Consider the following 56,837-nt stretch of genomic DNA (forward strand, 5'->3'; position numbering starts at 1 on the left):
TCCGGCTTGACACGGATCTTGACGTTGTAGTCGATGACGCGTTTGACCGCGACGAGTACTTTCATGATTTCCTCGCTTGGTTCTCGGTGTTGAACCGTCTTGAATCCAATGGTGCGACACTGCCGTCAGCACCTTCCTGTCACTGGCCGCCTGGAACGGCGTGGCATGCTCTTATCGATTTCATGCGAGCGTTTGATAGGTGCCGCATCGAAAAAACTCTTTCAATGTGCCACACCCATGCACAGGGCAACAATCCCATAATCACCCCTTGGGCGAGACACCTGATCACCATGGCGCCAACGTCGCATGATCGCAGGGGGTGACCTTGTTGTTCTATTATGCCTATCATGAGGGCAGGCTAGAAGCAAACGACCGTTTTAAATCTTATCGACGTTAGTGTAATGGCGCTCGACGTCGACACGGGCAGTGAGGAGAGAGCAGATGGAAGAACAAGTCGAACGCGACTCCATGGAGTTCGATGTTGTTATCGTGGGCGCCGGCCCCTCGGGGCTCGCCGCCGCGTGCCGGCTGATGCAGCAGGCCAACGAGGCGGAGCAGGAGTTGACGGTGTGCGTGGTGGAGAAGGGCTCCGAGGTCGGCGCCCACATCCTCTCCGGCGCCATCTTCGAGCCCCGCGCCCTGGCCGAGCTGTTCCCCGACTGGGAGGAGCGCGGCGCACCGCTGACCACCCCGGCCAGCCGCGATGAGGTCTACCTGCTCAAGGACGCGGAGAAGAGCCAGAAGCTACCCAATGCCCTGGTGCCCAAGTCCATGCATAACACCGGTGGCCGGCACTCCGGTGGTGATCTAACGAGTGGCGACTCCCGCCGCTATGTGATCAGCGCCGGCAATCTGTGCCGCTGGCTGGCCGAGCAGGCCGAGACGCTGGGCGTGGAGATCTTCCCGGGGTTTGCCGCTCAGGAAACCATCATCGAAGAGGGCGTGGTCAAGGGCATCCTGATCGGCGACATGGGAGTGGCCGCCGATGGCACGCCCAAGGATGGCCATATGCCGGGCATGGAGCTGCGCGCCAAGTACACGCTGTTTGCCGAGGGCGCCCGCGGTCACCTGGGCAAGCGCCTGATCCAGGAGTATGACCTCGACGCCGGCAAGGACCCCCAGCACTACGGCATCGGACTCAAGGAGCTGTGGGACGTGCCCGCCGAGCAGCACGAACCGGGCCTGGTGCTGCACGGCTCCGGCTGGCCTCTGGACAAGCACACCCACGGTGGCTGGTTCCTCTATCACGGTGACAACCAGCAGGTGGTCGTGGGGCTGATCATGGATCTCTCCTACCAGAACCCCTGGCTCTCCCCCTTCGATGAATTCCAGCGCATGAAGCACCACCCCGTGCTGGCCAGGCATCTCGAGGGCGGCAAGCGTGTCGCCTACGGGGCCCGCGCCATCACCAAGGGTGGACTGAACTGCCTGCCGAAGATGACCTTCCCCGGCGGCCTGCTGATCGGCTGCGATGCCGGCACCCTGAACTTCGCCAAGATCAAGGGACTGCACACCGCCATGAAGTCAGGCCTGGTGGCCGCCGAGGCGGTGTTCGAGGCGGTCGCCAAGGGCGACGAGGGTGGCCAGGAGCTCGGCGCCTTTACCGAGAAGTGGCAAGCGAGCTGGGCATATGCCGAGCTCGAGGAGAGCGCCAGCTTTGGCCCGGCGATCCACAAGTACGGCACCGTCGGCGGCGGCGCCTACAACTTCGTGAACCAGCTGCTGGGTGGCAAGCTGCCCAATGTGCACGACACCACCCCGGATCATGCCGCACTCAAGCCGGCCGGCGAGTTCGAGAAGATCGAGTACCCCAAGCCCGACGGCAAGCTCTCCTTCGACAAGCCCTCTTCGGTCTTTCTCTCCAACACCAATCATGAGGAGGATCAGCCCTGCCACCTGAAGCTGAGCGACCCGGAGCTGCCAATCCGCGAAAATTTGCCGGAGTATGCCGAGCCGGCACAGCGCTACTGCCCGGCCGGGGTCTACGAAGTGGTCGAGGGCGAGGACGGCAAGCCGAAGTTCCAGATCAACTTTCAGAACTGCGTGCACTGCAAGACCTGTGACATCAAGGATCCGGCCCAGAACATCACCTGGGTGGCGCCCGAAGGGGGTGGCGGACCGAACTATCCCAATATGTAAGCCGTAAGCCGTAAGCTGGAAGGCAGCATGAACCCAACAACATTGCGTCAAGGGGGTTCTTCCAGCTTCTCGCTTCCCGGAGCGAAGCGACGCTCTTCCAGCTTGTCACGCAGCCCGGCTCAGTCGCCGGTGGCAACGGGGCGGGCCGGGTCTTGCACCCACTCGCTCCAGGAGCCTGGGTAGAGCCTGGGCAGCGGCTTGCCGGCTACCGCATAGGCGAGGATGTTATGGCAGGCGGTGACCCCGGAACCACAGTAGGCCACCACCTCGTCGCCCTGGGGTAGCTCCTTGGCCAGGCGTGCGGGGCTCTTGAAGCGCCCGCCCTCCTCCAGGTTGTCGACACTGGGGCGACATACCGCTTCCGGGATATGCCCCGCCACCGGATCGATGGGCTCGACGTCACCGCGGAAGCGTTCGCGGTTGCGAGCGTCTACCCCCAGCACACTGCTCGACTGCAGCGCCTCCGCCGTCGTCCAGGTGTCGTCACGATAGTCCGGGCACCAGCCGGAAGGGCTCGATGTCACGTCATCCCCCTCTTGCAGCTCGCCACCCTGGGCCAACCAGGCCTGGATGCCGCCGTCCAATACCCGCACCTCGGGATGGCCGGCCCAGCAGGCGAGCATCCACCAGGCGCGAGCGGCGGCCAGCTGGCCGCCCATATCGTCATAGACCACCACCGGCATGTCCGGCCTCACGCCAAGGCGCTGAAGCGCTTCGGTGAATCGCTGCCGGTTCGGCAACGGATGGCGCCCCCCTGCCCCCGGGGGACCCGCCAGGTCACGATCCAGGTCGAGGTGCCGACTGTTCGGCAGATGCGCCTTCCACCACAGGCCATGACCGGCATCGGGATCACCGAGGCGTGCTCGACAATCCAGCAGACACGGTGGCCGGGGGCCCTCCAGGGCATCTTGCAACTCCCCGGCGGTGATCAGGGGCTGATTCATGCATGACCTCCTTGCAGCAATTCGATGGGCGCTCGTCGAGCGATCAGGCGTCGTCGCCCAGCATGCAGGAAACGCACCTCGATCACGGGGTTGTCGGGGTCCCCCTCCACCAGATCGATCTCGCCCTCGCCGAAAACGGCATGACGCAGGCGTTGACCGACGCCGAAGGCCTGCGAGGGAGCCATCTGATCGGTCGCCTCAGGCGAAACAGGCGCCAGCGGCAACTCACGCCCCAGGGCGTCCAGATAGCGCTTCACCAGCTCCGGGCGCGATACCGCCAGTGGCACTTGCCCTGCGTCGGCGGCAGCGTTCGCGTCATCCGACTCGAGGCGCTGGGCCAGGCGATCGCACTCCTCCCAGGCACTCTCGGCAAGAAACCGGCTGGGACGATGATCGCCACCGTCATGGAGCAGCAGCAGCCGCTCTCGGGCACGCGTGATGGCCACATAGAAGAGCCTGCGCTCCTCCTCGAGACGCTGGGGGGATAGCGGGTTGTCGCGGGTGTAGTGGGGAAAGTCCTGCTCGTTGACGCCGGCAAGCACCACCAGGGGCCACTCCAGCCCCTTGGCGCCGTGTACGGTGTTGATCAGCACCCCGTCATCACGGCTCTCCACCGGTCGACTGAGCAGCTCGACAAAGGCCTCGGTGTCATTGCCAAGCTCAATGGCCTGCTCCTTGAGCACATCGAGCAGGCGAACATCCTCCTCGCCCTTGTCGCGCCGCGCCGCGGCACGCTTGAGGACCCTCTCGGCATCGACCTCGGTCACCACATGGTCGAGCAGCTCAGCCGGCGAACGGGCCGCCAGTCGCGGCAACTCACAGAGCAGTGCCCAACGCTTCTTGAGAGTACGTTTCTGATGAGGCTTGAGGGCTGCCAACAGCGGGTCGTGAGGCGCGGGCCAGCGGGGGTCCTCCGCCAACCGACGCGCCAGTGCCTCGAGTCGTTCGCGGGCCACGAAGGGTGTCGGCTGGGCGAACAGCAGGGCCAGGTGGCCAGGGTCACGCAGCAGCTCGGGAGTACATGCCAGCCTCAGGTAGCCGGCCAGTGCCTGCACCAGAGGCAGGCGAAAGACGAAACGATCCTCCCGCGCCAGACGAAACGCCACCCCCTCGCGCAGCAGCGCGAGCTGCAGCGGCACCGACAGGGCCCAGCTACGCACCAGCACACAGGCTTCGTCGAGTTCCCTTCCCTGTCGCTGCCACGCGGCCAGGCCGTCCAGCAGGCCACGACACCCATGGCCCGCCCCGATCCGGGTCTGCGGGTTGCCAGGAGCCGCCAGGCACTGCTGGTCGGGGCGCCGCCGGTTGGCGTCGATGGCGTGATTGGCCGCCAGCGCCAGGGCATGGCCATGGCGAAAGGTGGTGGAAAGCGGGTAGTCCACCGCCACGCCGAAGGTGTCGGTGAAGCGCTGGAGCATGGTCTCGGGATGTGCCCCGCGCCACTCGTAGATGCACTGATTGGCATCCCCCACCGCCATCACCTCGGCATGCTCGCCGGCGAGCAGCGCCAACAGGCGCTGCTGGGCAACATTGATGTCCTGATACTCGTCGATGATGACGTGGTCGAGAAATCCCTGGATGCGGGCGCGCAAGCCAGCATCGGCTTCCAGGGCTTTTAGGGGGCGATACAACAGATCGGCATAACCCATCAGGCCATGCTGCTCCAACAGTGCCTCGACCTGCTCGAAGGCGGCCGGGAAGTAGCGGGTCTCATCACCGTAATCCAGCCGCTCATGCAACTCGGCGGCACTCACCATCTCGGCCTTCACCAGGCCACAGAAGTGCGCCAGCGCCTCGAGACGCTCGGCATCCAGCGCCGACTCACGCGCCTCTGTGTCCTGATCGCCGAGGGCGAGCTGGGTGGCTTGACGCAACAGGCGCTCGAGCTGCCAGTCGGCGGTCAGCAGCTGACGGGGCACCAGTGCCCCCCAGCGTGTCAGGCTGCCAGTCAACCGATGCCCAAGGGAGTGAAAGGTGCGCACATCGGGCAGCCGCTGGCCTGCTGGGGCCATGGCCGCCAGGCGGGCCTGGAAGTCCGCTCGTGCCGAACGGTTGAACATCAGCACCAGAATACGCTGAGGGGGAACCCCCCGCTCGAGAAGCCGGAGCACCCTCGCCACCATGGTCGTGGTCTTGCCGGAGCCAGCGACCGCGGCCACACGCGCGTGCCCGGCGCCATGTTCGACCACGGCACGCTGTTCCGCGGTCAGCCGCACGCCGCTTCGCCGTCGACCAGGCCCAGCGGATGCCAGGCGCCCCCACTGCGCAGCCCCAGTGCCTCGCGTCCATCGTCCAGTGTGAAGGGGCTCGCCTCTTCGACCAGGCGGTAGAAGACATTGCGCCCCAGCCGGGCGGCCAAGCCGAAGCGTACTGTGACCTCGGGCACACACTCGCCGGCGGGGGTCTCGCTGAGGGTAAAGACGTGCTGAGCATCCAGCGTCAGCCGGTCCCCCATATTGGTGGTCAGCCACCAGAGACCGTCGTCGCCAAATTCGGCATCGACGATCAGGAAGGGACAGTCCTCGACCCGAATCAGCTGCTTCTCGACCGGCGTGACCAGTGCATGACGACCATCGGCTTCACGTCGCAGGATGGTGGAGAGCAGCCGAACCAGCCGCGGCCGTGACATGACGGTACCCTCATGAATCCAGCGACCATCGGCCGCGATCACCAGGTCCATCTCTCCCACGCGCTCGGGATGCCAGCCATCCACCGGGGGGATATCCCCAGCGGCGTCTAGCCTTGCCACCAGCGGTTCCAGATCCATCATGGTGCTCCTACTTGACCAGGCCGGCGCCCTGCAGGATGCCGCGCATCTCCTCGGAGACTTCCGGGCTTGCGGCACGAAACAGCTGGTAGAAGTTGGCGGTGGTCTGCATGGCGACCTCCTCGACGCTGATTCCGCGCTCGGCGGCGATGCATTCGGCCACTTCGACCACCCAGGCCGGCTCATTGGGCTTGCCACGATGAGGCACCGGGGCCAGGTAGGGACTATCCGTCTCGATCAACAACCGATCAAGCGGCACCTGCCTGGCGATCTCACGCAGCGATTTGGCGCTGTGGAAGGTCACGATCCCGGAGAGCGAGATATAGAAGCCGTGGCGCACCGCCTCCCGAGCCATCTCGAGATCCTCGGTGAAGCAGTGCAGCACGCCTCCGACCTCCGGGTTGGTATGCTCACGGATCAGCGCCAGCGTCTCGTCCCTCGCCTCGCGGGTATGGATGATCACCGGCAACGCAAGCTCGCTGGCAGCGATCAGCTGGCGGCGGAAGCGCTCGCGCTGAACCTCTCGCGACGGCACCTTGTCGGGGGCCTTCTCCAGATAATGATAGTCCAGGCCACACTCGCCGATGGCCACCGCACCATAGCGGTCGGCGGTCTCCTTGATGGCCTCGATGGTCGGCTCGTCGGCCACCCGGTGCAGCGGATGAACCCCGGCGGAGATCACCACGTCGTCGTGCTCGCGGGCGATGGCGGCCACGCCGGGTACCTCATCGAGGGTAACGCCGATGGCCAGGAACTGTTTCACCCCGCGAGCTCGGGCGGCGTCCAGCGTCGCAGCGAGATCTCCACCATGGGTGGCGGAGTCGAGGCGGTCGAGATGGCAGTGAGAATCAACGAACATGCAGTGAAGTACCGATAGAGTGAATGGTGCCGATAGCCAGTGGATGGTACCAATCGCGTCAGAGCGTATAGGTCGGCGTGCCCTTGTCGAGATGACCGGCAAGCAGGCTCTCGATACGATCGCGCACGACCTGGTCGGCGGCGCTGAAGTGGATACCGACCCCGGGAATGCGCCGGCCGCTGACACCTTCCGGCGAGACCCAGACGACCTGACCGGTGACCGGCACCCGTTCGGTTTCGCCGGGCAACGTCAGCAGCAGATAGATCTGCTGGCCCAGCTCGTAGCGCTCACGCGTGGGAACGAAGATGCCGCCCCGCTCGAGCACCGGCATATAGGCCGACAACAGGGTCTGGGTATCCTGGATATTCAGCGACAACGCCTTCTGAGCGACCATGATTCTCTCCTCGATGTGCTTGCGGGGGACACGTCACGAACGCAACAGTGCCGACCAGCGCACCAGCCAGGCCTCCAGCACCAGCTGTGGATTGGGGTTGCCGCCCGCCGCCAGCAGCCGTCGCTCCTCACGGGCGTAATCCAGCAGGCGAAACCAGTCGCGCACCCGGGCATTCTTGACCGCCTGGCGATAGAGGGGCAGCAGGTCCGGGTTACACAGTCCGGAGGCATCACCGGAAAGCCCAAGGCGAATCAGGTCCTCGAGCCAGGCGATACCGTACCACAGGATGGCATCGATGGATTGGCGGTCAAGCCGAGCCGCCTCGGCCACCGGCTCGCCTCCTCTTACCAGGGCCTCGAAGGTATCGACCAGCTGCTGACGCAGCGCCCGTGCCTCGGGGGTCGACAGGCTCACTGCCTGCAGTGGTAGCCCCCCGGCCACTCTCAGCCAGAATGTCGCCTCTTCGTTATCGCCGAGACGCTCGGCAAGCCAGGGCAGGCAGTCGGCCGGCTCGGGAATCGCCAGGCTCCAGTGCTGACAACGCGACCGAATGGTCGGCAGCAGCCGGGAGGGGATATCCGAGAGCAGCAGGAACAGGGTCCGCGCCCCGGGCTCCTCGAGGCTCTTGAGCAGGGCATTGGCGGCGGCGACGTTGAGCGCCTCGGCCGGCGCGACAAGAATGACCCGATAGCCTCCCTGCTGGGCGGTCTGGGCGACGAAATGGTTGACCTCGCGGATCGCATCGATGCGGATCTGGCGCTTGCCCTCCTCGAGCTCGACACTCATCAGGTCGGGATGGTAGCCCGAGGCCAGCATATGGCAACCATGACAGTGGCCACAGGCCACCCTCCCGGGCGTGGCACACAGCGTGCGGGCGGCCAGGGCGTCGACCAGCGAGCGCTTGCCGACCCCGCGGGGGCCCGAGATCAACAGCGCGTGGGGCAGTCGCCCACTGTCGGCCAGGCGAACGAGCTCCGCGAAGCGCTCGCCCAACCAGGGCAGTGGCTCCAGGGCCGTGACAGGCGACGGGTTCAGCTCCGCCATGCCGTCACCCTCGCCTCGAGCACCGCCTCGATCTGCTCGCCCACCGCCTCGCGCGTGAGGGAGGCATCGATGATCGTGATCCGCTCCGGAGCCTGAGCGGCACGGGCCAGATAGGCCTGACGAACCGACTCGAAGAACTCGGCACGCTCCTGCTCGAAGCGATCTCGCCGCTCGCCACGCTGCTCCAGGCGCTGCTGAGCCGCCCCCATGGGCATGTCGAGCAGCAGGGTCAGGTCAGGAGCGAGCCCCTGCTGAACGAAGGCCTCGAGCTCGATGATGCGTGCGCTGTCGAGGCCACGCCCTCCCCCCTGGTAGGCGAAGGTGGCGTCGGTGAAGCGGTCGCATACCACCCAGGCACCCCGTTCCAGGGCCGGGCGTATCACACGCGCCAGGTGCTGGGCACGCGCGGCAAATACCAGCAGCAGCTCGGCGTCATCATCCAGCGGTTCGGGCTCATCCGGGTCGAGCAGCAGGCGCCGAATGGCCTCGGCCCGCGGTGTGCCTCCTGGCTCACGAGTCTGGACCACCTCCAGGCCCCGCGCCTCCAGCCATGCCACCACCCGTGCGAGGTTGGTGCTCTTGCCGACCCCCTCGCTGCCTTCCAGGGTGATAAAGCGTCCCCTCGCCGGAGTGTTCCCGGCGTTCCTCGCTGGCCGTTCGGGGTGCTTGTTACCCATGCCTGCTCCAATCATCGGTTGCGGATATAGCGATTGACCGCATTGTTGTGCTCGCGCAGCGTGCGCGAGAAGTGATGCGTGCCGTCGCCCTTGGCCACGAAGTAGAGCGTCTCCCCGGGCAGCGGGTCGACCGCGGCCTCCAGGGCCGCCCTGCCCGGCAGGGCAATCGGGGTGGGGGGCATGCCGTCGATCACGTAGGTATTGTAGGGCGTGGACTCACGCAAATCGGCACGGGTGATATTGCCCGCGTAGCGCTCTCCCATGCCGTAGATCACCGTGGGGTCGGTCTGCAGGCGCATGCCACGCTCCAGGCGACGCTTGAACACGCCCGCGATCTCGCGCCGCTCCTCAGGGGCCCCCGTCTCACGCTCGATCAGCGAGGCCATGATCAGCGCCTCGTAGGGTGTCTCGATGGTCAGGTCATCGGCACGCTCTGCCCAGACCTCATCGAGGGTGGCCTGCATGCGCGAGTGGGCCTGCTCGAGCAGCTCCAGGTCGCTCATGCCCTTGTGATAGAGGTAGGTATCAGGAAAGAACCACCCCTCCGGGTGCTCCCCCTCGCGGTCGAGCAGCGCCATGACCTCATCGTCGGTGAGCCCCTCGGTGCGATGTTCAAGCTTGGGTGCCGCCTCCAGGGCGTCACGCATCTGGCGGAAGGTCCAGCCTTCGGGGATGGTCAACGGGTAGGTCACCAGCTGCTCGCTACCCAGACGCTCGAGGAGCTCACGACCGCTCATGCCGGGCTCCAGCCTGAACTCTCCGGGTCGCAACCGCGGCAGGCTCTGGGGTTCGAGGCGGGCCAGTACCCGAAAGGCCCAGGCATCCTCGATCACGCCCTGGGCTACCAGCTCGCTTACCACCTGATGGTAGCCCGCACCACGCGGCACCTCATAGAGCGTCGACTCGCTGATCGCGATGGGGGCCGCCAGACGCGACTGCCAATAGCGATAGCCACCGAACAGGGCCGCCATGGCCATCACGACCAGCAGCAGCAGGATGATCAGCACTCGCCGCATTGGGATCCTCTTGATTCAGTAGGTTGAAGGGTAGTCGTAACCCAACAGGCCGTGGGCCTCGGCCTGGAAGCTACGATGCTGCCTTCCAAGCGTCCAGCGTCGAAGGGCCCTGCCCATCACATCATCCAGGCGGACCACCGGCCAGACTCCCTGTACGGAGTTGCCCAGCCAGACCGCATCGGCCTGGGCCAGCGCCTCTTCTCCCGCCTCGACCTCTTGAATCTCGCCGCGGGATATCAGCGCCTCCCGCAGCGTCCCCGCCACCCCGCAACGGGCGAGTGACGGCGTCTCGAGGCGGCCGGCGCGGAGCCAGTAGAGATTCATGGCGGTAGCCTCGATCAGACGCCCGGAGTCATCGCTGAGCACGCCTTCGGCAATGGCGTCGTCATCCCACTCGGCGCGCGCCAGCACATTTTCCAGACGATTGAGGTGCTTGATCCCCGCCAGCACAGGCTGGCAGGCGAGGCGGAGCCGACAGTGGCGAATCCTGACGCCCTTGCGCCAGCGCGACTCGGCAGGGGTAAAGGAGGCAAGCTGCCAGCGCAGGCGCGGCTCGGGGGTCGCCGGCGGGCAATAGCCTCGCCCGCCACTGCCACGGGTCAGGGTCAGCTTGAGCACCTCGAGCCCACTCCCCGCCTCCGCCAGCGGAAGCGCCAGGTCATGCTCCGCAGGCATCGGGATGCCCAGCACATGACAGCCTCGGGCCAGCCGCGCCAGATGCTCATCCCACAACAGCGGACGCCCGTCCCTGAGCAGGATGGTCTCGAAGAGACCGTCGCCGTAGGCGGCACCGCGATCATCCAGCGGCCAGCTGGCCTGCTCCCTCACTCGCCTACCGCCATGCTCAGACCCGAGTGAAGATCAGGGTGCCGTTGGTACCACCGAAGCCGAAGGAGTTCGACAGCGCCACGTCGATCTTCATCTCACGGGCCGTATGCGGCACATAGTCAAGCTCGCAACCCTCCTGGAGGTTGTCCAGGTTGATGGTGGGCGGCGCAACCTGGTCGCGAATCGCGAGAATCGAGAACACCGCTTCGACGGCTCCCGCGGCACCCAGCAGATGGCCGATCATCGACTTGGTGGAGCTGACCGCCACCGACCTTGCCGCTTCCCCCATCACACGCTGTACCGCGCGACTCTCGGCGAGATCCCCTGCAGGCGTCGAGGTGCCATGGGCGTTGATATAGTCGATCGCTGCCGGCTCGAGCCCCGCATCATGCACGGCATTCGCCATGGACTGGGCGGCGCCGCTGCCGTCCTCGGGGGGGGCGGTCATGTGATAGGCGTCATCGCTCATGCCGAAACCTGCCATCTCGGCATAGATGGTGGCCCCGCGCGCCTTGGCGTGCTCGTACTCCTCCAACACAAGCACACCGGCACCGTCGGAGAGCACGAAGCCGTCACGATCGCGATCCCAGGGGCGACTGGCCGCCTCGGGGTCCTCGTTGCGAGTGGACAGCGCCCGCGCCGCCGAGAAGCCACCCAGGCCCAGCGGAGTGGTCGCCATTTCGGCACCACCGCACACCATCACGTCGGCATCACCGTAGGCGATGGTCCGCGCGCTATAGCCGATGTTGTGGGTGCCGGTGGTGCAGGCGGTGGTGATCGCGATATTGGGGCCACGGAAGCCATGGCGAATCGCCAGGTTGCCGGAGATCATGTTGATGATCGAACCGGGCACGAAGAACGGCGAGATACGTCGCGGCCCGCTCTTGATCAGGGCATTGTGATTGTGCTCGATCATCGGTAGCCCGCCGATGCCAGAACCGATGGCTACGCCGATGCGGTGAGCATTCTCGTCGCTGCACTCGAGGCCGGCATCCTGGATCGCCTGAGCCCCGGCCGCCATGCCGTACTGGATGAACAGATCCATCTTGCGCGCATCCTTGGGGTTCAGATAGGGACTGATGTCGAAGTCCTTCACCGAACCGCCGAAGCGCGTGTTGAAGCCGCTGACATCGAAGTGCTCGATGGGAGCAATGCCGCTGTTGCCGGCCACGATATTGCGCCAGCTCTCTTCCACGGTATTTCCCACCGGCGTGACCAGGCCCAGGCCCGTCACCACTACTCGTCTACGTGTCATCAGCGTTCCTCCAGGCGTCCAGGATGATCGCGACCCTCATGCGGGCCGCCTATATCAGGCGCATTATAACGGCTCTCCCTTCGACATGCCGCCCCGAGAGGGTATTCGCATGTCGTTCGGGTGCGAAAAAGCCGCCCTTGTGGGCGGCTTTCCTGGGGGCCGTTCCGGCGAAGGCGGCCCCGAGCATCAGCAAGCGGTATCGACCGCCACCAGGCTTACTGGTGGGCGTTCACGTAGTCGATGGCTTCCTGGACGGTGGTGATCTTCTCGGCTTCCTCGTCGGGAATTTCGGTATCGAACTCCTCCTCAAGCGCCATGACCAGCTCGACGGTGTCCAGGGAGTCGGCGCCCAGGTCCTCGGTGAAGGAGGAGCTGTTCTGGATGTCCTCTTCCTTGACGTTCAGGCGCTCGGCCACAACCTTCTTAACGCGCTCTTCGATGGTGCTCATTATGACGTACTCCAGTCGTTCACATTGGCCGTCCAGAAGACCAGCCGTTTGGGGTTCCAGATCCGCAAGCCGGAAGCTGCGGGGTAGTGTATAGAGCCCCCGGGGCCGGCGCAACCACCGGACCCGGCACCTCTCAACGCATGTTCATGCCACCGTTAACATGCAAAATCTCGCCGGTAATATAACTGGCCGTCTCGCCGGTAAGGAACCCTACCGCCGCGGCGATCTCCTCGGGCTGGCCGAGGCGCGAAAGCGGAATCTGCCCGAGCAGCGCCTTGTGCTGCTCCTCGGGAAGCGCCTCGGTCATGTCGGTGGCGATAAAGCCGGGCGCCACGGCATTGACGGTAATGGCGCGCGACGCCACCTCCCGGGCCAGCGCACGGGTGAAGCCTTCCATGCCCGCCTTCGCGGCAGCATAGTTGGCCTGACCCAGATTGCCCATGCTCGCCACCACCGAACTGATGCTGACGATGCGACCGAAGCGCGCCCGCGTCATGCCACGCAGACAGGCCTTGCTGACACGATAGACCGACTTGAGGTTGGTATCGACGACGTCATCCCACTCCCCTTCCTTCATGCGCATCAACAGGTTGTCACGCGTGATGCCGGCATTGTTGACCAGAATGGTCGGGGCACCGAACTCCTCGCCGATCGCCTTGACCACCTCGTCGACGCTGGCCTGATCGGTGACATCCAGGCGCCGACCGGCACCCTGGATACCCTGAGCCCTGAGGTCGGCATCGATCCTCTCGGCGCCGGCATCGCTTGTCGCGGTGCCGATCACGATGCGCCCCTGGCGACCCAGCTCATGGGCGATGGCCCGACCGATGCCGCGACTGGCCCCGGTGACCAGGGCAACTCTGGTTTCGCTAGTCATGAAAAGTATGCCTTCGTTCTTTGGAAAGAGATCAACCGTTGCGGGAAGTCACGCCGCGTGCCAGCTCCAGGGCCGCATCGAGGCTGTCGGGGTCGTTGACCGCCAGCCCCTTGCTGCCCCGAACGATGCGCTTGCCCAGCCCGGTCAGCACCTTGCCCGGCCCGCACTCGATGAACACCTCTGCGCCACGCTCGCCAATGGCCTCGATGCAGGAGGTCCAGCGTACCGGACGATAGAGCTGCTCGATCAGCCGGGTGCGCAGCGTTTCGACATCGGCATGGGCCTGGGCGTCGACATTCTGGATCACGGTATAACGCGGCGCCTTGAGTGTCACCTCGTCCATGGCCGCGGACAGCCGCTCGGCGGCGGGCTCCATCAGGGCACAGTGTGAAGGCACGGAGACCGGAAGCGGCATGGCACGCTTGGCACCCGCCGCCTGACAGGCGGCGATGGCGCGCTCGACGGCGGCCTTGCTACCGGCAATCACGACCTGACCCGGGGCATTGTAGTTCACCGCCGAGACCACATCGCCCTGGGCCGCCTCGGCACAGGCCTGTTCCACCACGGCATCATCGAGACCCAGGATGGCCGCCATGCCCCCCTGCCCCGCCGGCACCGCCTCCTGCATGGCCTCACCACGCAGCTTGACCAGCCTGACCCCCTCGGCGAAGGGCATCACCCCGGCACAGACCATGGCACTGTACTCTCCGAGGCTGTGCCCGGCCATGGCGCCTGGTCGCGGCCCCTCGAGCTCCTGCCAGACACGCCAGATCGCCACGCTGGCGGCAAGCAGCGCGGGCTGTGTGCAGGCGGTCGCATTGAGCGCTTCGGCGGGCCCCTCCTGGACCACCTTCCAGAGATCGTAGCCGAGCGCCTCCGAGGCCTCCTCGAAGGTCGCACCCACGACGCTGTAGCGCTCGGCCAGCTCCCGCAGCATGCCGACCTGCTGGGAGCCCTGCCCTGGAAACACGAGGGCGAGCGGTTGAGTCATATTGGTCACCTTTGCTTTTATTGCCTGTCATCACCGCCGGTCGCGCCGACGCGAGAAATTGAATCCATTCGAGCCTCGCCCAGCTCCCGCGCCAACTGTCGCGGCAGGTCGTGCTCCACTTCCTGCACGGCACGCAGCACGGCGTAGCGAAAGCCATCGGCATCGGAGCCGCCATGGCTCTTCACCACGATACCGGCCAGCCCCAGCAGACTGGCGCCGTTGTACCGGACCGGGTCAAGCTCGCCACGCAGGCGTCGAAGGGCCGGCCTGGCGAGCAGTCCTACCAGACGACTCCCCCAGTGGGCCTCGAAGGTGGCCTGCACACGGGCCACCAGCATGCGTGCCAACCCTTCACTGGCCTTCAACACGGCATTGCCGACGAAGCCATCGCAGACCACCACGTCGACGCTGCCGGCGAAGATGCCATCCCCTTCGACATAGCCGCAGTAGTTGAGCCCTGGCAGCTCACGCAGCCGGGCATCCGCCTGGCGGACGCTGGCGGTCCCCTTGATCCCCTCGGCCCCCACATTGAGCAGGGCGATCCGCGGTCGCGACAGACCGTCGACATGACGAGCCATGACCTCTCCCATCCGCGCGAAATCCACGAGGCGATCGCTGGAGGCCTCGATATTGGCGCCCAGGTCGAGTAGATAGCAACGCCCCTGTTCACGGGTCGGGATCGCGGTACTGATGGCCGGGCGGGGGATACCGCCCACGGTGCCCATGGCACGCCGTCCCAGGGCCATCAGGGCCCCGGTATTGCCGCCGCTGACGCCGGCGCACGCGCGCCCCGACGCCAGGCAGTCGAGCATAAGCGCCATGCTGCTATCGCCACCATGGCGCAGGGCGTCGGAGGGACGCACCCCCGGAGCGATCTCGCCCGGGGCATCGACAACCTCCATACGCGAACCTGCCGCGGCGAGACGCCGCGGCAGGCTGGCAATCTCACGCTCCAGGCAGGCCCGCGGACCAAACAGCTGCAGCGTGAGACGAGAATCCTGGAGGGCCGCCCCGGCGGCACCACGCACCGTCGCGCGCGGCCCGAGATCTCCTCCCATCGCATCGATGGCGATTCGCATGAGTGAGATCAGGGGCCGGGGATCACCGTAGGTCGCGTCGTCGACTTAGGCGTCGACGACCTTGCGGCCACGGTAGAAGCCGTCCGGAGAGACGTGGTGACGCAGATGGGTGGCACCGGTCTCCTTATCCTGGGAGAGGGTCGGGGCGCTCAGGGCGTCATGGCTGCGACGCATGCCGCGCTTGGAACGTGTCTTGCGGTTCTTTTGAACTGCCATGGGATGTCACTCCAGAGTGAATCAATGATAAATCAGTGTTTTTTGCCCTTGAGATGCCGAAGCACATCGAAGGGGCTGGCTGCGGGCTCGCGGGATGCCGCGACATCCTCCCCGCTGGTCAGCTGGTCGCGTGAGACCGCACAGTCGGCCTCATCGTGGTAAACCGCCTGAGGAAGGCTGAGGATCAACTCATCCTCGACCATCGTCAGCAGGTTCAGCTGTTCGTCTTCCACCAGTACCGGCTCGTGGGTACTGGGCAACTCGGCGGCCAGAGCGTCGTTTGAGACCATGCCGAGCAGAAACTCGCTCTCGACCTCCTGGGCCATGGGACGCAGACAACGCCGACAGGGCAGCTGCAGCGTCGCACGCAGACGCCCATGAATCTCGTGGCGCCGCTGGGGATCGATGGTGAAATCCAGCCACACCTCGACATCACCCTGCTGCGGACCGACCGCTTCGGTCAATCGCGTGAAGGTGTCCAGGGCCATCAGCCCTTCCATATGCTCGGCACGGGCGGCGAGCTTGTAGGGCTCAACCCTGCCAGGGAGTCGTGTGGTCAACATAGGCGCGCAATGATAGGCACTCCCTCTGCCCCTGTCAAAGCCGCCGACGCACACACCGGGCCGCGTGATACCCTGCGCCTCCATCGACAACCTGGAGACCCCACATGCCACGCCTCGTTCTCGCCTCCGGGTCACGCTGGCGGCGCCAGCTTCTCGACCGCCTGGAGCTTCCCTATGCCTGGCAGAGCCCCGACATTGACGAGACCCCCCGCCCCGGCGAGTCGCCCAGCGCCCTGGTACACCGACTGGCACTCGGCAAGGCGCAGCAGCTCGCAGACGAGTGGCCCGATCACCTGATCATCGGCTCCGACCAGGTGGCGCAGTTCGATGGTGAGGTACTCGGCAAGCCAGCCGACACAACCGCCGCCCGCCAGCAGCTGGCACGCTTCTCGGGCAACCGGGTGCGCTTTCTCACTGGCCTGGCGCTACTGGATACCCGCAGCGGCCGCCATCGCGTCTGCCACGAGACCTACGATGTGGTGTTTCGCACGTTGACCGACAACGAGATCGCTCACTATATCGAGCGGGAGCGGCCACTGGAGTGCGCGGGAAGCTTTCGCATGGAGGGGCTGGGCATCACTCTGTTTGAGCGACTCGAGGGCGACGACCCCAATACCCTGATCGGGCTGCCGCTGATCCGTCTATGCGCGCTGCTGCGCGAGGCGGGCCTGGATCCGCTCGGCGAGACGTAAGCTGGAAGCTGGAAGCTGGAAGCTGGAAGACAGCATCTCACCACCTATCGATGTACCAAGGTGTTTCTTCTAGCTTCCAGCCGCGAAGCGGCGCTCTTCCAACTTCAAGCTAGCGAAGCTGATAGCGCACCGGAGAGTCGGCCCGGGGCAGCCCCAGCCACTCCATGGCCACACGCCCAAACTGACGAGATAGCCGCTCGAAGGGGTCCAGTCGCGGCGTGTAATCATGCAGCCTGCGCTCAGAGAGCCGCTCCCGCGCCAAGGTATCGAGGCTCCCCAGGGAGTCCACCAGCCCCAGCTCCAGCGCCTGCTCACCACTCCAGACGAGTCCGCTGAACAGGGCATCGTCATCGTCGAGGCGCTCCCCACGTCCCTCGCGCACCGCCGCGATAAACTGCTCATGGGTACTGTCCAGTACCGACTGCCAGAACTCGCGTTGCTGCGGGGCCACCTCGGAAAAGGGGTCGAGAAACGCCTTGTTGTCGCCGGCGGTATAGACGCGCCGCTCGACGCCCAGCTGATCGATGGCCTCCTGAAAGCCGAAGCTGGAGTAGATGACCCCGATGGAGCCCACCAGGCTCGCCGGTGCGGCGATGATCTCATCGGCACCCGCGGCGATATAGTAGGCACCACTGGCGCCGATATCCTCGATCACCGCGATGATCGGCTTATCGCCTTCGCTGCGCAGTCGCATGACCTCGTCGAAGATGCGCTGGGACTGCACCGGGCTGCCACCGGGACTGTTGATATGCAGCACCACCGCCTCGCTCGCCTCCGACTCCCAGGCTCGCCTGAGCCCGGCATTGATGCGCTCCGCACTGGCGGTACCCTCGGCCTCGATCACGCCCTCTACCTTGACCACCCCGAGATGCGGAGCATCCGCCCCACCGACCGCGGCAGGGCCAGACAGCAGACCATAGAGGGTCACCGACAGCGAGGCGGCGACCAGCGCCGCGAACAGGAAACGGAAGAACAGCTTCCAGCGCCGTGAACGACGCTGCTCCACCAGCACGCCATCTATCCAGCGCCCCATCATCGCCATCTGCTCGAGTCGCTGGCGCTCACGCAGGGTCTCGGCATCCTCTCCGGGCGACACCGCGCCCGGATCGCTCGCCTGGCGCCTCGCCCTCGCCTCGTCGCGACCTAGCTCTGGACCCTGGGTCCAGGGGTCGAGATCTGCATCGTGCTCATTGCGCTTATCGGTCATTGCCTACCCTCCCTGTAACCAGTCGAACAGCTGGGGCACCGTCTGCGCGGTGAAGGCGGGCCGGCTCGACGCCAGCCTCGCGGGCGCATGCACCCCCCAGGTCACCGCCACGCGATCCATGCCGATGGCCCGCGCCATTTCGAGATCATACTCGGTATCCCCCACCATCACGGCCTCGGTTACCGGCACGGCGAGCTCCTCCAGCAGTTGCTCGAGCATCAGCGGGTGAGGCTTGGAGCGGGTCTCGTCGGCCGTGCGGCTGGCATGAAACCAGTGCCCGCTGTTGCTCTCATGGAACACACGGTCGAGCCCACGCCGACTCTTTCCGGTGGCCACCGCCAGGCGCTGCCCGGGCCTGACATGCAGCTCGGACAACCCGCTCCTTACATCGGGAAAGAAGCTCATGGGCGTGTCATTGCCTTCGACAAAGTGCCAGGCATAACGACTGCGCAGCAGCTCGGCCCGCTCGGGATCGATCCCCGGACACAGGGTGGCGATGGCTTCGGGAAGCCCCAGGCCGATGATATTGCGTATGGCCTCCTCCTCCAGATGCCCCCACCCTGCGTCATGGGACGCCGCCTGCATGCAGGCGACGATTCGCGCCACGGAGTCCATCAGGGTTCCATCCCAGTCGAAGATCACCAGTCGATAGCGCATGTCGTCTCCTCAGTTGCCCTGGCGTGCGTGGCCCAGCACCGCCTCGAGATCATCGGGAAGCGGCGCGCGAATCCGCACCTCGCGACCGCTGGTCGGCTCGGGAAAGGCCAGCGACTCGGCGTGCAGAAAGAGCCGGGAGAGGCCCAGCCGGGCGGCGAGCTGCTGGCTCTCGCGGGAGCCATACTTGTCGTCGCCCAGCAACGGGTGCCCGGCGTGGGCCGCGTGCACACGGATCTGGTGGGTGCGACCGGTAACCGGCTCGGCCTCAAGCAACGTTACCTTCGGCAGCGCCTCACGCACCGCGAAGCGCGTGCGAGCCACCTTGCCCTCGGCATCGACACGCACCCGGCGCTCACCATTGGCCAGGGTGTAACGATCCAGGCGAGCCGCCACGAAGTCGCGGCGCACGGGCCAGCGCCCCGCCACCAGCGCCAGGTAACGCTTGTCCATCTGCTGCTGCTTGAGTGAGGCATTGAGCGCCAGCAACGCCGGACGCGACTTGGCCAGCAGCAAACAGCCCGAGGTATCGCGATCCAGCCGATGCACCAGCTCCAGGAAGTCGAGATCCTCGCGCACCTGACGCAACGCCTCGATCAACCCGATCTTGACGCCGCTGCCACCGTGAACGGCCAACCCCGACGGCTTGTTGATCACCAACCAGTCTCGCCCCTCCACCAGCACGCTGCCGGCCAGCAGGTTGCGCAGGTTGTCACTCACCTCACGCACCGCCTCCCGGGGGGTCAGCTTCAATGGTGGTATCCGCACCAGGTCCCCCGTCGCCAGCCGGGTGTCGGGCCTGACGCGCTTCTTGTTCACGCGCACCTCACCCTTGCGCACGATGCGATAGATCAGTGCCCGCGGCGCTCCCTTGATACGCGTCATCAGGAAGTTGTCGACCCGCTGGCCGTCCTGCCCTTCCGTTACCTCAACCCACTGTACGTCGCGCCCTTCGGCCATGCCGAGACTCCACTGCTCAGAACCTGCGAAAGGCGCATTCTAACGCAGTGTTCGCCCCGCCGCGCCAATTGCTGCTTATAGCGCTTGCTGTTATATTGCGGAATCGCTCCAATGGGCAAAATCGTGCCCCACAGCGCCTGCCCGACAGACACGCAGGCCGGAGCGAGACATCAGGCCGCGACGGCGCCAGTGCGTCTCGCCGCCGGTTGCAAGAATGCAATAGACAAGTGATATCGCGATAACCGCGCCACGCCCGTATCCCCCACCGCGTCCTCAGTCACGGAGCGGCGGCAGGCCACGGGACACGTTCAACAGCGTGCCGGAGGCCGGCGTTGGCGAATCGATGAATGCCAGGTGTTGGCGGTGACCGCAGGGCCGGATGGGTGACACCCACCGAGACACGTTCTGCCCCCGCCCCGTACTCAACAGGCTCATGCCGCGGCGCTGCCCCACCGGGAGCGACGCGGTCGGACGCAGCTGCGCATCCGCGACATGCGCTGAGCACAGGCACGCAGCACACAGCGGTTCGCCACGTCGCGCTCGCCGGCACTTTATCAGTGCGAGTCAACATGAAACGGATGCTCATCAATGCGACCCAGCCCGAAGAGCTGCGCGTCGCGCTGGTCGATGGACAACGCCTCTACGACCTGGATATCGAATCCGGCGCCCGAGAACAGAAGAAAGCCAACATCTATCGCGGCAAGATCACCCGCATAGAACCCTCCCTCGAAGCCGCCTTCGTCGATTTTGGCGCCGACCGCCACGGCTTCCTGCCCCTCAAGGAGGTCTCCCGCGACTACTTCGTCAAGGACCCGGACGGACGTCCCAGCATCAAGGAGGTGCTGAAGGAAGGCCAGGAAGTGATCGTCCAGGTCGACAAGGAGGAGCGTGGCAACAAGGGCGCGGCCCTGACCACCTTTATCTCCCTGGCCGGACGCTTCCTGGTGCTGATGCCCAACAACCCCAAGGCCGGCGGGATCTCGCGCCGTATCGAGGGCGAGGAGCGCAGCCAGCTCAAGGAGGCCATGAATCAGCTCAGCGTGCCGGACCGCATGGGTCTGATCGTGCGCACCGCCGGTATCGGCCGTAGCCCAGAGGAGCTGCAGTGGGACCTGGACTACCTGGTACAGGTGTGGGAATCGATCACCACCGAGGCCAGCAAGCGCTCCGCTCCCTTCCTGATCTATCGTGAATCCAATGTCATCATCCGCGCCATGCGCGACTACCTGCGCCAGGATATCGGCGAGGTGCTGATCGACAGCCCCGCGGTGCACGAGGAAGCCCTCGCCTTCATTCGCCAGGTGATGCCCTCCTACCAGCAGAAGATAAAACTCTACGTCGACGAGGTGCCGCTGTTCTCGCGCTTCCAGATCGAGTCACAGATCGAGACCGCCTACGAACGCGAGGTCAAGCTGCCCTCCGGTGGCTCCATCGTCATCGACCATACCGAGGCACTGGTCTCCATCGACATCAACTCCGCGCGGGCGACTCGCGGCAGCGATATCGAAGAGACCGCCCTGCAGACCAACCTGGAGGCGGCCGACGAGACCGCTCGCCAGCTTCGCCTGCGTGATATCGGTGGCCTGGTGGTGATCGACTTCATCGACATGAGCCCTGCACGCAACCAGCGTGAAGTCGAGAATCGCATGCGCGATGCCCTCAAGCTCGATCGCGCCCGGGTGCAGATCGGCCGCATCTCGCGCTTCGGCCTGATGGAGATGTCGCGTCAGCGTCTGCGCCCCTCGCTGGGGGAAACCAGCGGCGTGGTCTGTCCGCGCTGCAAGGGTCAGGGAACGATTCGTGACGTGCGCTCCATCTCGCTCTCCATCATGCGCCTTATCGAAGAGGAGGCGATGAAGGAGCGTAGCGCCCAGATCCGCGCCATCCTGCCGGTACCGGTGGCCACCTACCTGCTCAATGAGAAGCGCAGGGTGCTGGCCGACATCGAACGTCGCCAGGATGTGCGCGTCGTCCTGCTGCCCAGCCCCGACATGGACACGCCACACTACGACGTCCAGCGCCTGCGCGACGACCATGTCGAAGAGGACGGCAGCAAGAAGTCCAGTTTCGAGCTCTCCCTGGAGACCGATGTCGGCAAGGAGCCCGAGGCCTCCTTCGGCAAGCCGGCACAGCGAGCCGAAGCTGCCGTCAAGACCGTGATTCACCACGAACCGGCCCCCGCCTCCCTGCAGCAGGAGCCCGCGGCGGCAAAGAAGGAGGCCCCCGCCTCCCGCAAGGCCAGCGCTCCCGCTCGCAGCACCCCACCGGTAAGCGTGGAGTCCCAGGGTGGCGTGTTCGGCCGCCTGGTCAAGGGCTTGAGCAAGCTGCTGGGGGGCGACGAGCTCCCATCGAGCGATGCTTCCGGCAGCAAGTCGAGCAGCGGCGCCACTCCCTCGGGCAGTGACAAGGGCGAGCGCAAGACTGCCAGTCGCGAAGAGGAGCGCGGTGGACGCAACAATCGCCAGCGTCGCCAGCGCAATGACGAGCGGCGTGATGCATCACGTCAGGAGAGCGACCGGAGCGACCGCAGGGCGAGTGACAGCGACAACGCCGACAGCCGCAACAATCGCGGGAACCGCGGCCGGAATCGCCAGGAGAGCAGTCGTCAGGAGGGTCGCCGTCAGCAGGAGATCACCAAGAGTCGCCAGCAGGATGGCGGCAAGGGGCGCGATGACAACCGCCGCCAGAGCAGCGGTGAGAAGCGGGACCCGCGTGCGGCCCAGAAGCCGGCCGAGACCCGTAAGCAAGGCGAGGCTCAGAAACAAGGCGAGTCTCAGAAGCAAGGCGAGCCTCAGAAGTCAGCCGAAAAGCAACAGCCGGCCGAGACTGGCGCGCAGGTACCGGTGGATGATGGCAAGCCCAAGCGCACCCGCAACAATCCGCGCAAGCGTAGCCGTCAGCACGCCATCAGCCCCAAGGCGCTAGAAGAGCAGCAGCGCCTGCAGGCCGAGGCAGCCAAGGCCGAGGAAGCCAGTCCGGCCACCACCGAAGCCGAGGCCCAGCCGACCGCCCAGGACAAGCCAAACGCCAAGGCCGACACCAAGCCGGCAGAGGCCGAGCCGGTAGCCGCCAAGCAGCCGGCCTCCGAGGCAGCGGGCGACAGCCAGTCGGCCAAGAGCCAGCCTGCCGAGACGCCGAATGCCAAGGCCGACACCAAGCCGGCAGAAGCCGAGCCGGTAGCGGCCAAGCAGCCGGCCGCCGAGACCGCGAGCGACAACAAGCCCGCTGAGAGCAAGCCTGCCGAGACGCCGAATGCCAAGGCCGACACCAAGCCGGCAGAGGCCGAACCGGTAGCGGCCAAGCAGCCGGCCGCCGAGGAAGCGGCCAAGCAGCCGGCCGCCAAGGAAGCGGGCGACAGCCAGTCTGCCGAGAAGCCGACTGCCAAGGCCGACACCAAGCCGGCAGAAGCCAAGCAGCCGGCCACCGAGGCAGCGGGCGACAGCCAACCCGCCAGGAGCCAGTCGGCCAAGAGCCAGCCTGCCGAGACGCCGAGCGCCAAGGCCGACGCCAAGTCGGCAAAGGCCGAGCCGGTAGCCGCCAAGCAGCCGGCCGCCGAGGCGGCGAGCGACAATAAGCCCGCTAAGAGCCAGCTTGCCGAGAAGCCGTCCGACAAGGCCGACGATGAGTCGGTCGAGAAGGAGCCCGTCAAGGCCGAGGCCAAGGAGAGTGCAGCACCCAGCCGCGCCAGCCGCCGTCGTCGCCGTGCCCACAATGACCCGCGCGAGATCCGGCGTCGCGAGCAGGAGGCCAAGGCCCAGGAGGGCAAGCAGGGCTAACGCCTACTCCCAGGCCTGACGAACAGCGCCCGCAGCCAAGGCTGCGGGCGCTGTCGTTTATTCGGCTTGAGACGAAGGCTCAGCCAGCCAGTCGCGGCTCACGCTGGAGCTCGACACCGAACCGCTCACGAACGCTACCCGCCACCCGGGCCGCGAAGTCGAGCAGCTCTCGAGCGCTGCCACCACCGAAGTGGACCAGCACCAGCGCCTGGCGCTGGTGAACGCCGAAATGGCCATCGCGCCACCCCTTGAGACCACAGCGGTCGATCAACCAGCCGGCGGCCAGCTTGATCCGGCCATCCGGCTGAGGAAAGTGTGGCATCTCGGGATATTCGCCCAGCAGGCGCTCGGCTTTCTCGGCCGCTACCCGGGGATTCTTGAAGAAGCTGCCGGCATTGCACAGCTCTGCGGGGTCGGGCAGCTTTTCGCGGCGAATGGCACACACCGCCTCGGCCACCTCCTGCGGCGAGGGCGCTACCCCGACACGGCTCGACAGGTCACCATAGCCCAGGCGAGGCTCCGCCTGACGCGACAGGCGCATCACCAGGCGCGTGATCACAACCCGCCCTGCCAGCGCCCCCTTGAAGATGCTCTCGCGGTAGCCAAACTCGCACGCCTCGGGGGAAAGCCAGGTCAGGCTGCCATCCGCCAGATGAAGCACTTCCACGGCCTCGAGCACATCGGCCAGCTCGACCCCGTAGGCGCCGATGTTCTGGATCGGCGCGGCGCCACAGTGACCGGGAATCAACGCCAGGTTCTCGATGCCCCAGAGGCCACGAGCGGCCAGCGCCATCACCAGCCGATGCCAGTTGACCCCGGCCTCGGCATGGATTCGCACGCGCCCATTGCCCCCCTCCTCCTGCCACCAGTCGTCCATGGCAGGCTGCACCACCAGGCCCGGCAGGTGCTCAGGCAGGATCAGATTGCTCCCCCCACCCAGCAGCGTCACCGGCCAACCCCGCTCACGCGCCCCGGCCAGCGCGTCACTGAGCGCCTCGACGCTGTCGGGTGCCACGAAGCGTTCGGCGAGACAGGGCAGCCCCAGCGTATTGGCATGGCTCAGGTCCCATTGCCTCCTGATGGTCGACATCAAGGGCGTGACTCCAGGCGCGCAACGATGTCTTCGAGCAAGCCATCGGCGGCGCGCTCGACCAGATCAAGCACCTCCTCGAAGCCATCCTCGCCGCCATAGTAGGGGTCCGGAACGGCGACGTTGGGATGACCCGCAAACTCGAGGAAGAGCCCCATATGAGCATCGAGTCCCTCGGGCGCCTGCTCACGCATGGCTCGCAGGTTGTCATGATCCATGGCCAGCAGATAGTCGAAGGCGTGGAAATCGTCGCCCTTCAGTTGCCGGGCACGCAGTGAGGAGAGGTCGATGCCGCGTCTTGCCGCCGCCTCTTGCGAACGGGGGTCCGGCGCCTTGCCCTCGTGCCAGGAGGCGATGCCACAGGAGTCGACGTCGACACGCTGGCCCAGCCCCCGAGCCTCGAGCTGGCGCCGAAACACCCCTTCGGCGGTGGGCGAACGACAGATATTGCCCAGACAAACGAACAGGACGCGCATCAGACTCCTCCTTGGGGGTTTTCCTGCTCCAGCAGTGCCCGTACCCGGGCCAGATCCTCTGCGGTATCGACACCGGCAGGGTGGGATTCACGGGCCAGCGCCACCTGGATGGCATGCCCATGATGTAGTGCTCGCAGCTGCTCCAGCTGCTCGAGACGCTCCAGGGGAGACGGTAACCAGTCACCATACTCGGCGAGGAAGGCGGCCCGGTAGGCATAGAGGCCAATATGGCGCAACCAGGCGCCACCCTCTAGCGCCTCGGGACTCCCCGCGATGGCCTCGCGATCCCCGGATTCGCTATCCCAAAACTCCCTACCCCAGGACTCTCTATCCCAGGGGATGGGGGAGCGCGAGAAGTAGAGCGCGCGACCATCCTGGCCACGCACCACCTTCACCACATTGGGATTGAACAGGACCGCCGCCTCGGTGATCGGCTCGGCCAGCGTGGCGATCGAGGCACCCGGATCGTCGAACAGCCGGGCGGCGACCTGGTCGATCAATCCCGGCGGGATCAGCGGCTCATCGCCCTGAACATTGACCAGCACGGCATCCCCATCGAGCCGCAGCTGCTCGGCCACCTCGGCCAGCCGGTCGGTACCGGAGGGGTGGTCCGCCCGCGTCATCACCACCTCCGTACCCAGCGGCGCCATGGCCTGGGCGATGCGCGGATCGTCGGTCGCCACCACGACCCGGCTGGCACCACTCTGACAGGCGCGCCGCCAGACATGCACGACCATCGGTTCGCCCGCGATCTCGGCCAGCGGCTTGCCGGGCAGTCGTGATGAGGCATAGCGTGCCGGGATGATCGCAATGAACTCTCGGTCAGCCTTGCTCCTGGCCTCGGCCATCAGCGCTCTCCCGTGCGTCCGGGAGAGTCATGCAGCTTCTCGTCGACGGAGAGCTGTCGCGCCTCCTCGGGCAGCATGACCGGAATGCCGTCGCGAACCGGATAGGCCAGGCCATCATAGAGGCAGTGCAGCTCCTCCTCCTCGCGACGATACTTGAGCTTGCCCTTGCACATCGGGCAGACCAGCAAAGCCAGCAGCTCCTTGTCCATCATATTCCCCTTCACTGTTGTGGCGTGCCGATATCGACTCGTCTCGCGAATTCATGACTCCCCGGCTGCCGGAGCGGCATGACACCCGCACCGGCCAGCCAGTCGTCGAACCAGGCCACGAAGCCTGGTTCAGGCAGGGCCTCGACCTCCAGCACCCAGCTGTCATCGGGCGCCAGGTCACGGCACTTGACGGCATCCTTGGCGGTCATCACCAGCGGGCGGCCATCCTCGAAATGGAGTTCATCGGCGCGGAAGCGATGATGATCGCCGAACGGGTGCGGGATCACCGCGACGCCAAGCCCCCTCAGGGTGTCGAAGAAACGCGCCGGCCGACCGATGCCGGCCATCGCATGGACCGGCCCCGCAAAGGGCGTCTCATCGATGGGGTAGCGCCTGCCATCAACGAGGCGGCGCCAGCCGGATGGCACCAGCGTCATGCGCCGGCCATCCAGGGGCAACGCTACCCGAGGCTCTCCATTGACCAGCATCGCATCGATGCTCTCCAGCCGCGACAGCGGCTCGCGCAGCGGCCCCGCCGGCAGGCAGCGACCGTTGCCGAAGCCGCGCACCCCATCCACCACCACCAGCTCCAGATCACGCCCCAGGGCCAGGTGCTGCAGGCCATCATCGCTGACCAGAATATCGCAGCCGGCCTCGAGCAGGCGTCGGGCACCGCGGGGACGCTCGGGGTCCACGACCACCGGCACCCCGGTCTGGTCGGCCAGCATGCGCGGCTCATCTCCGCAGACGGCGGCGGGCGTCGTTGCTTCGACCAGCTGCGGATACTCAGCCCCTTGCCCGCCATAGCCCCGCGACAGGATACCCGGCCGCCAGCCCTGGCCGTTCAGGTGCTCCACCAGCCAGGCCACCAGCGGCGACTTGCCGGTACCACCCAGGGTCAGGTTGCCCACCACGACCACCGGCACCGGTGCCCGCCAGACCGGCTTGCGACCGCTGGCATAGGCGGCGGCACGCCGACGCACCCCCCAGCGATAGAGCACCTCCAGTGGCCTCAGTGCCGCCAGCCAGGCGTCTCCACGATAGGCGGCCCTGAGCCAACGCTCGCCAAGCTGGCTCATGCCGGATCGGCCTCCTGGAACTGCAGGCGGTGCAGGGCCGCCACAATGGTCGCCATCGCGCCGTCCTGCAAGATCCTCATATCGGGACGGCCTCCTGGAACTGCAGGCGGTGCAGGGCCGCATAGGCGCCGTCACGCGCCAGCAGTTCGGCATGACTGCCCTGCTCGATGATCTCGCCCTGCTCCATGACCAGGATACGGTCGGCGCGCTCGATGGTGGAGAGACGATGGGCGATCACCAGCGTCGTGCGCCCCTTGCAGACCTCTTCCAGTGCCGCCTGGATATGACGCTCGGACTCCGTATCCAGCGCCGAGGTGGCCTCATCGAGGATCAGCAGCGGCGCATCCTTGAAGATCGCCCGGGCGATGGCCAGCCGTTGGCGCTGCCCGCCGGAGAGCATCACGCCGTTGTCGCCGACGACCGTTGCATATCCCTGGGGCAGGCGCTCGATAAATTCATGGGCATGGGCAGAGCGTGCCGCCGCCTCGATGGCCGCCGGATCGGGGTTTTCCACCCCATAGGCGATATTCGCGGCGATGCTTGAGTTGAACAGTGTCACCTGCTGGGAGACCAGCGCGATCTGGCGGCGCAACGGCGCCAGGCGGTACGCATCCAGGGGAACATCATCGATCAGGACCCGGCCGGCACTCGGGCGATAGAACCGCGGCAGCAACCCCACCAGGGTCGACTTGCCGCTGCCCGAGCGGCCGACAATCGCCACCATCTCGCCTTCGGCCACCTCGAGATCGATGCCCTTCAACACCTCCGGCTGCCCCTCGGCGTAGCGAAAGGTCACCCCTTCCAGCGTGACTCGGCCGGCAAGCCTTGCGGGCTCATGGGTCCCCTCGTCGGGCTCGGCCGGCTCCTCGAGCAGGCCGAACAGCTCCGACGAGGCGGCCAGACCCTTCTGGATCTCGCTGTTGACCTCGGTGAGCTGTCTCACCGGCTTGGCCATCAGTGAGGCGGCGGTAATGAAGGCCACGAACTCGCCGGCGGTCATGTTGGCCATCAGCGCCGGTGACATGGCCAGCCACACCAGCACCGCCAGGGCCTGGGCCACCAGCAGCTGGATCACCGGGGTGCTGACCGCCTTGGTCAGTGCCTCCTTGAGGCTCTGCTGACGATTGTAGTCACTCACCTTGGCGAAGCGGGCCTTCTCATAGGCCTCGGCACCATGGGTACGCACTACCCGGTAACCCGAGAGCGCCTCTGACGCCACATGGGTCACCTCGCCCATGGAGGCCTGGATACGCCCCGAGAGGCGTCGGAAGCGCTTGCTCGTGTAGCTCACCACCCCGCCGATCAATGGCGTCACCGCCAGAAACAGCAGGGTCAGCATCCAGTTGGTCCACAGCAGGTAGATGACCAGGCCGATCACGAAGAGCCCCTCGCGAAGCAGTATGGTCACCGCCTTGGTGGCCGCGCCGGTGACCTGCTCGACGTGGTAGGTCACCCGCGAGATCAGATGGCCGCTGGAGTGGCTATCGAAGAAACGACCCGGCAGATGCAACATGTGATTGAAGACATCGCAGCGCAACACATGCACGACGTTGCGTGCCACATTGCTCATGAAGTAGGTCCCGAGGAAGGTCCCCAGCCCTCGTGCGGCAAACATCCCCACCACGAAGAGCGGCAGGAACAGCCGAAAGGCGGCATCGGGCTCCTGAATCCCGTCGATCAGGCGCTTCATCATCTCCGCCAGGGCGGTACTGGAGGCGGCATAGATGGCATAGCCGAAGATGGCCAGGGCAAAGGAGCGCCAGTAGGGGCGCACATAGCGCAGCAGACGGCGATAGAGCGTCAGGCTCGACTGCTGGGAAGCGTGTTGAGAAGTCCCGATGGGAGTCACGGTGTCTCCGCTGGTCTGGGTGAGGCAATGTGCGCTGCACGCTCCGTGGTGGCGATACGTACACGCTGAATACCGTTCAGGCCAGCCTGGTCGAGGGCTCGTACCACGTCGGCATGGCGGGCCTGGGCATCCGCCTCTATCACCAGGCCATGCTCGCGTCCCTGATCCGCCTCGTCGGCCAGGGCAGGCCCCAGGGATTCGGCATCCAGATCGCGCGTCCCAAGCCGGTAGCCCCCCTCGGCGGTGACCACCAGCGTCACCGGCGAAGGCTCGGCGGCACTGCCGGAGAGCGACTCCGGCAGGGTGAGCTCGAGCGCCTGGCGCGTCTCGAAGGTCGTCGATACCATGAAGAAGATGAGCAGCAGAAACACCACATCGATCAGTGGGGTGAGGTTCACCTCCACCGGATCACGCCGTCGTCGCGGAAACCTCACGGGTGCCTCACCTCTGGCGCCAGGCGACCATCGGCCTCCACGCGCTCGGCATCGCGGGCCGGGGTCTGGCCTTCGGCCAGGCTGATGGCGCTGCCATGGTGAGCCAGGAACTCCACCACCTGGCCGGCCTGTTCCTCCATGCGTACGGTGATATCCTCGACCCGGCGCTGAAAGTAGCGGTGAAACATCAGCGCAGGAATCGCCACGGTAAGGCCCGCGGCGGTGGTCACCAGCGCCTGGGAAATGCCACCGGCCAGATCGGCGGTACGACTCGCCCCATCACCCGCAACGATCACCGCAAAGACCTCGATCATGCCGACCACGGTACCGAGCAGGCCGATCAACGGAGCGATGGCCGCGATGGTACCCAGCGGGTTGAGGAAACGCTCCATATCGTGAATCACCGCGGTGGCGGCCTCGGTCAGTCGCGACCTGACCTGCTCATGGCCGAGTCCGGCGTTGCGCAGGCCAGCGGCAAGCACGCCGCCCAGGGGTGAGTGACTCTCCAGCCAGTAGAGGTTGACCTGGCCACGGGTAATCAGGCTACACACCTCCTGGCCCAGCCCGTGCGGGGCGATGCGCCCGGCGCGCAGGGTCCACAGTCGCTCGATGATGATGACCGTGGCCAGCAACGAGCAACCCAGCAGCGGCAGCATCAGCCAGCCCCCGGCGATCAGGGCCTCCATCATGTCCATGCGCACATCCTCTCCGGTAGCCGCGGTCATCCCACCGCGTTTACGGCGATTCTAACGCAAGCTGCCCGCAATCGACACCGGGCCGGATGCCGGCGCGTGCCGCATTCGGCCCTGCCAGCTCGCCCCCACCGAGACGAAACGTCAGGGCACCGTCCAAGCCGGTACTCCACTGGCAGGCCCCGACACGTCGAAAGCGCCTGACCACCTCGGGGGCGGGATGGCCGAAGGGGTTATGCCGCCCCACGCTGTACACCAGGTGGCGAGGCACGAGCGCCTTGACCAGCTCTGCTCCGGAACTGGTTGCGCTGCCATGATGTCCGGCCAGCAGCACGCTCACGGGGCCGCTTACCTCGTGGAGCAAGCGACGCTCATGCTCCCTGCCCAGGTCGCCGCTGAGAAGCAGGCGGTGATCACCCACCGTGACCTCCAGCACGCAGGAGCGGTCATTGTCCGGAAGCCCCTGGGCTGAGGCCGGCGGCCACAGCAGACGAAAATCGACGTCATCACGCCGCCACTGACGACCAGCCAGACAGGGCTCGACCCTCTCCCCCGGCAGCGCGGCCGGTGGCCCCAGGTAGCGCTCGACCTCATGCAGCGCGTCGAGAGTCGCCACCCCGCCGGCATGGTCGTTGTCGTCGTGGCTGACGATCACCATGTCGAAGGCTTGCGTCCCTGGCCACAGCGACTCCAGCGGTGTGAACCCCGACGCGAAACGTGGCCCGGTATCATAGAGCAGTCGATAACTCCGGGTACGCAGCTCCACCAGCAGCCCTTGACCCACGTCATGGACCCTGACCTCCACCTCTCCTGGCGGCAGGCGTGGGGCTTGCCAGAGCAGCGGGACCAGCCCCAGCAGCAGGGTGGCGACAATCCGCAGGCGCCTATCGAGGCCGGGCACTCCCCACAGCATGGCCAACGCCAACAGCGACAGCGCCACCGGCAATGTCTGCCCCGGTTCGGGATACCAAAGCGGCAGCCGTGCGACCATCGCCTCCAGCAGCCGGGCCAGGCCATCCGTCAGCCGGGCAAACAGCCACCAGCAGGCAGCCATCACCCCCGGCAGGGGCGCCAACAGCCAGCCCAGGAGCCCCAGGGGAACCAGCAGGCCGCTCACCAACGGCACCGCGATGAGGTTGACCAGCGGCGCGGCCGGCGCCAGGCGCTCGAAGGCCAGCAGCACGGCCCCCCCCATCGCCGGGGCCAACATCAGCTGAGTGCGCACCAGCCCCCACAACCAGCCACGTATCCCCCGGGGGCGCGGCCTGCCCTGCCAGAGAAGAATCAGCATGGCCACCGCAGCGAAGGAGAGCCACAGCCCCGGTCGCCAGGCACTGAGCGGGTCGAGCAACAGCACCACGGCGAGTGCCAGCCACCACCCCTGCCAGGGTCCCGGTGCATGGCGCCCGCTGGCCACCCAGAGGCCCACCAGGGCCATGATCAGGGCTCGCAGCGCCGGCGGCTCGAGCCCCGCCAGCAGCGCATAGCCGCTCGCTCCCAACGCCGCCAACCACCAGGGCCACACCGCCAGACGCCAACGTCCCGGTGTCAGCAGGCGTGCCACGCCTCGCCCCAGCAGCAGCACGACGCCCGCTACCAGGCTCACATGAAGCCCGGAGATCACCATCAGGTGGGTGGTGCCGCTGGCATTGAGCAACGCCCAATCGCCATCGGAGAGTCGCTCGCTGGCTCCCAGAGTCAGGGCGGCCAGCCAGCGACCCGGCCGGGCAGGAAGCTCCTGGTGGTCGAGCAGCGCCAGCGCCATCTGCCGCGGATCGACAGAGGCTGCCGAGAGTCGCTGAGGCGCCGGAGACTGACGAACATAACCGGTGGCCTGGATGCCCTCGCGCCATAACCAGGCGCGATAGTCGAAGGCGCCGGGATTGGCGAGCCCGCCGGGCGGCCTCAGCCTGACGGTGAACCGCCAGCGTTCACCGGTCATCATGGGAGGCGGCGCATAGGCGTTGAGACGAACCCGATTCAGGCGCCGACAGGGTAGCCGGTGTGAGCGAAGGGGTTGGCAACGCTCCACGCTGACGCCGAGTCGTGTCACCCTGCCCCGCTCGACCACCGACTCGAGCCGGCCCTCCAGCATCAGGTCGACCCCGCCCAGCCCGGGGGGAAGCTGCCCGCCCTGCACGATCAGCACGGCGCTCGCCATCCAGGCCACCGTCAACACACCCGCCACCGCACCTCGCCAGCGCAGGGCCAGCGCCACCAGCAGCGCCAGGCCCACCCCTTCGGCGAGACCCGGCGGCGGATTGGCCCCCAGCCCGATACCCGACAGCACGGCAAGGGCCAGGGGAAGAGCCCATCCTCTTGGCATTGCCTGGCTCCGGCAATCGGGGCCTAGGCCCCATAACGAGGAAGACCACAGGTGCGGCCCCACAGTCTTGTATGGATAATAGGACAGGTCACGATGCCACGAACCAGTGCCCATGCCGCGCCGCCTGCTACAGCGCTATATGCCACATCCGGACGCCCTGAGGCGTCAGCGCTCGCTACGCTTCATGAGCGCCTTGATCGGCGACCCCGCACTATGGGTGCTGAGCCGTCGCAGCGTGGCCAATGCCTTCTCGGTGGGCCTGTTCAGCGCCATGCTGCCGATCCCCTTGCAGATGGCCATCGCCGCCGGGGGTGCCAAGCTGGCGCGCTGCAATCTGCCCCTCTCGGTGGGGCTGGTATGGGTCACCAATCCGCTGACCATGCCGCTGATCTTCTATGCCAACTATCGCCTCGGCGCCTGGTTGATGAACATCCCTGGCCGGGAGGCTCCCGAGCGCCTCTCCCCCCACTGGGTCGCCGAGCGTCTCGGCGATATCCTGCCGGCGCTTGCATTGGGATCGGTGGTCATGGCGGTGATATTGGCCCTCGTTGGCAACCTGGCGGTGCGGCTATTGTGGCGCTGGCAGGTCTCGCGAAGCTGGAAGGCTCGCCATCGGCGCCGGCGCCGGGCCGGCTGTGACGAGACCCTCTAGGGTACCCATCAGCCTGTCCGGGATCACCGTCTCCTTCGCCCCAACGCGAGCGGCCGCCTCGAGAGGCGGCCGCTGCAATCCTGGCCAAACTTGACCCACAGGGTCGCCTACCCGCGTGGCTGCTCGCTCAGGCGTCCATCATCGAGGCGCAGGACACGGTCCTGATGGGCCGCCAGGGCCGGGTCGTGGGTGACGATGACAAAGGCGCAGGCGGCGGTACGGGCCAGCTCGTCCATCAGAGCCAGAATCCCGGCCGCAGTGTGCTGATCCAGATTGCCGGTGGGTTCATCCATCAGCACCAGGCTGGGGTCGGTGACCAGCGCCCGGGCGATCGCCACCCGTTGGCGCTCGCCGCCCGAGAGCTCGCCGGGCTTGTGGTCGGCACGTGATGCCATGCCCACCTTCTCCAGCAGCTGCATGGCAGCGTCTTCTGCAACCCTCTTGCGCTGACCACGCACGATCAGGGGCAAGGCCGCATTCTCGACGGCGGTGAACTCGGCCAGCAGATGGTGGAACTGATAGACGAAGCCGATATGCTGATTGCGAAACCGTCCGAGTGCCGCCTCGCCAAGGTTCGACAGTGACTCTCCGGCGATGCGTACCTCACCGCGGCTCGGCAGGTCCAGCCCCCCCAACAGGTTGAGCAGGGTGGTCTTGCCCGACCCCGAACTGCCGACGACGGCGACCCGCTCGCCGGCATTGACGGTAAGGGAAAGACCATCGAGCACGGTGATGTCCTGGGGACCCTCGCGGTAGATACGCGTCAGGTCGTGACACTCCAGCATCGTCTGCCCGAAGGTACGTTGCATGGAAATCTCCTGATTGAGGCTCGAAGCGTTACTCATAGCGCAACACCTCCGCCGGCTGCACGCGGGCAGCCCGCCATGCCGGATAGAGGGTAGAGAAGAAGGTCAGCACCAGGGCCGAGGCGACGATATTGCCCACATCATCCCAGTGGAGTCGCGAAGGGAGGTTGCTGATAAAGTAGACACCGGCGTCGAGGAACTGGATCCCGAACACCGTCTCGACCCAGTCGATGATGTCGGAGATGGTCAGCGCAAGCAGCACGCCAAGCCCCACCCCCACCAGAATGCCGATGATGCCGATGGCCAGACCCTGGACCACGAAGATGCCCATGATCGACCGAGGCGTGGCCCCGATGGTGCGCAGGATGGCGATATCGGCGTGCTTGTCGGTGACCACCATGACCAGCGTCGAGACGATATTGAAGGCCGCCACGGCGATGATCACCGTCAACAGCAGCGCGATCATGCGCTTCTCCATCTGGATTGCCTGGAAGAGATTGCCGTGGGAGAAGGTCCAGTCGTAGCCGCGGTAGCCAGCCCCCAGCTCGTTGACGATCGTGCGTGTCTCGGCGCTGGCGGCGAACAGGTCATCGAGCTCCAGGCGCAGCCCTCCCACCGCATCCCCCAGTCGCGCCAGGGTCTGCATATCCTCGATATGGGCATAGGCCAGGGCGGCGTCGAGATCGGCCCCGACGCTGAAGATACCGCTGACGGTGAAACGCTTGAGTCGCGGGAAGACGCCAGCCGGAGTGATCGAGGCCTCGGGCACCAGCAGGGTAACGCGATCGCCGACCCCGACCCCCAGACGCCGCGCCAGGATGGAGCCGAGCACGATATTCCATTCGCCGGGCTCGAGATCGGCAAGGCTGCCCTGCTGCATGTTATCACCGATGATCGATACCCTGTCTTCCCACTCAGGGTGGATGCCGTTGACCATGGCACCTTCATTGCGCCCCCCCACCGAGAACATCCCCTGTTGCTCCACATAGGGAGCCGCGCCGATGACCCGTTCACGCTCCATCAGCCGCTCGGCCAGCGCCTCCCACTCCACCATGCCTGTGCGCGACTCGATCTTGGTATGGGGTACCATGCCCAGGATGCGCGTGCGCAATTCATGATCGAAGCCGTTCATCACCGAGAGCACCAGGATCAACACGGCCACGCCGAGCATCAGCCCCAGCATGGAGGTCAGCGAGATAAAGGAGATAAAGTGGTTGCGGCGCTTGGCGCGCACATAGCGCAACCCGATCAGGAAGGGCAGTCTATCCAGCATGATGGCATTCCTTGTCGGCGAGGGCCCCATGGCAAGGCGGGTGAGCCTGCTGTAAGGCGGCGGGCGCTCATGGTAAGGCTTTTGCGCTGCCACTGCATCGCCGACAGGGGCTAATTCACAGGATTTGCACGGACCCCGCCGATAGGGGTCGCGAATTCCGGGTGAGGCCCGGGCATGCCGATGCAGGCCCCCTGGGCGAAGTCCACGCCCAATGCCTGCACCCTCTCCAGTACCGCGACGTTGTGAACGAACTCCGCTACCGTAACGATGCCCATCTCGCGGGCAAAGCTTACGATACCCCGGATCAGGGTCTCGGCATCGCTGTCGGTGTCGAGCTGACGCACCAGGCTTCCGTCGATCTTGAGCAGGTCCACGTCGAGACGCAGCAGATGCTCGAAGCTCGAATACCCACTGCCGAAGTCATCGATGGCGATCCGTACCCCCAGCGCCTTGGCGCGAACGATAAAGGCGCTCACGGCGGCATAGTTGTCGACCCCCTCGGACTCGAGGATCTCGAAGATGAGTCGATCGCCGGCGCCACTGTCGGCCACCCGCGCCAACAGTGCCTCGCTGATTTCCGGATCGACGATATCCTCGCTTGAGAGGTTCAATGAGAACTCGTGGGGCGTCTCGTCCACCGCCACCAGGCAGCGATCGACCATGGTCAGCGTCAGGCGATGATAGAGTCGGCTGCGTCGGGCCACCTCCAGGAAGGCACCGGGGCCGATTACCTCACCATCCCGTTCCACCATGCGCACCAGACATTCGAACTTTTCGACACGCCCGCTCACCGTATCCATGATCGGCTGAAAATAGGATACGATCCGGCTCTCATCCAGGGCCTCTCCCAGCCGATTGGCCCAGGCCAGGTTGCGCTCATAGTTGCGTCGTACCTGCACGGCCGGGTCATAGAACACATAGGGGCGTGATTCGACACGCGCCTGCTTGAGGGCGATGCTGGCCGAGGACAACAGGGTGTCCTGGCCCGCCTCGAGCCGCCAGGTCGAGGCCACCCCGAGGGATAGCTGCACCGGGAGCTCCTGTCCTCGCCAATCGACCCGCAGCCCGCTCAGCGCCTGGTGCAGAGCCTCTACCGTGCTACGCAGGGAGCTGTCCGTCATGGTGCCGGGCAACCAGACCGCATGCTCATCTCCCGGCATGCGATACAGCTGGCCATGATGACAGCCGTGCGCCTCCAGAAGCGCCTGAAGACTGGCCGCCAGGCGCTGGATCACGCGATCGCCACACTGATGGCCAAACAGATCGTTGATCTGCTTGAAGCCGTCGACATTGACCAGCATCAGTGAGCCCTCGCGCGCGCCCTCGAGATCGGTCAACAGGCGTGCTCGGTTGGGTAGCCCGGTCAGCGGATCGGTATAGAGCGTGCGCAACTGGCGAAGCAATCCCGCCACCAGGAAGAGGATCACCCCCGCCAGCAGTAACAGGACCAGCCCGATGCCGGCCAGCAGGCGAAAGTTGACCCCGCGCATGGGCGCCAGAACGGCATCGATTTCCGCCTGGGGCACCGCAATGCCGAACACCATTCCGGCACGGGTCGCGTCGTGATAGAGCGACCAGCGCTGCCCCGCCAGGGTGATATCGAGGCGCTTCATGCCCTCTCCCGCCGAGAGGGCATCAACCTCTCGATGCAGTTCCAGGGCCGACACCTCATCGATCAATCGCTGTGCCCGCTGCAGATCCTCGGCGACCGCCAGGCTGGAGAGGTTTCGATTGTCCTTGTCCACCAGGAAGGCGAAGGTGTTCGGTGTGACCTTTATGCCGCTGACCATGCTGATGATATCGTCGGCGACCCAGTCGCTGCCCGCCATGCCCACCACTCGCCCCACACCATCACGTACCGGCACACTGACACTGACCACCGCGTCGTTGATATTCGGCTTGAAGTAGGCCCCGGTCCAGTGGGGCTGGGGACTGCCTTCACGCCAGGTATCGAGACGGGACTGTAACGCCTCCGGCTGCATCCAGCCTCGCTCCAGAGGCTCGACGACCACCTGTGTGCCATCACGATGAGCAAACATGGCAATCGGCCGTGACAGTCGAGGAAGCCACAGGGTGGCCCCACTGGCGTCGGTGAACTCCTCCAGGGTCTGCCTAAGAATGCCTGAGACGTCGGCCTCCCCTGCCTCCATCTCGGTCAGCAGCACGGCGGCCCGGGACAATCCCCAGCCATTCTGCTCCATCCGTCGATGATGGGCATCGATGCGGTCGAGGTTGGCATTGAAGGTTTCCACGATCTGCCGCTCACGCAGCTCGGTGAGGGCCCCCTCGGCATGGCGCAAGTTAAGCGAAGAGAGCAGCCACATGCCGCCAAAGAACAGCAGTACCAGCAGCGCCAGCAGTAACATGATCGTGGGCCGGCGCCCAAGCAAAACGCGCCGACGCCTCATCGGGCATCCTCGTCACCGGCATCGCGGCTCGAGGCCGCGACCGCCTCAAGCCGCTCGCGGGCCTGGGCATCGCCATTATCGGCGGCACGCCGATACCAGCGCATCGCCTCCTCCAGCTGGCCTTCCAGCTCGGCCATGCTGCCCATATGACGCTGGGCACGGGCATCCCCCTGCTCGGCGGGCGTGCGACAGACCTCTTTTGCCTCACCCAGGTTGCGTATGGTGAAAAGCAGGTAGCAGTCGTTACTCTTGCGCCGGTCAAGCACCTCTTCGACCTGTTCGTCGTGCTCTGCCAGGGGGGCATCGTCCGTTTCGGGCTCCGGCGCGCTCTCGGGCCGGGGGCGGGCAACAGGGCGGCGCACTTCCTCTTTTCGTACACGCGCATAGAAGGCATTGACCTCGGCAGGACAGGAGTACAGGTACCCACGTCGATAGAGGGCCAGGTTCTCACGGCTGGCGGGACGCTCGGCATACTTGTTGGCGATCGCGGCACAACGTCGATCACGCTCATGGGAGAGATCGGTCAACACGTCGGCATAACGAGGGTCCTCGGCATGAGTCTCCAGGTACCGGGTCAACGGGTCGATATAGGGCTGATCTAGCAGCGTCTGGCGCTCCTCGAGGAGTTCGGGACGCATCGCCTCGTCGTCCGAGGCTTCATCACGCCCGAACCACTCAGCCAGGCGCCGACTCTGTGCACCGATCGCCTCGCCCGAACGGGTCAACCACTCACCGGTGGTGGCCGCCACCCCGTCATCACCGGGAAGCGTTGAACAGCCGGCGAGAATCAGGCCAGACAGGGCTATCACTGAAAACGCGTAATGGGCACGCATGCCACTCCTTAGCCAACCGAGAGCGGTTGTTGGTGAATGAAGGATACCACCCTCGACGACAAGGGTATCAACGCCGGCTCCGCTGCCCTTGCATAGCGGGTCCGGGGCACCTACATTCGCGTCCTGACACCCCAATGACCAGGACAAGATCGATGGCGACACGCCTGCTCCCCGAATGGCACCCTCAGGATGCCATCCAACTGACCTGGCCCGGGCTGGAGAGCGACTGGGCCTCGATGCTTGAGCGTATCGAGGCGACGCTGGAGGCGATGGTGGTCGCCATCGCGCGCTACCAGCGGGTACTGATCAGCGTACCCTCCCCCCAGACCCGCAACCACCTCACGCGACGCTTCGCCCTTCTCGGTGTTCCCGACGATCGCCTGAGGCTGGTGGTCGCCGAGGCGGACGACACCTGGGCCCGCGACCATGGCCCCCTGGCGGTGGAGCGCGATGGCCAGCTGCTGCTGCACGACTATGCGTTCACCGGCTGGGGCGGCAAGTTTCCCGCCAACCGGGACAACACCCTGACCCGTCGCCTTGCCGAGGCCGGTATCTTCGCCTGCCCCGTCAGCGAACGCGGCCTGGTACTGGAGGGAGGCGCCATCGAGAGCGATGGTGCAGGCACTCTGCTGACCACCGAGGCCTGCCTGCTCAATCCCAACCGCAACCCCGGTCTCGACCGCCGCAGCGTGGAGGCATGGCTCCATCGAGATTTCGGTGTCACCCGAGTCCTGTGGCTGTCCAACGGCCACCTGGAGGGCGATGATACCGATAGCCACATCGACACCCTGGCACGCTTCTGCGACCCCCGCACCATCGCCTATGTACGCTGCGACGACGAGCAGGACCCACACTACCCGGCGCTGGCGGCCATGGAGGCTGAACTCGAGACACTCAGGCGCGCCGACGGCCAGCCCTACCGGCTGGTGCCCCTGCCCTGCCCGGCCCCATGCTGGGATCCCGAGGATGGCCATCGACTGCCGGCCACCTATGCCAACTTCCTGATCATCAACGGCGCCGTGCTGGTGCCTACCTACGCCGACGCCGCCGACACCCGGGCCCTCGCCGCCCTGGCCGAGGCGTTTCCGGACCGCGATATCGTGCCCATCGACTGTCGAAGCGTGATCCGCCAGCACGGCAGCCTGCACTGCCTGACCATGCAGCTGCCCCGCGGCAGCCTAAACATCCAGGCGACCGTAGAGATCTGAAGCGAGAGGCGCCGGGGATAGGTTGAAGAGGGGGTCCTACGCCAGGGATGGCGTCGGTAGCGTACAGGGAAGTATTCACAGCGCCCCCTCGGAAACCTGTCACCGGAGAAGCCACGAGAAACAAGTACCGAGGAGAAATCACCATGTCCCGCCATCTGAAAGTCGGCCTGGTCCAGCAACCCGGCTGGCCCGACAAGGCCAGAAGCCTCGCCGAGAGCGAGGCCGGCATTCGTGAGCTGGCCGCCGCCGGCGCCGAGCTGGTGATGCTGCAGGAACTGCATGCCACCCACTATTTCTGCCAGTACGAGGAGACCGAGCTGTTCGATCTGGCCGAACCCCTGGATGGCCCTACCGGCAGCCGACTGGCGGCACTGGCCGCCGAACTCGACATCGTGCTGGTCGGCTCGCTGTTCGAGCGCCGCGCCGCCGGTCTCTACCACAATACCGCCGTGGTCTATGACGGCAAGCTCGGCGCCGTCGGCCACTACCGCAAGATGCATATCCCCGACGACCCGGGCTTCTATGAGAAGTTCTATTTCACTCCAGGAGACGCCGACGGGGACGGACAGGGCTTCGCGCCCATCGATACCTCGATCGGCCGGCTCGGTGTGCTGGTGTGCTGGGATCAGTGGTATCCGGAAGCGGCGCGACTGATGGCCCTGGCCGGCGCCGAGCTGCTGCTCTACCCCACCGCCATCGGCTGGGACCCTGCCGATGACGATGACGAGAAGCAGCGGCAGAAGGATGCCTGGACACTGATCCAGCGCAGCCATGCCGTCGCCAATGGCGTGCCGGTCATGGTGGCCAACCGCATCGACCACGAGCCCGACCACTCCGGTGTTGGTCGTGGCATCGACTTCTGGGGCGGCAGCTTTATCGCCGGCCCCCAGGGGGAACTGCTGGCTCATGCCGGCTGCCAGGCCGAGCGCCTGATGGTCACCCTGGACATGGGTCGCGGCGAGGAGGTGAGGCGTATCTGGCCGTACCTCCGTGACCGTCGCGTTGACGCCTATCGCGATCTCACACGCCGTTATCGAGATTAAGAACGACTGCGTATCTGGCCGCTCTCTACCTGGCCGTGACCGCCGCGTTGACGCCTATCGCGATCTCACACGTCGTTATCGAGATTAAGAACGACTGCGTATCTGGCCACTCTCTACCTGGCCGTGACCGCCGCGTTGATGCCTATCGAGATCTCACCCGTCGCTATCGGGACTGATTATTCATCTTCCTCGGCGCGGGGCAGCACCCAGTTGAGGACAATGCCGACCAGGGCGGCCAGACTCACCCCCTGCAGGGTAAACTGACCGCCCCCCACCTGCATCCCGCCGATACCGAAGACCAGGATCAGCGAAATCACCACCAGGTTGCGCGGCGCCGTCAGCGAGTGACCCGCGCGCACCAGGGTATTCATGCCCACCACGGCGATGGAGCCGAACAGCAGGGTCATGATGCCCCCCATCACAGGCCCCGGAATGGTCTGGAGCAGTGCGCCCAACTTGGCGACGAAGGCAAGGGCGATGGCGGTGCAGGCCGCCACCAGCATGATGCGCGGGTCGAAGGCGCGGGTCAGGGTCACCGCTCCGGTGACCTCGGAATAGGTGGTGTTGGGTGGGCCGCCAAACAGCGCCGCCGCGACGGTGGCCAGGCCATCGCCCAGCAGGGTACGGTGCAGGCCGGGCTTCTCCAGGTAGTTCCTGCGGGTCACCGACCCGATGGCGACCATGTCACCGATATGCTCCACCGCCGGTGCGATCGCCACCGGAATCATGAACAGGATCGCCGCCCAGTGGAAGCTCGGCGCGGTAAATTCGGGAATCGACAGCCAGGCCGATTCATGCACCGGCGTGAAGTCCACCAGCCCCATGAGCAGCGCCAGTCCGTAGCCGGTGACGATGCCTCCCATGATCGGTATCAGGCGCACGATCCCGCGGCCAAAGACCGCCAGCACCAGGGTCACCAGCAGGCTGGCCATGGAGAGAAACAGCGCCGGGCCATAGTCGATATGGTCGCTGGTCTCGCCGGTCGCCATGCTCACCGCCACCGGCGCCAGGGCCAGGCCGATCACCATGATCACCGGCCCTACCACCACCGGCGGCAGCAGCCGATGCAGCCAGGCGGTTCCCTTGAGGCGCACCGCCTGGGAGATGACCACATATACGAAGCCGGCAGCCATCAGCCCGCCCAGGGTCGCCGATACCCCGAAGTTGGCGATCGAGCCCTGGATCGGCGCGATAAAGGCGAACGACGACGCCAGAAAGACCGGTACCGTCACTCTTGTCACACCGTGGAACAGAAGTGTCCCGATACCTGCGGTGAACAGCGCCACGCTGGGATCCAGACCGGTGAGCAAGGGCACCAGCACCAGGGCGCCAAAGGCAACAAACAGCATCTGCACGCCGGTCAGCAACGTACGTGGCAGGGAGGTGGCGGGTCGCGAGGCCGCGGAAATTGGCATGACAAGGCTCCTAGAATGGGTGGCTAGCGTATGCTCGCGCGGCATTCTAGCAGGTGGTCCTCCCTTGGGGGACGACCATTTCCGGCCATCCCCCATTGGCATCACGTCCCTCCACCATGAACCCGACGAGGCCATGCGTCGGAAGCTGTGAATCGAGCCAGCCTGTCACCTGTTGCTCGCCGTTGTCTTCAGAAAGGCAATGAGCCCGACTCGGCAGACGCCGAACCGGGCTCGCTCCTGGTTGAAAGGTCGTGGGTGCCGACAAGCAGTGGCAGGGTGCTGGGTGTCTCAGGCAAGGCCAGCGCAGGCGAACTTCGCGTCAGGCGACTCCTTCGCTGGTCACTCGCGAGACCCCGCGGCCATCCAGGCCTCCATCATCTCGTCGTAAGGCACCGTCGACCCCTGTGGCATCTCGTTGTCGAGCTTCGCCTTGGGGGAGCCTGGCTGGTCGAGCCAGTACTGCGGGTCCTGCTCGTCGTTGAGGTTGGGAGCATAGGTCGTGAAGACCTTGGCTCGCGCCAAGCGCGCCATGATGCTGTCGAGGTCACCTGCCAGGTTGTCGAGCGCCTCCTGAGGCGCGATATCACCGCTGACGGCCGGCGCCAGATTCTGCCACCACAACGGGGCCATGCGCGGATAATCCGGCACGTTGGTGGAGGAAGGCGTCCAGTTCGACTCATTCGGGCTGCGGTAGAACTCCACCAGTCCACCGAGTCTGGGCGCCATCTCGGTCATCTGTTGTGAGAAGACATCCGACTCGCGAATTGGCGTGAGCCCCTCCATGAGTTTCTCCAGCGACACCGTCTTGGAGACGGTGAACTGAGCGAACAGCCAGGCCGCGGTGCGTCGCTCCTCCGGCGTGGAGTCGAAGAACGTCCAGGAGCCCACATCCTGGTAACCTACCTTCATGCCCTCCTCCCAGTAGGGGCCGGTGGGCGACGGTGCCATGCGCCACTTGGGATTGCCCTCGTCATCGGTGACCGGCAGGCCCGGGTCCGTCATATCGGCAGTAAAGGCGGTGTACCAGAACATCTGCTGTGCGACATTGCCTTGAGCAGGCACCGGCCCCGCTTCACCGAAGGTCATGCCACTGGCTTCGGGAGGTGCGTACTTCTTGAGCCACTCCACCATCTTGGTCACGGCGAACACCGATGCCGGCGAGTTGGTGGCGCCTCCACGTGACACGCTGGCGCCGACCGGCTGGCTCTCCTCATTGACGCGAATACCCCAGTCATCCACGGGATTGCCGAAGGGCACCCCGGGACTGCCCATGCCCGCCATGGAGAGCCAGGAGTCATGGAAGCGCCAGCCAAGCGATGGATCACGGCGCCCATAATCCATATGCCCATAGACCTTGGTACCGTCGATCTCACCGACATGTTCGGTAAAGAACTCGGCGATATCCTCGTAGGCGGTCCAGTTCGTCGGCACCCCCAGGTCATAACCATAGATGTCACGGAACTGCGCCTGGAGATCCTCCCGCTGGAACCAGTCATGGCGGAACCAGTAGAGGTTGGCGAACTGTTGGGTGGGTAGCTGGTAGATGCTGCCATCTGGACCAGTGCCATACTGCAGGCCGATAAAGTCGTCCAGGTCCAGGGTCGGCAGAGTATAGTCGGCCCACTCATTCTGCATGGCATCGGAGATATTGATGGTGGTGCCGTAACGAATATGCGTCCCGATAGCGTCGGAGTCATTCACATAGGCATCGTAGATATTTCGCCCTGACTGCATCTGGGTCTGCATGTTATTGACCACATCACCCTCACCGATGATGTTATGGGTGACCTCGATACCCGTCAGTTCGCTGAATGCCTCGGCCAGTACATCCCGCTCGTAGATATGGGTGGTCAGGCCCTCGGCGACGGTGTTGATCTCCATGTCACGGAAGGGTTCGGCCGCCTTGGCGAACCACAGCAGCTCTTCGATCTGCTCCTCACGGGATAGCGTCGAGTTCTGGAAATGCTCATCGACAAGGCGTTCGGCAATGGCGCGTGCATCATGATCATCGGCATGCAAGGCCGTACTGGCCAGCGTGATGCTGGCAGCCAGAAGAGAGAGTCGCATTGTTATCGCTGTCATATTGACCTCTTTGGTTGTCGTCGTCCGTCCCTGGTCACTCGGCTCCGTGCGTTTCTGTCAGCCCCAGCGCATCAGGATCAACACCCAGAGCACCGATGCCCCCAGAGCCAGCCAGATGCTGAGGGGGGTGAAGCCCACTACCATCAGATGAATATAGGCCGCCGATAGCAGCCCGATGAAGAGCCGATCTCCACGTGTGGTCGAAATGGGCAGGAACCCCTTCCGCTCCACCGTTGGAGAGATGACCTCCCAGGCCGTCATGCCCGCCAGCATGGCGGCAATCACGGTAAAGAAGATCGTCGTTGGCGTGGTCCAGACCATCCACTCCATGTTTCGCCCCTCTCAGGTCCGCCCCAGGGCGAAGCCCTTGGCAATATGGTTGCGAACGAAATAGACCACCACGATGCCCGGCACGATCGTCAGCGCGCCGGCCGCCGCCAGAGCCCCCCAGTCGATGCCCGAGGCCCCTTTGGTCTGAGTCATTACCGAAGCGATGGGCTGAGCCCCGGTGGAGGTCAGCGTGCTGGCCAGCAGCAGCTCGACCCAGGAGAACATGAACAGGAAGAACAGGGTCACGCCGATACCCGAACTGATCATGGGGATGAAGATCTTCACGAAGAACGTTGGAAAGCTATAGCCATCGATAAAGGCCGTTTCGTCGATCTCCTTGGGCACCCCGCTCATGAAGCCCTCGAGAATCCATACCGCCAGTGGAATATTGAACAGGCAATGGGCCAGCGCCACCGCAATATGGGTATCGAACAGCCCGACCGTGTAGTAGAGCTGGAAATAGGGCAACAGGAAAACGGCCGGTGGTGCCATCAGGTTAGTCAACAGCCAGAAGAAGAGATGCTTGTCGCCGATGAACCGGTACCGGCTGAAGGCATAGGCGGCTGGAAGCGCGACCGCAATGCTGATCAACATGTTCATCAACACATAGGTGATCGAGTTCACGTAGCCCATATACCAGCTGGATTCGGTCAGGATCTTGGCGTAATGCTCGATGGTGAAGTTGTCGGGCCACAGGGTCAGTCCACCAAGGATCTCGGTATTGGACTGAAAGGACATGTTCAGCAGCCAGTAGATAGGCAGCAGAACGAAAAGGATATAGGCGGTCATCAGTGCCCGACGGCGCCACTGGCGAGAGGCCGGACGCGCCTTGCGACGCCGACGGTTGTTGGCGGCTGCCGCCTGCTGGCGTACCGCATCCGGGGTGGTGGGCACTGAATCGCGCATATCATGCCTCCCTATTGTTATCATCTTTTTGCATATTCATGATCGCCGTATAGAACACCCAGGTGACCAACAGGATGATCAGGAAGTAGATCAGCGAGAACGCCGCCGAGGGACCCAGGTCCTGCTGACCGATCGCCATGGTCGTCAACGACTGGCTCAGGAAGGTCGTGGAGCTGCCGGGGCCTCCCCCCGTAAGCACGAAGGGTTCGGCATAGATCATGAAGGAGTGCATGAAACGCAGCAGCACGCCGATCACCAGCACATTGGTAAGCTTGGGCAGCTGAATGTAGCGGAACACGGACCATTTCGAGGCACGGTCGATACGCGCCGCCTGGTAGTAGGCATCGGGGATAGAACGCAGACCGCTGTAGCAAAGCAGTGCGATCAGTGGCGTCCAGTGCCAGACATCCATCAGGATGATGGTCGCCCAGGCATCTACCGGACTCGAGGTGATGTTGTAGCCATAGCCAAGCTCCCGCAGGCTCCAGCCCAGCAGGCCGATATCCCCCCGCGAGAAAATCTGCCAGATGCTGCCGACCACGTTCCATGGAATCAGCAGTGGCATGGTCACCAGGATCAGCACGGCCGAGGCCTGCCACCCCTTCCTTGGCATTATGAGGGCAATACCGATCCCCAGTGGCACCTCGATGGCCAGCACGGTCAGCGAGAAGGCGAACTGACGCAACACGGCGGCCTGCAGCGCCGGATCATTGAGCATCTCCCTGAACCATTCGGTGCCCGTGAAGAAGCGGGTATTGGCGTCGAAGACGTCCTGTACCGAGTAGTTCACCACCGTCATCAGGGGAATAACGGCCGAAAAGGCCACCAGCAGGAGCATCGGCAGAATCAGCCACCAGGCGCGGTTGTTGTAAACCTTATTCATGGCCGACCTCCACGCGGTATTCATCGATGTAAAGGCCGAGTCGCTCATTGGGAAAACGCAGCCAGGCCTGGCCGGTCGGCGCAACCTGATCCTCTTCGATACGCGCCTTCAGCTCTATCCTGCCCAATGTCAGGTAGACGATCGAATAGGTCCCGAAGTCCTGAACGTGATTCACCCTCGCCTCCATCCCCCCCTCGACCCGCTCGGCATGCACCTCGATGAACTCCGGGCGAATACCAAGCTTGATGTTGGTGGACGTGGCATGGCTCACCGCATCATGAACGGCCTGCTCGACCGCCAGCTCGACGCTTCCGGCCATCACGTTCCCGCCCCTGGCCTCCACCTCCAGAAAGTTCATGCCAGGGCTGCCGATGAAGTATCCCACGAAGGTATGGTTAGGCCTCTCGAACAGCTCCCTTGGGGTTCCAAACTGCACGACCTGACCCTCATACATGACGGCGATCTTGTCGGCAAAGGTAGAGGCCTCGAGCTGGTCATGGGTCACGTAGACCATGGTGATCTCGAAACGCTGATGGATCTCCTTCAGCTTGCGACGCAGCTTCCACTTGAGCTGTGGGTCGATAACGGTGAGCGGCTCGTCGAAGAGGATGGCGGAGACATCCTCTCGCACAAGCCCCCTGCCCATGGAGACCTTCTGCTTTTCGTCCGCGGTAAGGTTCCTGGCCCTGCGCTTGAGCTGTGGCGTAAGCTCCAGCACCTCGGCGACCTCCATGACACGCTCATGGATACGCTGTGCCGGCGTCTTCACGTTGCGCAGTGGAAAGGCCAGGTTGTCATAGACCGTCATGGTGTCGTAGACCACGGGAAACTGGAAAACCTGAGCGATATTGCGCGCCTCGGGAGGCAGGTCATTAACCACTTCCCCGTCGAAGAGAACCTCGCCGCTGGAGGGCTCCAGCAAGCCCGAAATAATATTGAGAAGTGTCGATTTACCGCAGCCCGAAGGCCCCAGGAGGGCATAGGCGCCCCCCTGATGCCACACATGGTCCATCTCGCGGATGGCGTAGTCCTCCAGCGAGCGAGGGTCAGGAAGGTAGGTATGTGCCAGGGACTTCAAGGTAATCTCGGCCATGTCAGACTCCTCCCAGGTGGCTCGGTATATGCACCACCGCACCCTCAAGATCGAAGGCATAGATCTTGTGGGTAGGAAAATAGAGCGTCACGGGTGCATCGACACGAAATTCGTGAACCCCCTCGAGGTGCGCCGTCATGTGATACAGATCGTTGTGCACATGAAGAAACGTCTCGGACCCGCTGATCTCCGCCAGGTCGACTGTCATCTTCAGCTCGATATCACTCTCTGCCCGCGGCAGGAGAGAGATATGGGAGGCACGCACGCCAAAGCGGTACTCCCCGGGGGCGAGACCGCGCAGATCCTCATTGATGGGAAAATGCAGCGTCTTGTCGAAGGTCACCTCCCCGCCAGAGATAACCCCCTTAACGATGTTGATCGGGGGCTCGGAAAACAGCTCTGCGGCCAGGATGTCACGTGGACGATGATAGACATCTTCTGTCCGGCCATACTGCACCAGGCGTCCTTCATGCAGGACAGCGGTATTGCCACCCAGAGCCAGGGCCTCCCCGGGCTCTGTCGTGGCATATACCGCGATACAGTTGCGCTCACTGAACACCGAACGCAGCTCGTCGCGAAATTCCTCTCGGAGCTTGTAATCGAGGTTGACCAGCGGCTCATCGAAGAGCACGACATCGGCATCCTTCGCCAGCGCTCGCCCCATGGCGGTCCGTTGCTGCTGACCGCCGGAGAGCTCGAGAGGCTGGCGATCGAGAAGGTGCTCGATATGCAACATCTCGGCGACTTCCCTCACTCGCCGATCGATCTCGGCAGTGGCAACCTTGGCCAGCCTGAGGGGGGAAGCGATATTGTCGTAGACGGTGAGGGTCGGGTAATTGATGAACTGCTGATAGACCATCGAGACGTTACGCTTGCGCACGGAGCGTCCGGTCACGTCTTCGCCGTTCATCAGGATCCGACCCCGGGCAGGCGTATCCAGCCCGGCCATCAGCCGCATCAGTGTGGTCTTTCCCGCCAGCGTTCGTCCCAACAGAACATTGAACGAGCCCGGCTGGAGCTCCAGGTTCACGCCCGAGATATGAGTGGCACCACCGATTACCTGATCGATGTTTTCTAAAATCAATGACATACAGATCTCGACCGTTCGTTGTTATCGATTGTTTTCAGTGTCTGCTGAATACAACGTAGCCGAAATTCGGTTTCAAACACAAATGTCACCAACCGAAAATGACGCTACCGCCCCACCGATAGGCCAGGACGCACGAAGAACACTCTGTTAGTGCATGCTTTTTTTATTTACTGAACTTTCGTCCAATAGACGTTTAGAGGAGAAAAGGCGGGGCCGTCGATTCCGCGACATGATCGAAAACGAACATTTCGCAGCATCGAGAACTTAACGAAGCACGGTAGATAGGAAGCGACACACACGACGCCCGCTACCACGGACGGGTAACGGGTGTCGGCATCAGGGGTAACTCGGTAGAGACGTAAGGCCGTTCAACGAGTACCGAAGATCTTGTCTCCGGCGTCGCCCAGCCCCGGGACGATATAGCCGTTCTCGTCGAGGCGCTCATCCACCCCGGCGGTATAGATCTCGATATCGGGGTAGGCGTCCTGTACCCGCTTGATACCCTCGGGAGCAGCCACCAGCACGATCACCTTCATATGCTTGCAGCCCCGCTCCCGCAGCATGTCCAGCGTTGCCACCATGGTGCCGCCGGTGGCCAGCATGGGGTCGATAACGATGGCCATGCGCTCGTCGAGCCCCTTGGCGAACTTGGCGAAATAGGGCACCGGCTCGAGGGTCTCCTCGTCCCGATAGAGGCCTACCACGCTGATCCGGGCACTGGGAATCAGGTCGGTGACACCATCAAGCATGCCCAGACCGGCACGCAGGATCGGCACGATGGTGACCTTCTTGCCCTTGAGCAGTTGAACCGGGATCTTCTCGCCACTCCAGCCATCGATATCTTGGGTCTGAAGCTCCAGATCCTGGGTCGCCTCGTAGGTGAGCAGCTTGGCCAGTTCGCCGGCCAGTTCACGAAAGCTCTTGGTGCTGATACCGGCTTCACGCATCAGGCCCAGCTTGTGCTGGACCAGGGGGTGCTGGATGGCATGGACGCTCATGGGCGGAACCTCTTAGGTAGTACAGCGAGAGTTACGGGCGGCGGAACCCATCGACCTTGGTCGCATGGACCCGGGCGACAAATTGCGCGCCATTCTACTCGCATCCTGCGTTGAGGTTAAGGCGTACTCTCATCGATGCGCTCGGGTAGCTGCCAGTCGATGGGCTCACGGCCGTGTTCGGCGAGAAACGCATTGGCCCGGGAGAAGTGATGGCTGCCGAAGAAGCCGCGGTAGGCCGAGAGCGGCGAAGGGTGTGGCGACTCCAGCACCAGATGGCGCGAGCGGTCCACCAGCGTTCTCTTCTGACGGGCATGGCTGCCCCACAGCAGGAATACCGAGGGCTCGGCGTGGGCACTGACGGTCTCGATCGCACGGTCGGTGAAGGCCTCCCAGCCGCGTCCCCGATGCGAGCCGGCGCAGCCCTGCTCCACCGTCAACGAGGTGTTGAGCAACAGCACGCCCTGGCGCGCCCAGTGCTCCAGGTTACCGTGGGACACGGGTGTGAAACCGACGTCTGCCTCGAGCTCCTTGTAGATATTGACAAGGGAGGGCGGCGTGCGCACGCCAGGCTTCACCGAGAAGCACAGTCCATGCGCCTGACCGGGGCCGTGATAGGGGTCCTGGCCGAGGATCACGACCTTGACCCTCTCCAGCGGTGTCAGTTCGAAGGCTCGAAACCACTCCGAGGAGTGCGGGTAGATCACCTTTCTGGCCGCCTTCTCGGCGGCCAGGAAGTCGCGCAGCGCCTGCATGTAGGGCGCCTGAAACTCCTCCTCCAGCCACTGCTGCCAGCTGGCGGGTAATGGTGCAGCCATCCCCGGCCCTCCTCGCCTCAGCGCTTGACCTGATCGACCAGCGGCTCGACATAAGCCACACCCATATCCCATGGGAACTGGATCCAGCACTCCTGAGCCACCTCGGTCAGATACTGGTCGACCAGGGGCTTGCCCTCGGGCTTGGCGTAGACGGTCACGAAGTGCGCACGCGGCAGCATCTCGCGCACCTTGCGTGCGGTCTTGCCGGTATCCACCAGATCATCGACCAGCAGCCAGCCGTCGCCGTCATGGTCGACACCCTTCAGGACATCGAGTCCGCCCTGTTCCATATGGTCATAGCTCTTGATGCAGACGGTGTCGATCACGCGAACATTGAGTTCGCGGGCAATCAGCGCTGCGGGAATCAGGCCGCCGCGCGTGATGGCGATGACCCCTTTGAAGTCGCGCTCCACCAGGCGGCGGCAGAGCTCGCGCACGTCGCGGTGCAGCTGATCCCAGGAGACGGTGAAGTGTTGGTGGTAGCGGTTGGTGCTCATGACGTTACTCGTCCTCGGTGAAGGAGCAGACGGCGAAGACGCTGTACTTGGCCTCGCGGATGCGCTGCGACCCACCGAGATCAGGCAGATCGACGATGGTGGCGGTCTCCACCACTTGGCCACCGCTGCGGCTGATCAGCTTGGCCGCGGCCAGCATGGTACCGCCGGTAGCGATCAGGTCATCGACGATCAGGATGCGATCACCGCTCTGAAAGGCGTCGGAGTGCAGTTCCACCTCGGCCTCGCCGTACTCCAGGGTATAGGTCTCGCTGATGGTACGAAACGGCAGCTTGCCCTTCTTGCGCACCGGCACGAAGCTGCATCCCAGCTCATAGGCCAGCGGTGCACCGACGATGAAGCCGCGTGCATCGATGGCCGCCACGGCATCGATGTCCATCTCCTGGTAGCGATGCACGAAACTGTCGATCAGTTTGCGAAAGGCCGCACTGTTCTGCAGCAGCGGGGTGATATCGCGGAAGTTCACCCCTGGGTTGGGCCAGTCGGGAACGGTGCGAATGACGGACTTGATATAGTCGCCGTAGATGCTCATGACGGTTCTCGGTAGTGAGTGTTCGTTCAGTCGAGGAACAGGAACTTGGCGGCAAACAGCAGGGCCAGCACGATCACCGCGGGGTTGAGATCGCGGAAGCGGCCCGACAACGCCTTGATGGCAACGAAGCTGATGAAGCCCAGCGCAATCCCTTCCGCGATGGAGAAGGTCAGCGGCATGGCCAGGGCAGCGATCAACACCGGCGCGGCATCCGTGGGATCATCCCAGTTGGCGTGAGCCAGGCTGCTGGCCATCAACACCGCCACATAGAGCAGTGCGCCGGCGGTGGCATAGGCCGGGATGGAACCCGCCAGCGGGGCGAAGAACAGGCTGATCAGGAACAGCACGGCCACCACCACGGCGGTGAGGCCGGTGCGCCCGCCCGAGACGATGCCGGCGGTGGACTCCACATAACTGGTGGTGGTGGAGGTACCCAGCACGGCGCCGGCCATGGAGGCCGTACTGTCGGCCATCATGGCGCGACCGATGCGCGGCAGCTTGCCCTCCTTGTCCAGCAGTCCCCCCTTGTGGGCCACGCCGATCAGGGTGCCGGAGGTGTCGAACAGATCGACGAACAGGAAGGCGAAGATCACGCTCAGCATGGCGATATCCAGCGCCCCGGCCAGGTCCAGCGCCATGAAGGTGGGCAGGATGGAGGGCGGCATGGACATCAGGCCACCATACTCGTTATGCCCCAGCAGCATGGAGAGCACGGTGATGCCGAGGATACCGATCATCACCGCGCCGGTGACCCGCATGTAGGAAAGCGCGGTTATCACGAAGAAGCCCAGCAAGGCATATAGTGCCGAGGGCTCGGAGAGGTCCCCCACCGACACGTAGGTGGCCGGATTGGCGACCACGATGCCGGCATTCTTCATGGCGATCATTGCCAGGAACAGGCCGATACCGGCCGCGATGCCAAGACGCAGCGAGAGCGGAATCGAGTTGATGATCCATTCACGCACCCGGAAGATGCTGAGCAGCAGGAAGATAAGCCCCGAGAAGAACACCGCCCCGAGGGCCGCCTCCCAGGTGTAGCCCATGCCGAGCACCACACCGTAGGTAAAGAAGGCGTTGAGTCCCATGCCCGGCGCCTGGGCGATGGGGTAGTTGGCCCACAGCCCCATCACCAGACAGCCCAGTGCCGCAGCCAGGCAGGTCGCCACGAAGACCGCACCATAGTCCATGCCGGCCTCGGAGAGGATGCTGGGGTTGACGAAGATGATATAGGCCATCGTCAGGAAGGTGGTGATCCCCGCGATGACCTCGGTCTTGATGCTGGTGCTGTGCTCGGCTAGCTTGAAATGCTTGTCTATCAGGCTCTTCATGGGGCTCGTTCCTGCGCGCGTGGACGGTATGGGAGTTCCGGGGGGCGGGAAAAGCGGCACATGGTACCCAAAGCCCTCCGTTGATGCGAGGCGACCGCCTATTCGGCGGTCTTCAATCCTGCACTCTGTATAAGCAACTCATGGGGCAATCGCCAGTCCGTCCACCAACGCCTTCTCGACGTCACTATTCGGTCGCCCTGGTCGCCAGCACCCGCTCGACCGTCTCGACGATCGCCTGGGTCTGGGGATCGATCTCGATATTGACCCAGTCACCCGGCACACGCTCCCCCAGGGTGGTGCGCTGCAGTGTCTCGGGAATCAGGTCGACACAGAAGCGCGGCCCCTGCCCGCCGGTGGCCCGGCGTACCTCACCGATGGTAAGGCTCGCCCCATCCACACCGATATACCCCTTGTCGAACAGGAAGCGTCCCAGGGCATGCGGCAGCTCGAACCATAGCCGGCGGTTGTTGGGCGCCTCATCGAGCTCGACCAGCTCAGCCTGCGCCATGATATGCCCCGACATCGCGTGGCCACCGACCTCATCACCGAAGCGCGCGGCCCGCTCGATATTGACGCGATCCCCCACCCCCAGAGTGCCGAGATTGGTGACCCGCAGCGTCTCGCGCATCAGATCGAAGCTCACCCCTTCCTCGGCGATGGCGGTTACCGTCAGGCAGACCCCGTTGTGGGCCACCGAGGCGCCGACCTCCAGCCCACTGCGCAGCGCTTCCGGCAACAGGACAACATGGGTTCGGAAGGCCTCGGCCTCATGGATGGCCACCACCTCGGCGGTGCCCTGCACGATGCCAGTGAACATGATGTCTCCTTGGCTGCTGGTGCCCCCGTACGGGGCGGAAAGAGGCATGAGTGTAGGAAATTCTTCCCCTCCCCGTCCATCGCCGTGCAATTCCACAATATCCACTGGAAAACACGCCATCGACAAAGCATGTTGTGGCACCAGGCGGCATCCAACAGGATGCCATGCGGCAGGATTGACAGGTCGAAGGCCTGCCCCTATGCTTGCCGGCTACATTGAACGGCGCCGATTTGAACCCGGCTTGCGGGCGCCCGCGGCATGACTCGATCAAGCCGTGAAGTGCAGCTAAAAGGGTGTGTCCAGCGTTGATGGCCACCCGCCAGGGTGGCCTTTTTTTGCCCCCATCCTGCACCGCCCGCCTCGGCGCCCCCAGCGGTGGCATCCATGATCCGACTCCACAACGTTTCCAAGACCTACCAGCTCAAGGGACGCCGTGATGGCGTCGCCCGAAGCGTCCAGGCACTCAAGCAGGTCGACTTCCACGTGCCTGCGGGCCAAATCCATGGCGTGATCGGCCTCTCCGGGGCCGGCAAGTCGACGCTGATTCGCTGTGTCAACCTTCTCGAGCGCCCCACTACGGGCACCGTCACCGTCGATGGGCGGGAGCTCACCGGCCTGTCGCGTCAGGCGCTCAACCAGGCGCGGCACGGCATGGGCATGATCTTTCAGCACTTCAACCTGCTGACCAATCGCACGGTCTTCGCCAACGTCGCCCTCCCCCTGGAGCTGATGGGCATGCCACGCTCCGAGATCCGCAGCCGCGTCACCCCCCTGCTGGAGCTGGTCGGCCTCGCCGACAAGGCCAGCCAGCACCCGGCCCAGCTCTCCGGCGGTCAGAAGCAGCGCGTGGCCATCGCGCGCGCCCTGGCCAGCCGTCCCAAGGTACTGCTGTGCGACGAGGCGACCTCGGCCCTCGACCCCCAGACCACCGGCTCGATCCTCGCCCTGCTGCGCGATATCAACCAGCAGCTCGGCCTGACCATCCTGCTGATTACCCATGAGATGGAGGTGGTCAAGTCGATCTGCCATCGCGTCAGCCTGATCTCCGACGGCGAGCTGGTGGAAGAGGCCGAGGTGGGCGACTTCTTCACCTCACCCAGCACGCATCTGGGGCGTGAGTTCCTCAATGACTTTCTCAAGCTGGAGCCTCCGCGCGCCCTTATCGAGCGCCTCGAAGAGTCACCGGGCCCGCACACTCACCCGGTGGTGCGGCTGGCCTTCCGTGGCGATGCCGTGGCCGCACCGCTGGTCTCGCGCCTGGCCAGAGAGTGCGGCGTCGATGTCAGCATCCTTCAGGCCAAGGTGGAATCGATCCAGGAGCGCACGCTGGGCCTGATGATCGCCGAACTCATGGGTCCTGCGGCCAAGACCCGCGAGGCCCTCGACTATCTCGAATCCCACGACCTGAAGGTGGAGGTGCTCGGCCATGTCCAGCGCGATGCTTGAACTGATTCTCAAGGCAACACTCGACACCCTCTATATGGTGGGCATCTCGGGGGTGATCTCAGCCCTGGCGGGCATCCCGCTGGGAGTGCTGCTCTATGTCACCCGTCCTGGCCAGGTGCTGGCCCAGCCGGTGCTCAACAGTGTACTGGGCATCGTCACCAATATCGGCCGTTCCATCCCCTTCATCATCCTGATGGTGGCGATCATCCCCTTCACGCGCATGCTCGTGGGCACCTCCATCGGCACCAACGCCGCCGCGGTGCCACTGACCATCGCCGCGATTCCCTTTATCGCACGCCTGGTGGAGGGTGCGCTCAACGAGATCAACCCGGGCCTGGTCGAGGCTGCCCAGTCGATGGGCGCCACTCCCTGGCAGATCATTCACAAGGTACTGCTGCCGGAGGCCAGGGGCGGCATCTTCACCGCCCTTACCGTTACCATCGTGACCCTGGTGAGCTACTCGGCCATGGCCGGTGCCGTCGGTGGCGGCGGCCTGGGCGACCTGGGCATCCGCTACGGCTACAATCGCTTCAACCCCACCATCATGCTGATTACCGTGGCGATCCTGGTCGTCATGGTGCAGGGCTTTCAGAGCCTGGGGGATTATCTGGTGCGCAAGAGCGATCATAAATAGCCAAATGCTATTTAAATTTTTATTCTTATTTCGTTATCATCACCTACACCGACTCGAGACCTGGAGATTCCGTTTCATGCACAAGACACTGCTCACTACCGCCCTCGCTTCCGCCCTGGCCCTGGGCGCCGGCGCCGTCCTCGCCGACGATCACGCCATCAAGGTCGGCACCGTCGCCGGCCCCGAGACCCAGGTGATGGAGGTCGCCGCCCAGATCGCCCAGCGCGAGTATGGCCTCGAGGTTGAGATCATCGAGTTCACCGACTATGTCACCCCCAATGCCGCCCTAGCCGACGGCAGCCTCGACGCCAACGCCTACCAGCACGAGCCCTACATGCGCTCCATGGTGGAGGATCGTGGCTACGACTTCGCCGTCGCCGGCTACACCTTCGTCTACCCCATCGGCGCCTACTCCGACAAGTACGACAGCATCGAGGAGCTCCCGGACGGCGCCACCATCGCCCTGCCCAACGACCCCTCGAACGAGGGTCGCTCTCTGATCCTGATGCATAATCTGGGACTGCTGGAGCTGGCGGATCCCGAGAACCTCGAAGCCACCCCGCTGGATATCGCCGCCAATCCGCGCGACTTCGAGTTCCGCGAGATCGAGGCCGCCCAGCTGCCGCGGGTACTGCCCGATGTGGACATGGCCTTTATCAACAACACCTTCGCCCAGCCGGCCGGCCTGACCCTGGATGATGCCCTGATCAAGGAGGGTCCGGAGTCCCCCTACGTCAACCTGATCGCCGTGCGTGGCGGTGACGAGGAGCGTGAGGCGATCCAGCAGCTGGTCAAGGCCTATCAGACCGAAGCGGTCGAGGCCAAGGCCGAGGAGCTGTTTGGCGCTCAGGCGGTACCCGGCTGGAAGTAAGGTAGCTTGATTGCCTGCCGCGAGGGGCGCCGGGGGCAAGCCGAAGAGGAGGTCCTACGCCATGGACGGCGTCGGTAGCGCCCAGGGAAGGGTTCACAGCGCCTCCTCGAAGGCTTGGCGACGGATCAGCCCCGAGTGACGAATGACTCGGATAGCTAAAGGGCCGGCCGCAAGGCCGGCCCTTGCGTTTCAAGGAGCCAAGATGACACCCGACTACTCGCTGCTGAACCGCCAACTGGCGGCGCTGCTGGATACCCGTGACTGGCTGACCAATAGCGCCCAGACCTGCGCCTTTATCATGGAGCAGGTAGCCGACCTTAACTGGGTCGGCTTCTATCTACAGGGCGAGCCCGAACTGCTTACCCTGGGCCCCTTCCAGGGCAAGCCGGCCTGCCACCCGATCCCCTTCAGCAAGGGGGTGTGTGGTGCCGCGGCACGCACTCGCACCACCCAGCGGGTGGATGACGTC

56 protein-coding genes (1 of these 56 running past the window's edge) are annotated in these 56,837 nt (G+C 64.8%); 11 read left to right on the plus strand and 45 right to left on the minus strand.

Annotated features, from left to right (window positions below; all coding sequences use genetic code 11):
- Together E0702_RS19565 and E0702_RS13620 are read left to right on the plus strand one after the other, a co-directional pair.
- The coding region (locus E0702_RS19565; protein WP_205741933.1) for a hypothetical protein at positions 1-323 on the plus strand (323 nt) is incomplete at its 5' end.
- A gap of 103 nt (positions 324-426) precedes the next feature.
- Positions 427-2,139, plus strand: coding sequence for an electron transfer flavoprotein-ubiquinone oxidoreductase (locus E0702_RS13620; RefSeq protein ID WP_306766918.1), 1,713 nt, complete (start codon positions 427-429; stop codon positions 2,137-2,139).
- A gap of 119 nt (positions 2,140-2,258) precedes the next feature.
- On the opposite strand, the gene E0702_RS13625 is transcribed toward E0702_RS13620, so the two are convergent.
- The 16 genes from E0702_RS13625 to E0702_RS13700 all read right to left on the minus strand — a co-directional run bounded on the left by E0702_RS13625 (position 2,259) and on the right by E0702_RS13700 (position 16,098).
- Positions 2,259-3,083, minus strand: coding sequence for a sulfurtransferase (locus E0702_RS13625; protein ID WP_132044748.1), 825 nt, complete (start codon positions 3,081-3,083; stop codon positions 2,259-2,261).
- Positions 3,080-5,299, minus strand: a complete 2,220-nt coding sequence (locus E0702_RS13630; protein ID WP_132044750.1) for an ATP-dependent helicase — start codon at positions 5,297-5,299, stop codon at positions 3,080-3,082. The genes E0702_RS13625 and E0702_RS13630 overlap by 4 nt, the downstream gene beginning before the upstream one ends.
- Positions 5,290-5,853, minus strand: coding sequence for a DUF1285 domain-containing protein (locus E0702_RS13635; RefSeq protein ID WP_306766919.1), 564 nt, complete (start codon positions 5,851-5,853; stop codon positions 5,290-5,292). Before E0702_RS13635 ends, E0702_RS13630 begins: the two co-directional genes overlap by 10 nt.
- 7 nt (positions 5,854-5,860) lie before the next feature.
- Positions 5,861-6,709 (minus strand): TatD family hydrolase, encoded by an 849-nt coding sequence (locus E0702_RS13640; RefSeq protein WP_132044752.1) that lies wholly within the window; start codon positions 6,707-6,709, stop codon positions 5,861-5,863.
- Between the two features lie 58 nt (positions 6,710-6,767).
- Positions 6,768-7,103, minus strand: coding sequence for a PilZ domain-containing protein (locus E0702_RS13645; RefSeq protein ID WP_132044754.1), 336 nt, complete (start codon positions 7,101-7,103; stop codon positions 6,768-6,770).
- Between the two features lie 33 nt (positions 7,104-7,136).
- A complete protein-coding gene (locus E0702_RS13650) occupies positions 7,137-8,147 on the minus strand; it encodes a DNA polymerase III subunit delta' (protein ID WP_132044756.1) in 1,011 nt (336 codons plus the stop codon).
- Positions 8,135-8,824, minus strand: coding sequence for a dTMP kinase (gene tmk / locus E0702_RS13655; protein WP_132044758.1), 690 nt, complete (start codon positions 8,822-8,824; stop codon positions 8,135-8,137). The genes E0702_RS13650 and tmk overlap by 13 nt, the downstream gene beginning before the upstream one ends.
- An 11-nt stretch (positions 8,825-8,835) precedes the next feature.
- Positions 8,836-9,840: an endolytic transglycosylase MltG gene (gene mltG, locus E0702_RS13660; RefSeq protein WP_132044760.1), complete on the minus strand. Its 1,005-nt coding sequence runs from the start codon at positions 9,838-9,840 to the stop codon at positions 8,836-8,838.
- 15 nt (positions 9,841-9,855) lie between these two features.
- Positions 9,856-10,668 carry an aminodeoxychorismate lyase gene (pabC, locus tag E0702_RS13665; RefSeq protein ID WP_132044762.1) on the minus strand — a complete coding sequence of 271 codons (813 nt, stop codon included), beginning with the start codon at positions 10,666-10,668 and terminating at the stop codon, positions 9,856-9,858.
- A 16-nt stretch (positions 10,669-10,684) separates the two neighbouring features.
- A complete protein-coding gene (gene fabF / locus E0702_RS13670) occupies positions 10,685-11,923 on the minus strand; it encodes a beta-ketoacyl-ACP synthase II (protein WP_132044764.1) in 1,239 nt (412 codons plus the stop codon).
- 215 nt (positions 11,924-12,138) lie between these two features.
- Positions 12,139-12,372, minus strand: coding sequence for an acyl carrier protein (gene acpP / locus E0702_RS13675; protein ID WP_008956801.1), 234 nt, complete (start codon positions 12,370-12,372; stop codon positions 12,139-12,141).
- Between the two features lie 133 nt (positions 12,373-12,505).
- A complete protein-coding gene (fabG, locus tag E0702_RS13680; RefSeq protein WP_132044766.1) occupies positions 12,506-13,249 on the minus strand; it encodes a 3-oxoacyl-ACP reductase FabG in 744 nt (247 codons plus the stop codon).
- 31 nt (positions 13,250-13,280) lie between these two features.
- Positions 13,281-14,240 (minus strand): ACP S-malonyltransferase, encoded by a 960-nt coding sequence (gene fabD, locus E0702_RS13685; RefSeq protein ID WP_132044768.1) that lies wholly within the window; start codon positions 14,238-14,240, stop codon positions 13,281-13,283.
- 17 nt (positions 14,241-14,257) lie between these two features.
- On the minus strand, positions 14,258-15,319 hold the full coding sequence (gene plsX, locus E0702_RS13690) for a phosphate acyltransferase PlsX (RefSeq protein ID WP_132044770.1): 1,062 nt from the start codon (positions 15,317-15,319) through the stop codon (positions 14,258-14,260).
- Between the two features lie 45 nt (positions 15,320-15,364).
- Positions 15,365-15,535: a 50S ribosomal protein L32 gene (rpmF, locus tag E0702_RS13695; protein WP_132044772.1), complete on the minus strand. Its 171-nt coding sequence runs from the start codon at positions 15,533-15,535 to the stop codon at positions 15,365-15,367.
- A gap of 32 nt (positions 15,536-15,567) precedes the next feature.
- Positions 15,568-16,098 (minus strand): YceD family protein, encoded by a 531-nt coding sequence (locus E0702_RS13700; RefSeq protein WP_132044774.1) that lies wholly within the window; start codon positions 16,096-16,098, stop codon positions 15,568-15,570.
- A 104-nt stretch (positions 16,099-16,202) separates the two neighbouring features.
- Between E0702_RS13700 and E0702_RS13705 the strand changes: the two genes are divergently transcribed.
- The gene (locus tag E0702_RS13705; protein ID WP_132044776.1) at positions 16,203-16,790 is read left to right on the plus strand and encodes a Maf family protein; all 588 of its coding nucleotides are present in this window, start codon (positions 16,203-16,205) and stop codon (positions 16,788-16,790) included.
- A gap of 109 nt (positions 16,791-16,899) precedes the next feature.
- On the opposite strand, the gene sppA is transcribed toward E0702_RS13705, so the two are convergent.
- The 3 genes from sppA to E0702_RS13720 are packed head-to-tail and all read right to left on the minus strand — an operon-like array spanning position 16,900 to position 19,611.
- On the minus strand, positions 16,900-17,997 hold the full coding sequence (gene sppA / locus E0702_RS13710; RefSeq protein ID WP_132044778.1) for a signal peptide peptidase SppA: 1,098 nt from the start codon (positions 17,995-17,997) through the stop codon (positions 16,900-16,902).
- Positions 17,998-18,000: 3 nt separating this feature from the next.
- Positions 18,001-18,654 carry an HAD-IA family hydrolase gene (locus E0702_RS13715; protein ID WP_132044780.1) on the minus strand — a complete coding sequence of 218 codons (654 nt, stop codon included), beginning with the start codon at positions 18,652-18,654 and terminating at the stop codon, positions 18,001-18,003.
- A gap of 9 nt (positions 18,655-18,663) precedes the next feature.
- Complete coding sequence (locus E0702_RS13720) at positions 18,664-19,611, minus strand: RluA family pseudouridine synthase (RefSeq protein ID WP_132044782.1); 948 nt, start codon at positions 19,609-19,611, stop codon at positions 18,664-18,666.
- A 569-nt stretch (positions 19,612-20,180) separates the two neighbouring features.
- On the opposite strand from E0702_RS13720, the gene rne reads away from it, so the two are divergent.
- Positions 20,181-23,387, plus strand: coding sequence for a ribonuclease E (gene rne / locus E0702_RS13725; RefSeq protein WP_132044784.1), 3,207 nt, complete (start codon positions 20,181-20,183; stop codon positions 23,385-23,387).
- A gap of 79 nt (positions 23,388-23,466) precedes the next feature.
- Here the strand turns inward: rne and murB are convergent, their stop codons facing one another.
- The 9 genes from murB to E0702_RS13770 form a co-directional block, all read right to left on the minus strand.
- Complete coding sequence (gene murB, locus E0702_RS13730; protein ID WP_132044786.1) at positions 23,467-24,477, minus strand: UDP-N-acetylmuramate dehydrogenase; 1,011 nt, start codon at positions 24,475-24,477, stop codon at positions 23,467-23,469.
- Entirely contained in the window at positions 24,477-24,953 is a 477-nt protein-coding gene (locus E0702_RS13735; RefSeq protein WP_132044788.1) for a low molecular weight protein-tyrosine-phosphatase, read from the minus strand. Before E0702_RS13735 ends, murB begins: the two co-directional genes overlap by 1 nt.
- Positions 24,953-25,801, minus strand: coding sequence for a 3-deoxy-manno-octulosonate cytidylyltransferase (kdsB, locus tag E0702_RS13740; RefSeq protein WP_132044790.1), 849 nt, complete (start codon positions 25,799-25,801; stop codon positions 24,953-24,955). The genes E0702_RS13735 and kdsB overlap by 1 nt, the downstream gene beginning before the upstream one ends.
- Positions 25,801-26,010 (minus strand): Trm112 family protein, encoded by a 210-nt coding sequence (locus tag E0702_RS13745; protein ID WP_132044865.1) that lies wholly within the window; start codon positions 26,008-26,010, stop codon positions 25,801-25,803. Before E0702_RS13745 ends, kdsB begins: the two co-directional genes overlap by 1 nt.
- Positions 26,011-26,021: 11 nt before the next feature.
- Positions 26,022-27,089 (minus strand): tetraacyldisaccharide 4'-kinase, encoded by a 1,068-nt coding sequence (gene lpxK, locus E0702_RS13750; RefSeq protein WP_132044792.1) that lies wholly within the window; start codon positions 27,087-27,089, stop codon positions 26,022-26,024.
- Positions 27,090-27,165: 76 nt separating this feature from the next.
- On the minus strand, positions 27,166-28,938 hold the full coding sequence (msbA, locus tag E0702_RS13755) for a lipid A export permease/ATP-binding protein MsbA (RefSeq protein WP_240721763.1): 1,773 nt from the start codon (positions 28,936-28,938) through the stop codon (positions 27,166-27,168).
- Positions 28,935-29,372 (minus strand): ExbD/TolR family protein, encoded by a 438-nt coding sequence (locus tag E0702_RS13760; RefSeq protein WP_132044794.1) that lies wholly within the window; start codon positions 29,370-29,372, stop codon positions 28,935-28,937. Before E0702_RS13760 ends, msbA begins: the two co-directional genes overlap by 4 nt.
- A complete protein-coding gene (locus E0702_RS13765; RefSeq protein ID WP_202597157.1) occupies positions 29,369-30,067 on the minus strand; it encodes a MotA/TolQ/ExbB proton channel family protein in 699 nt (232 codons plus the stop codon). The genes E0702_RS13760 and E0702_RS13765 overlap by 4 nt, the downstream gene beginning before the upstream one ends.
- A 40-nt stretch (positions 30,068-30,107) precedes the next feature.
- Positions 30,108-32,390, minus strand: coding sequence for a DNA internalization-related competence protein ComEC/Rec2 (locus tag E0702_RS13770; protein WP_132044796.1), 2,283 nt, complete (start codon positions 32,388-32,390; stop codon positions 30,108-30,110).
- A 112-nt stretch (positions 32,391-32,502) separates the two neighbouring features.
- Between E0702_RS13770 and E0702_RS13775 the strand changes: the two genes are divergently transcribed.
- Complete coding sequence (locus tag E0702_RS13775; RefSeq protein ID WP_132044798.1) at positions 32,503-33,042, plus strand: DUF2062 domain-containing protein; 540 nt, start codon at positions 32,503-32,505, stop codon at positions 33,040-33,042.
- A 107-nt stretch (positions 33,043-33,149) separates the two neighbouring features.
- Here E0702_RS13775 and E0702_RS13780 read toward each other — a convergent pair whose 3' ends face one another.
- From E0702_RS13780 to E0702_RS13795, 4 genes are all read right to left on the minus strand, one after another.
- On the minus strand, positions 33,150-33,851 hold the full coding sequence (locus E0702_RS13780; RefSeq protein ID WP_237561913.1) for an ABC transporter ATP-binding protein: 702 nt from the start codon (positions 33,849-33,851) through the stop codon (positions 33,150-33,152).
- A 28-nt stretch (positions 33,852-33,879) separates the two neighbouring features.
- Positions 33,880-35,121: a lipoprotein-releasing ABC transporter permease subunit gene (locus E0702_RS13785; protein ID WP_132044805.1), complete on the minus strand. Its 1,242-nt coding sequence runs from the start codon at positions 35,119-35,121 to the stop codon at positions 33,880-33,882.
- Between the two features lie 110 nt (positions 35,122-35,231).
- A complete protein-coding gene (locus tag E0702_RS13790; protein ID WP_165927534.1) occupies positions 35,232-37,487 on the minus strand; it encodes an EAL domain-containing protein in 2,256 nt (751 codons plus the stop codon).
- Between the two features lie 38 nt (positions 37,488-37,525).
- Positions 37,526-38,362: a hypothetical protein gene (locus tag E0702_RS13795; protein ID WP_132044809.1), complete on the minus strand. Its 837-nt coding sequence runs from the start codon at positions 38,360-38,362 to the stop codon at positions 37,526-37,528.
- Between the two features lie 152 nt (positions 38,363-38,514).
- On the opposite strand from E0702_RS13795, the gene E0702_RS13800 reads away from it, so the two are divergent.
- Positions 38,515-39,570, plus strand: a complete 1,056-nt coding sequence (locus tag E0702_RS13800; RefSeq protein ID WP_132044811.1) for an agmatine deiminase family protein — start codon at positions 38,515-38,517, stop codon at positions 39,568-39,570.
- Between the two features lie 143 nt (positions 39,571-39,713).
- Positions 39,714-40,613: a carbon-nitrogen hydrolase gene (locus E0702_RS13805; protein WP_132044813.1), complete on the plus strand. Its 900-nt coding sequence runs from the start codon at positions 39,714-39,716 to the stop codon at positions 40,611-40,613.
- A 176-nt stretch (positions 40,614-40,789) separates the two neighbouring features.
- Here E0702_RS13805 and E0702_RS13810 read toward each other — a convergent pair whose 3' ends face one another.
- The 13 genes from E0702_RS13810 to E0702_RS13870 form a co-directional block, all read right to left on the minus strand.
- Positions 40,790-42,028, minus strand: coding sequence for a uracil-xanthine permease family protein (locus E0702_RS13810; RefSeq protein WP_132044815.1), 1,239 nt, complete (start codon positions 42,026-42,028; stop codon positions 40,790-40,792).
- Between the two features lie 339 nt (positions 42,029-42,367).
- Complete coding sequence (locus E0702_RS13815; protein WP_132044817.1) at positions 42,368-44,110, minus strand: ABC transporter substrate-binding protein; 1,743 nt, start codon at positions 44,108-44,110, stop codon at positions 42,368-42,370.
- 57 nt (positions 44,111-44,167) lie between these two features.
- Positions 44,168-44,440 (minus strand): DUF2160 domain-containing protein, encoded by a 273-nt coding sequence (locus E0702_RS13820; RefSeq protein WP_132044819.1) that lies wholly within the window; start codon positions 44,438-44,440, stop codon positions 44,168-44,170.
- 12 nt (positions 44,441-44,452) lie between these two features.
- On the minus strand, positions 44,453-45,346 hold the full coding sequence (locus E0702_RS13825; protein WP_240721764.1) for a carbohydrate ABC transporter permease: 894 nt from the start codon (positions 45,344-45,346) through the stop codon (positions 44,453-44,455).
- A 1-nt stretch (position 45,347) separates the two neighbouring features.
- A complete protein-coding gene (locus tag E0702_RS13830) occupies positions 45,348-46,229 on the minus strand; it encodes a carbohydrate ABC transporter permease (RefSeq protein ID WP_132044821.1) in 882 nt (293 codons plus the stop codon).
- Positions 46,222-47,322, minus strand: coding sequence for an ABC transporter ATP-binding protein (locus E0702_RS13835; RefSeq protein ID WP_132044823.1), 1,101 nt, complete (start codon positions 47,320-47,322; stop codon positions 46,222-46,224). Before E0702_RS13835 ends, E0702_RS13830 begins: the two co-directional genes overlap by 8 nt.
- A gap of 1 nt (position 47,323) precedes the next feature.
- Positions 47,324-48,412 (minus strand): ABC transporter ATP-binding protein, encoded by a 1,089-nt coding sequence (locus tag E0702_RS13840; protein WP_132044825.1) that lies wholly within the window; start codon positions 48,410-48,412, stop codon positions 47,324-47,326.
- Between the two features lie 368 nt (positions 48,413-48,780).
- The gene (gene upp / locus E0702_RS13845) at positions 48,781-49,410 is read right to left on the minus strand and encodes a uracil phosphoribosyltransferase (protein WP_132044827.1); all 630 of its coding nucleotides are present in this window, start codon (positions 49,408-49,410) and stop codon (positions 48,781-48,783) included.
- 116 nt (positions 49,411-49,526) lie between these two features.
- Positions 49,527-50,225 (minus strand): uracil-DNA glycosylase, encoded by a 699-nt coding sequence (gene ung / locus E0702_RS13850; RefSeq protein ID WP_132044829.1) that lies wholly within the window; start codon positions 50,223-50,225, stop codon positions 49,527-49,529.
- A gap of 17 nt (positions 50,226-50,242) precedes the next feature.
- Positions 50,243-50,722, minus strand: coding sequence for a xanthine phosphoribosyltransferase (gene gpt / locus E0702_RS13855; RefSeq protein WP_132044831.1), 480 nt, complete (start codon positions 50,720-50,722; stop codon positions 50,243-50,245).
- Between the two features lie 4 nt (positions 50,723-50,726).
- Positions 50,727-51,272 (minus strand): adenine phosphoribosyltransferase, encoded by a 546-nt coding sequence (locus E0702_RS13860; protein ID WP_132044833.1) that lies wholly within the window; start codon positions 51,270-51,272, stop codon positions 50,727-50,729.
- 26 nt (positions 51,273-51,298) lie between these two features.
- Positions 51,299-52,600 (minus strand): NCS2 family permease, encoded by a 1,302-nt coding sequence (locus tag E0702_RS13865; protein WP_132044835.1) that lies wholly within the window; start codon positions 52,598-52,600, stop codon positions 51,299-51,301.
- A 184-nt stretch (positions 52,601-52,784) separates the two neighbouring features.
- A complete protein-coding gene (locus E0702_RS13870) occupies positions 52,785-53,417 on the minus strand; it encodes a riboflavin synthase subunit alpha (RefSeq protein ID WP_132044837.1) in 633 nt (210 codons plus the stop codon).
- A 384-nt stretch (positions 53,418-53,801) separates the two neighbouring features.
- Between E0702_RS13870 and E0702_RS13875 the strand changes: the two genes are divergently transcribed.
- The 4 genes from E0702_RS13875 to E0702_RS13890 all read left to right on the plus strand — a co-directional run.
- On the plus strand, positions 53,802-54,863 hold the full coding sequence (locus tag E0702_RS13875; protein WP_132044839.1) for a methionine ABC transporter ATP-binding protein: 1,062 nt from the start codon (positions 53,802-53,804) through the stop codon (positions 54,861-54,863).
- Entirely contained in the window at positions 54,844-55,497 is a 654-nt protein-coding gene (locus E0702_RS13880) for a methionine ABC transporter permease (RefSeq protein ID WP_132044841.1), read from the plus strand. Before E0702_RS13875 ends, E0702_RS13880 begins: the two co-directional genes overlap by 20 nt.
- Positions 55,498-55,573: 76 nt before the next feature.
- Entirely contained in the window at positions 55,574-56,368 is a 795-nt protein-coding gene (locus E0702_RS13885; protein WP_132044843.1) for a MetQ/NlpA family ABC transporter substrate-binding protein, read from the plus strand.
- Between the two features lie 202 nt (positions 56,369-56,570).
- A protein-coding gene (locus tag E0702_RS13890) for a GAF domain-containing protein (protein WP_132044845.1) crosses the window boundary here: on the plus strand, positions 56,571-56,837 show its 5' portion. Its footprint extends 192 nt past the window's final position; the window shows 267 of its 459 coding nt (coding positions 1-267); it begins with the start codon at positions 56,571-56,573; its stop codon lies off the right edge, out of view.

The sequence above is a fragment of the Halomonas marinisediminis genome (assembly GCF_004347715.1).
GTDB lineage: Bacteria > Pseudomonadota > Gammaproteobacteria > Pseudomonadales > Halomonadaceae > Halomonas > Halomonas icarae.

Coding starts and splice junctions, on each gene's coding strand:
- E0702_RS13870 (WP_132044837.1), bottom strand. CDS start 53,417: ATGTTCACTGGCATCGTGCAGGGCACCGCCGAGGTGGTGGCCATCCAT.
- E0702_RS13735 (WP_132044788.1), bottom strand. CDS start 24,953: ATGCGCGTCCTGTTCGTTTGTCTGGGCAATATCTGTCGTTCGCCCACC.
- E0702_RS13775 (WP_132044798.1), top strand. CDS start 32,503: ATGCCGCGCCGCCTGCTACAGCGCTATATGCCACATCCGGACGCCCTG.
- mltG (WP_132044760.1), bottom strand. CDS start 9,840: ATGCGGCGAGTGCTGATCATCCTGCTGCTGCTGGTCGTGATGGCCATG.
- E0702_RS13770 (WP_132044796.1), bottom strand. CDS start 32,390: ATGCCAAGAGGATGGGCTCTTCCCCTGGCCCTTGCCGTGCTGTCGGGT.
- E0702_RS13830 (WP_132044821.1), bottom strand. CDS start 46,229: ATGAATAAGGTTTACAACAACCGCGCCTGGTGGCTGATTCTGCCGATG.
- E0702_RS13785 (WP_132044805.1), bottom strand. CDS start 35,121: ATGCTGGATAGACTGCCCTTCCTGATCGGGTTGCGCTATGTGCGCGCC.
- fabG (WP_132044766.1), bottom strand. CDS start 13,249: ATGACTAGCGAAACCAGAGTTGCCCTGGTCACCGGGGCCAGTCGCGGC.
- E0702_RS13720 (WP_132044782.1), bottom strand. CDS start 19,611: ATGGCCGAAGGGCGCGACGTACAGTGGGTTGAGGTAACGGAAGGGCAG.
- ung (WP_132044829.1), bottom strand. CDS start 50,225: ATGGCTGCACCATTACCCGCCAGCTGGCAGCAGTGGCTGGAGGAGGAG.
- E0702_RS13790 (WP_165927534.1), bottom strand. CDS start 37,487: ATGTTACTGCTGGCGCTGCTGGTACTGCTGTTCTTTGGCGGCATGTGG.
- E0702_RS13765 (WP_202597157.1), bottom strand. CDS start 30,067: ATGGACATGATGGAGGCCCTGATCGCCGGGGGCTGGCTGATGCTGCCG.
- E0702_RS13700 (WP_132044774.1), bottom strand. CDS start 16,098: ATGTTGACCACACGACTCCCTGGCAGGGTTGAGCCCTACAAGCTCGCC.
- E0702_RS13815 (WP_132044817.1), bottom strand. CDS start 44,110: ATGACAGCGATAACAATGCGACTCTCTCTTCTGGCTGCCAGCATCACG.
- E0702_RS13795 (WP_132044809.1), bottom strand. CDS start 38,362: ATGCGTGCCCATTACGCGTTTTCAGTGATAGCCCTGTCTGGCCTGATT.
- E0702_RS13715 (WP_132044780.1), bottom strand. CDS start 18,654: ATGCGCTATCGACTGGTGATCTTCGACTGGGATGGAACCCTGATGGAC.
- E0702_RS13780 (WP_237561913.1), bottom strand. CDS start 33,851: ATGCAACGTACCTTCGGGCAGACGATGCTGGAGTGTCACGACCTGACG.
- E0702_RS13635 (WP_306766919.1), bottom strand. CDS start 5,853: ATGATGGATCTGGAACCGCTGGTGGCAAGGCTAGACGCCGCTGGGGAT.
- gpt (WP_132044831.1), bottom strand. CDS start 50,722: ATGAGCACCAACCGCTACCACCAACACTTCACCGTCTCCTGGGATCAG.
- E0702_RS13640 (WP_132044752.1), bottom strand. CDS start 6,709: ATGTTCGTTGATTCTCACTGCCATCTCGACCGCCTCGACTCCGCCACC.
- E0702_RS13625 (WP_132044748.1), bottom strand. CDS start 3,083: ATGAATCAGCCCCTGATCACCGCCGGGGAGTTGCAAGATGCCCTGGAG.
- murB (WP_132044786.1), bottom strand. CDS start 24,477: ATGTCGACCATCAGGAGGCAATGGGACCTGAGCCATGCCAATACGCTG.
- E0702_RS13885 (WP_132044843.1), top strand. CDS start 55,574: ATGCACAAGACACTGCTCACTACCGCCCTCGCTTCCGCCCTGGCCCTG.
- E0702_RS13650 (WP_132044756.1), bottom strand. CDS start 8,147: ATGGCGGAGCTGAACCCGTCGCCTGTCACGGCCCTGGAGCCACTGCCC.
- E0702_RS13810 (WP_132044815.1), bottom strand. CDS start 42,028: ATGCCAATTTCCGCGGCCTCGCGACCCGCCACCTCCCTGCCACGTACG.
- E0702_RS13860 (WP_132044833.1), bottom strand. CDS start 51,272: ATGAGCATCTACGGCGACTATATCAAGTCCGTCATTCGCACCGTTCCC.
- E0702_RS13865 (WP_132044835.1), bottom strand. CDS start 52,600: ATGAAGAGCCTGATAGACAAGCATTTCAAGCTAGCCGAGCACAGCACC.
- plsX (WP_132044770.1), bottom strand. CDS start 15,319: ATGCGAATCGCCATCGATGCGATGGGAGGAGATCTCGGGCCGCGCGCG.
- E0702_RS13645 (WP_132044754.1), bottom strand. CDS start 7,103: ATGGTCGCTCAGAAGGCGTTGTCGCTGAATATCCAGGATACCCAGACC.
- E0702_RS13875 (WP_132044839.1), top strand. CDS start 53,802: ATGATCCGACTCCACAACGTTTCCAAGACCTACCAGCTCAAGGGACGC.
- E0702_RS13745 (WP_132044865.1), bottom strand. CDS start 26,010: ATGGACAAGGAGCTGCTGGCTTTGCTGGTCTGCCCGATGTGCAAGGGC.
- tmk (WP_132044758.1), bottom strand. CDS start 8,824: ATGGGTAACAAGCACCCCGAACGGCCAGCGAGGAACGCCGGGAACACT.
- E0702_RS13820 (WP_132044819.1), bottom strand. CDS start 44,440: ATGGAGTGGATGGTCTGGACCACGCCAACGACGATCTTCTTTACCGTG.
- acpP (WP_008956801.1), bottom strand. CDS start 12,372: ATGAGCACCATCGAAGAGCGCGTTAAGAAGGTTGTGGCCGAGCGCCTG.
- rne (WP_132044784.1), top strand. CDS start 20,181: ATGAAACGGATGCTCATCAATGCGACCCAGCCCGAAGAGCTGCGCGTC.
- lpxK (WP_132044792.1), bottom strand. CDS start 27,089: ATGAGCCAGCTTGGCGAGCGTTGGCTCAGGGCCGCCTATCGTGGAGAC.
- E0702_RS13880 (WP_132044841.1), top strand. CDS start 54,844: ATGTCCAGCGCGATGCTTGAACTGATTCTCAAGGCAACACTCGACACC.
- kdsB (WP_132044790.1), bottom strand. CDS start 25,801: ATGGCCGAGGCCAGGAGCAAGGCTGACCGAGAGTTCATTGCGATCATC.
- E0702_RS13835 (WP_132044823.1), bottom strand. CDS start 47,322: ATGGCCGAGATTACCTTGAAGTCCCTGGCACATACCTACCTTCCTGAC.
- E0702_RS13805 (WP_132044813.1), top strand. CDS start 39,714: ATGTCCCGCCATCTGAAAGTCGGCCTGGTCCAGCAACCCGGCTGGCCC.
- upp (WP_132044827.1), bottom strand. CDS start 49,410: ATGAGCGTCCATGCCATCCAGCACCCCCTGGTCCAGCACAAGCTGGGC.
- rpmF (WP_132044772.1), bottom strand. CDS start 15,535: ATGGCAGTTCAAAAGAACCGCAAGACACGTTCCAAGCGCGGCATGCGT.
- E0702_RS13825 (WP_240721764.1), bottom strand. CDS start 45,346: ATGCGCGATTCAGTGCCCACCACCCCGGATGCGGTACGCCAGCAGGCG.
- sppA (WP_132044778.1), bottom strand. CDS start 17,997: ATGACCGATAAGCGCAATGAGCACGATGCAGATCTCGACCCCTGGACC.
- E0702_RS13840 (WP_132044825.1), bottom strand. CDS start 48,412: ATGTCATTGATTTTAGAAAACATCGATCAGGTAATCGGTGGTGCCACT.
- E0702_RS13705 (WP_132044776.1), top strand. CDS start 16,203: ATGCCACGCCTCGTTCTCGCCTCCGGGTCACGCTGGCGGCGCCAGCTT.
- fabF (WP_132044764.1), bottom strand. CDS start 11,923: ATGACACGTAGACGAGTAGTGGTGACGGGCCTGGGCCTGGTCACGCCG.
- E0702_RS13800 (WP_132044811.1), top strand. CDS start 38,515: ATGGCGACACGCCTGCTCCCCGAATGGCACCCTCAGGATGCCATCCAA.
- fabD (WP_132044768.1), bottom strand. CDS start 14,240: ATGACTCAACCGCTCGCCCTCGTGTTTCCAGGGCAGGGCTCCCAGCAG.